Raw genomic sequence first — 57,671 nt, forward strand, 5'->3', positions numbered from 1 at the left:
GAACGCGAACGCCAAGCAGCAGAAGCAGCCCGCTTAGCGGAAGAACAAGCCGCCGAAGATGCGAGAATTGCAGAGGAAGAAGCTGAAGCTGAGCGCTTACGTTTAGAAGAAGAAAAAAATAATTTACCAACAGAGCAAGAAAAACCTAAAAAAGAAGGTTTCTTTGCTAGGCTAAAGAAAGGGTTATTAAAAACTCGCCAGAATTTAGGTTCAGGTTTTTTTGGGCTGTTTTCAGGTAAAAAAATTGATGATGACTTATTTGAAGAGCTTGAAGAGCAGCTATTGATTGCTGATGTCGGGGTTGATACCACTCGCAAAATCATTGATAACTTAACGGCACATGCGAGCCGTAAAGAGCTCAAGGATGCAGAAGTGTTATATGGCAAATTGCGTGAGGAAATGTCTGATATTTTAGCGAAAGTGGATAAACCACTCGTGATTGAAGACAAAAAACCCTATGTTATTCTTATGGTTGGTGTTAACGGGGTCGGGAAAACGACAACAATTGGTAAATTAGCACGTCAATATCAGTCGGAAGGGAAAAGCGTCATGTTAGCCGCGGGGGATACTTTCCGTGCAGCAGCCGTTGAGCAACTTCAAGTATGGGGAGAGCGCAATAAGATCCCTGTGGTCGCTCAACATACTGGCGCAGATCCTGCATCGGTTATTTTTGATGCGATTCAATCAGCGCAGGCGAAAGGGGTTGATGTTTTAATTGCAGATACCGCTGGGCGCTTACAAAATAAATCGCACTTGATGGAAGAGTTGAAAAAAATTGTCCGGGTGATGAAAAAACTCGATGAAAATGCTCCCCATGAAATTATGTTAACGCTAGATGCAAGTACTGGACAAAATGCGGTAAGTCAGGCAAAACTTTTTGATGATGCGGTCGGTTTAACAGGTATAACATTGACTAAGCTCGATGGCACAGCAAAAGGTGGCGTAATTTTCTCTATTGCCGACCAATTTGGTATTCCAATTCGTTATATTGGTATTGGTGAGGGTATTGAAGATTTACGTCCATTTAAAGCAGATGACTTTATCGAGGCTCTATTTGCCCGAGAGGAATAATTTTCGATGATTCGCTTTGAACACGTTAGTAAAGCTTATCGCGGTGGCCGCCAAGCACTCCAAGGGGTTGATTTTCATCTTCAACCTGGAGAAATGGCATTTCTAACAGGCCACTCAGGCGCAGGTAAAAGTACATTACTTAAACTGATTTGTGGAATTGAACGCCCAAGTGCGGGTCATATTTTATTCAATGGTCATGATATCAGCCGCTTGAAAAATCGAGAGATCCCGTTTCTGCGCCGGCAGATCGGGATGATTTTTCAAGATCACCACCTGTTATTTGATCGAACGGTATATGACAATGTCTCAATGCCGCTAATCATTTCTGGTGCTAGTACCGAGGATATTCGTCGGCGAGTTTCCGCTGCATTGGATAAAGTTGGGTTATTGGACAAAGCGAAAAACTTCCCAATTCAGTTATCTGGTGGGGAGCAACAACGTGTCGGTATTGCCCGAGCGGTGGTGAATAAGCCAACGATGTTATTAGCGGATGAACCAACAGGTAACCTTGATGGTGAATTGTCTGAAGGAATCATGCGTTTATTCGAAGAATTCAATCGTGTAGGGGTGACCGTTTTAATGGCGACCCATGATATTGCATTGATTGAGCGTCGTAACTGCCGTGTTCTTACATTGAGTGAAGGTCGTATGCTTGGAGGTCAACATGGCTAAGAATGTCCGTAAAAGCAAGCCGGAACGAGCCAAGCAATCGAAAAGTAAAGCATTAAAAGGCGGTTGGAAAGAGCAGTGGCGTTACTCGTGGTTGAATGCGCTCGCTGACATGCTAAGACAGCCTTTGGCCACCTTTTTGACTATCATGGTTATTGCGATTTCACTCACATTACCGAGCCTTTGTTATATTGTGTGGAAAAACGTTTCGCAAGCCGCGGAGCAATGGTATCCAACACCACAACTCACTGTTTATCTTGATAAATCTCTTGATGAACAAGGTGGGCAAAATGTAGTAACACAACTGCAGGCTCTTGATGGGGTTGACCATGTGAATTACCTTTCACGTGACCAAGCCATGAGTGAGTTTCGCAGTTGGTCCGGTTTTAGTACTGCACTCGATATGCTAGAGGAAAACCCACTGCCTGCAGTCGCAATAATTACGCCTAAAATTGATTTTGAAGGTTCTAATGTATTAACAACACTGCGTGATAGAGTCAGCCAAGTCGATGGCATTGAAGAAGTTCGCATGGATGATAGCTGGTTTGCGCGGTTAGCTGCACTAACGGGTTTGGTTGGGAAAGTCGCTTCTGTCATTGGGGTTTTAATGATTGTGTCACTATTCCTTGTGATAGGTAATAGCGTACGGCTCAATATTTTTGCTCGCCGCGATACGATTAATGTGATGAAGTTAATTGGTGCTACTGATGGGTTTATCATGAGGCCATTTTTAAATGGTGGCCTTGTATTGGGTGCATTAGGTGCCATTATTTCCCTAATTATGACCTTTCTACTTGTTTGGCAGTTAGCGGACGGTGTGGCAAAAGTAGCCAGTGTATTTGGTACGCAATTTCAGATTGAAGGATTGTTATGGGAAGAGTCTTTATTGATTCTACTGTTATCCGCTATGGTTGGTTGGATAGCGGCATGGTTGGCAACACTTCAACATTTACGACACTTTACACCTGAGTAATATGTTGTTTTTTCATCATTTTTATTCAAGAGTCATGATTTGATTATATCATGACTCTTTGATTCTATTGCAAATTTTCGTTAAAAATGAACTTAGTCTGAATTGTTTTGTCCTACATTGACCTACTGTTAACAAATTTTGTATATAATTTATTTAACGCGGTTAAACTGGTAGACTAAAAATGTTTACCTCATGGCTAACCAATGCGGTTATCAATACAAACTAATCTGTTTCCTATTATTTTATTGAGGATCTGAATGACCAAAGACATGCAATCATTAGCTCTTGTTCCACAAGGAAGTATTGAAGCCTATGTTCGGGCTGCTAATGCTTACCCGATGCTCACCGCTGAGGAAGAAAAGGAACTTGCTGAACGGCTGCATTACCATGGTGATCTGGATGCTGCAAAGCAACTGATCTTATCGCACTTGCGCTTTGTTATTCATGTTGCTCGTAGTTATGCAGGGTATGGTTTACCACAAGCTGACTTAATTCAGGAAGGTAATATCGGCCTGATGAAAGCGGTGCGTCGTTTCAATCCTGAGGTTGGCGTTCGTCTTGTTTCCTTTGCGGTTCACTGGATCAAAGCTGAAATTCATGAATATGTTTTACGTAACTGGCGTATTGTCAAAGTCGCGACAACAAAATCGCAACGTAAGCTATTTTTTAACTTAAGAAAGAATAAAAAGCGTCTTGGTTGGTTTAACCAGGACGAAGTTGATATGGTTGCCCAAGAGTTAGGGGTAAGTACTAAAGATGTGCGTGAAATGGAATCACGTATGGCTGCACAAGACATGGCATTTGATATGTCAGATGACGATGACAGCAGTGATTTTGGTGGCCCTGTAGCCCCAGTCTTATACTTACAAGACAAAGCATCAGACTTTGCCGGTTCAATTGAAGATGATAACTGGGAAAGCCATGCAACTGACCGCTTAGCAGATGCGTTGGATTCTTTGGACGAGCGCAGTCAGGATATCATCCGAGCTCGTTGGTTAGACGATGACAACAAAACGACGTTGCAAGAACTCGCTGATAAATACGGTGTTTCTGCAGAGCGTGTTCGTCAGCTTGAAAAGAACGCAATCAAGAAGTTACGTTTGGCGATGGAAGAAGACGAAGATAGCGAAATGTAATTTATGACTGGCCAATTCGTTGTTCACTAAAATTATCTGCATTTATTACCCGTTAAGAGGTGGATAAATGCAGATAATCATTTCTACTTTTACATTTTTTATTGTTCAATTAATCACCGTATAACTCTAGCGGTAAGCCATCGGGATCTGTGAAAAATGTAAAACGCTTTTGGGTATAGGGGTCGATGCGTATGGCCTCACAAGCCACACCTTGCTCAGTTAAATAAGCTACCCATTTATCTAAATCTTCAACACTGAAGGCTAAATGGCGCAGCCCCGTGGCTTCAGGATAACTCAACCTTGCTGGCGGATTAACAAAACTGAATAATTCAATTTGGTAATGTTCACCAAAGGCTAAATCCGCTTTCCATGAATTATTTTCTGGGCGGAAATGTTCTTCAAGTAGATTTAACCCCAAAATACGGCAATAAAAATCCTTACTGACCTCAAAATTGGATGCAATAATAGCAACATGATGAATTTTATTTAACTTCATGCTGTTTTTCCCCATATATCAGGTTGTGCGGTGGTATTGAAGCCATTAGCAGCCAAGAATAGCCGCACCGCTTCTTTTTCTTGTAGGGCTACCCCGCTAATATCAAATTTCCATAGTGTAATGTCAGGAATAGCTTGGCAAATTTCTTCTAATAAATATGAGCCAACACCGCGTCGGCGAGTGACCTCTCGTACGCAAAAATCCTGCAAAGTGGCAGTGTTATGATCCACCGTAATTTTTGCAGCTCCAAGAAGGCGTTCATTAAAACGGGCGGCATAGAATAAGTCACCTGCTTTGCACATTTTGGCTAGTTCAAAAGGACTCTGGTCAGGCCAGATTTTATGTAAGTCCAGATATTGTTGCTCAGTAGGATTGACCAGCGGGATAATAGTAAGTCTCATGATATTTTGTTTGTTTCCCTGTAAGAGTTGCAGTCACTCATCCTGCCAGAGTGATCTACAACCGATTTTTTGATTTTAGAGAGAAAAATTTGGTGATACTGAATTTTCCGAATTTCACTCGGATTAATTTAAATTTAACCCGAATATAACACTAGTATTTACAAAAAACCTACTTTAACACATCAGTTTTTTATTCTGCTTCTAATGTAAAAACCTGCCATATACATTTGCTATTTAGCATAATTATCTTGTTTAATGTTATGAAATATATAGCCTTATTCGCTGTATTTTGAAATCTCAGGCATTGTACCTGTCAACTATAATAATCTACTACAAATCAAACACAAACACTCAGAACCACGAAGACGGGGACGATAAAATGAAGAATATGAATAAAGCATTATTAGCGGGCTGTATTGCGATGGCATTCAGTTCAGCAGGATGGGCAAAGGAAATTAAAATAGCGGTTGTTGGCGCGATGTCAGGGCCTGTAGCTCAATATGGCGATATGGAATTTACAGGGGCACGCCAAGCGATCGCAGATATTAATGCTAAAGGTGGCATTAATGGAAACACATTAGTGGCAGTAGAATATGACGATGCCTGTGACCCGAAACAAGCGGTTGCGGTGGCAAATAAAGTGATTAACGATGGTATCCGCCATGTTATTGGGCATTTATGTTCCTCTTCAACACAGCCGGCATCCGATATTTATGAGGATGAAGGTGTCATTATGATCACCCCAGCTGCAACTAATGCGGATTTAACCACACGTGGTTATCAAATGGTTCTGCGTACAACCGGTTTGGATTCGGACCAAGGACCCACTGCAGCTAAGTTTATTATGGAAGATATCAAACCAACTCGTATTGCTGTTGTGCATGACAAACAACAATATGGGGAAGGTTTAGCCCGTTCTGTACGTGAAAGCCTCAATAAAGCTGGCGTTAAAGAAGTGATGTTTGAAGGGGTAACGGCGGGTGACAAAGACTTTTCCGCTTTAGTGGCAAAATTGAAGAAAGAGAATGTTGATTTTGTTTACTTTGGGGGATATTACCCAGAGATGGGGCAAATTTTACGCCAAGCGAAGCAAGCTGGCTTGAATATTCGCTTTATGGGGCCTGAAGGCGTCGGTAACTCTTCATTATCAAATATTGCAGGTGATGCCTCTGAGGGCATGTTGGTAACTTTACCAAAACGTTACGACCAAGTTGCGACTAACCAACCAATTGTTGATGCCATCAAAGCGAAGAAAGAAGACCCAACAGGGCCATTTGTTTGGACAACTTATGCTGCTATCCAAGGTTTAACGACGGCAATGGAGCGTACTGGCAGTATTGAGCCTGAAGATTTAGTGAAAGACCTGAAAGCAAATCCGGTCGAAACTGTCATGGGAACATTAAGCTGGCAGCCAAACGGTGACCTGAAAGGGTTTGAGTTTGGTGTATTTGAGTGGCACAAAGATGGGACTTCCACCTCTGTAAAATAGTACTCAGCAGTGTTCCAGCATAGTGAATAAGAACCGGAAGTAAGTCACTTGCTTCCGGCTTCTGTTCTCTATAGAGGACAAGTAGTTCGAAAGGATAGTCTTATGTCAGATCAAATTCTGTATTTTATTCAGCAACTTCTGAATGGTTTAACCCTCGGTAGCACTTATGCACTGATAGCTATCGGCTATACGATGGTGTATGGCATCATTGGGATGATTAACTTCGCCCACGGCGAAGTGTACATGATTGGTAGCTATGTCTCTTTTATTGTGATCGCAGGCTTAATGATGCTTGGGATTGATATCGGTTGGATCCTTGTTGCTGCGGCCTTCATTGCGGCAATTGTGGTCTCTAGTGCCTATGGTTGGAGTATTGAACGGGTTGCTTATCGGCCGGTCCGTCATTCTAAGCGATTGATTGCATTGATCTCTGCGATCGGAATGTCTATTTTCCTGCAAAACTATGTCAGTTTGTCACAAGGTTCGCGTGATTTAGCCCTACCCAGTTTGATTACAGGGCAATGGGTTCTCGGTGAAAGCGATGGTTTTGAAGCCACGGTGACTAAGATGCAATTGACCATCTGGGTGGTTACCGTGCTTGCGATGTTAGCTTTGACGCTATTTATTCGCTATTCAAAAATGGGAAGAGCCTGCCGAGCTTGTGCAGAAGATCTTAAAATGGCTAGCTTATTAGGCATTAATACCGATCGCGTCATTTCATTGACCTTTGTTATCGGTGCTGCAATGGCTGCTGTGGCTGGTGTGCTATTGGGGCAATTTTATGGTGTGATTAACCCCTATATTGGTTTTATGGCAGGAATGAAAGCATTTACTGCGGCGGTATTAGGGGGAATTGGGAGCATTCCCGGCGCCATGTTAGGTGGTTTAATCTTAGGTGTTGCAGAAGCGATGACCTCTGCATATTTAAGTACAGAATATAAAGATGTTGTGTCATTTGGTTTATTGATTGGTGTGTTGTTAATCATGCCAACCGGCATTCTGGGACGCCCGGAGGTCGAAAAAGTATGAGAAAAGAAAATTGGATTAATGCCATTGTGGCTTCAGTGACTTTTTTCGTATTGGCTCTGTTCATGATGGGGTTGCAGCTCGCTCTTGATGGCACAAAACTGGTTGTTACGGTTGGGGATTCTGTACGTTGGAACTGGATCATTGCGGGTATTATTGTCATCTTTGTTTACCAGTTGGTTCGTCCGACATTAAATAAAGTATGGCAAGGAGTTCCTAAAAAGGCGTGGGCGATCCCTGATTTTGATGGTTCGACAGCCAAGCAAAAGATTCTTGCAGCTGTAATTATTATTGCCGCAATTATTTGGCCGTTTATTGTTTCTCGCGGAAGCGTGGATATTGCCACCCTGACATTAATTTATGTGATGTTAGGCTTAGGGTTAAATGTGGTTGTTGGGTTATCTGGGTTACTGGTTCTTGGGTATGCCGGCTTTTATGCCATTGGTGCTTATACTTTTGGTTTATTAAATCATTACTATGGTTTTGGTTTCTGGGAAAGTTTACCGATTGCAGGGTTAACCGCTGCGTTAGCCGGTTTTTTATTGGGATTCCCTGTTCTAAGGTTGCGGGGGGACTATCTTGCAATAGTGACGCTCGGCTTTGGGGAAATTGTTCGTATTTTATTACTGAATAATACCGAAATCACTGGCGGGCCAAATGGGATCAGTCAATTACCGAAACCGACTTTCTTTGGTTTGGAATTTAGCCGTACCGCTAAAGATGGCTGGGATACCTTCCATAACTTTTTTGGCTTAGATTACAGCCCTGGTGACCGTATTATTTTCCTGTATTTTGTCGCCTTGTTATTAGTAGTCTTAACTTTATTTGTTATCAATCGCTTACTGCGTATGCCATTAGGTCGTGCATGGGAAGCATTACGCGAAGATGAAATTGCCTGTCGCTCATTAGGGCTAAGCCCAACTCGAATAAAATTAACCGCATTTACTATTAGTGCGGCCTTTGCGGGATTTGCAGGGACGTTATTTGCCGCACGACAAGGCTTTATCAGCCCAGAATCTTTTACCTTTGTGGAGTCGGCATTTGTGTTAGCCATCGTCGTTTTAGGGGGAATGGGCTCACAAACTTCCGTGATTTTAGCCGCAATTATCTTAGTCGTATCACGGGAAATGATGCGTGACCTTAACCAATACAGCATGCTGTTATTAGGGGCATTGATGGTGCTGATGATGATCTGGCGACCACAAGGCCTATTACCGATGAAACGTCGTCAAATGCAGGTGAAAAAAGTCCCTGAAGGGGAGGGCGTATGAGCCATATAACAACGCCTTTGCTACAAGTTAATGGCTTAACAATGCGTTTTGGTGGGTTACTTGCCGTCAACAATGTTGAGTTAACCATTAATCAAGGGGAAATAGTTTCACTGATTGGCCCGAATGGGGCGGGTAAAACCACCATTTTTAACTGTTTAACGGGGTTTTATAAGCCGACCAGCGGCACGATTTTATATCGTGAAAAACACCTTGAAGGGCTGACAGGGCAGTCTATTGCTCGCCTTGGCGTCATCCGAACATTTCAGCATGTGCGGTTATTTAAAGAAATGACGGTGATTGAAAATTTACTTGTGGCGCAACATCAACATTTAAAAAGTGGCATTTTTTCTGGGCTATTGAAAACCCCTGCGTTTCGTCGGGCAGAAGCTGAAGCGCTTGATAATGCGGTAAAATGGCTTGAGCGTGTTGATTTACTCCCCTTTGCCAATCGACAAGCGGGTAATTTAGCCTATGGGCAGCAGCGTCGGTTAGAAATTGCTCGCTGTATGGTCACTCGCCCTGAAATATTAATGTTAGATGAACCAGCAGCAGGTCTTAACCCTAAAGAAACCAATGATTTGGATGACTTGATTGCTGAGTTACGAGCTCATCATAATGTTTCAATTCTCTTAATTGAACATGATATGAAATTAGTCATGGGAATTTCAGATCGCATTTATGTCGTGAATCAAGGAACGCCATTAGCGAATGGGACACCGAGTGAGATCCGTCAACATCCTGATGTGATAAAAGCCTATTTGGGGGAAGCTTACTGATGCTAGAGTTTAAAAAAGTTTCTACCCATTATGGAAAAATTCAAGCACTACATGAAATTAGTTTGAATATCCAAAAAGGTGAAATTGTGACCTTAATTGGAGCAAATGGTGCAGGGAAAACCACCTTGCTCAGTACGCTTTGTGGCGATCCACGTGCATCGGAAGGCCAAGTCATCTACCGAGGCGTGGATATCACCCAATTGCCCACTTCGAAAATTATGCGTGAAGACATTGCATTAGTACCCGAAGGGAGGCGTGTATTTTCTCGTATGACAGTGGAAGAAAATCTCGCAATGGGGGGCTTTTTTGCCGATCGCCAACAGTACCAAGAACGTATTGAGCGAGTTTATAAGCTATTTCCAAGGCTGTATGAGCGTCGAAGCCAGCGTTCAGGAACGATGTCTGGCGGTGAGCAACAAATGCTAGCGATAGGCCGTGCTTTAATGAGCCAGCCAGAGTTACTCTTACTTGATGAGCCATCCTTAGGCCTTGCTCCCATTATCATTATGCAAATTTTTGATACGATTCAGCAGCTACGCGAAGAAGGAATGACAATTTTCCTTGTCGAACAAAACGCCAACCAAGCGTTGAAACTCGCAGACCGTGGTTATGTGTTGGAAAATGGGCATATTGTGTTGGAAGATAGTGGCAAAGCGTTGCTAGCGAATGAGGCAGTACGAAGCGCCTATCTAGGCGGCTAAAATTTTCGTCATCCTTCACGCTGTGGCGTTGTTGGCTTCACTCGGCTGTTTGGGTCACATACTTAATGTATGCTCCTAATTTTCGTCATCCTTCACGCTGTGGCGTTGTTGGCTTCACTCGGCTACTTGGGTCACATACTTATGTATGCTCCCCAAGCTATCCTCATTTTGCCGCCTAGCCACAACGCGAATGATTTAGAAAATTAAATCATCATTCACTTTTTCTGATTGCTCGGGTTATCTGTTGATGCAGGTAACCCGTTATTGTTTCTGGTGTACACCATTTTGAGCGGTACGCATGGGTTTTCTTGCTATACATAGTTGCAACGTTCTGTGAAGTGACTCGCAATTTCGCTATTTACTTGTTTCTATGCATAAAAACAAATGTATATACAACTTTTTCTCTAGAAACATACAGCTACTTGTTGTTGTATAACTTCTCTTGTGTTCCAACCTTCACACTTCCTACAAAATTTCAAATTTAAATGTATATACTTTGTGACGTAAATGTATATATATTTGAGCCATAGATAAATACCCTCAATGAATAGATAGTCTCGAGTAAGTTGATATTAAATTAATCTATTGATTTTTAATCAAATAATTAATTTTAAAACACAGGTGCATCGTCACTAACTGGGTATCTCGCAGATTATTATAAATAAAATTGTTAATTTAAAGTTAATTAAAAATGGATGATAGGGGATACAACCATGTTAAATCGTACTGACTCAACTCGAGTGATCCGCGCACCACGTGGCAGTGAGAAAACCTGTAAGAGCTGGCTGACAGAAGCGGTATATCGCATGATCCAAAATAATTTAGACCCTGATGTTGCTGAGCACCCTCAAAGCTTAGTGGTCTATGGCGGTATCGGTCGAGCGGCACGTGATTGGGAATGCTATGACAAAATTTTAGATGTGCTGACCACACTGGAAGATGACCAAACATTACTCGTGCAGTCAGGTAAACCCGTCGGAGTGTTCCCTACCCATCCAGATGCGCCCCGCGTATTGATCGCAAACTCAAATATTGTTCCTCACTGGGCGAATTGGGATCACTTTAATGAGTTAGATCGTAAAGGCCTAATGATGTATGGCCAAATGACGGCTGGTTCTTGGATCTACATTGGTTCTCAAGGGATCGTCCAAGGCACCTATGAAACGTTCGTTTCACTGGCCAAACAACACTTTAATGGTAACGCAGCAGGGCGTTGGATCTTAACGGGCGGTTTAGGTGGAATGGGCGGAGCACAGCCATTAGCAGCAACCATGGCGGGCTTTAGCATGATAGCGGTGGAATGTGATGAAAGCCGTATCGATTTTCGTTTAAGAACTCGTTATGTGGACAAAAAAGCGACGACATTAGATGAAGCACTGCAATATATCGAGGAAGCCAAAGCAAATGGCCAGCCAGTTTCTGTTGGGCTATTAGGTAATGCGGCTGATGTTTACAGTGAATTGGTGAAACGCAATATCACTCCTGACTCCGTCACTGACCAAACTAGCGCCCATGACCCTGTACACGGATACTTACCACAGGGTTGGACACTCGACCAATGGCGTGAAAAACAACAAACCGCACCTGCTGAAGTGACCAAAGCAGCGAAAAAAAGCATGGCAGTCCAAGTGGATGCGATGTTAACGATGCAAAAGCGTGGCTCAGCGGCTTTTGACTACGGCAATAATATTCGCCAAATGGCAAAAGATGAAGGCATTAGTAATGCCTTTGATTTTCCAGGCTTTGTTCCTGCTTATATTCGCCCTCTGTTTTGTGAAGGTATTGGCCCATTCCGTTGGGTTGCGTTGTCAGGTGACCCAGAAGATATCTATAAAACAGACCAAAAAGTAAAAGAATTATTACCAGATGACAAGCACTTACATAATTGGCTCGATATGGCACGTGAGCGTATCGCATTCCAAGGGCTTCCTGCACGTATTTGTTGGGTTGGTTTAAAAGACAGAGAAAGATTAGGCCGTGCTTTCAACGAAATGGTGAAAAGTGGTGAGTTAAAGGGCCCAATCGTGATCGGCCGTGATCACTTAGATTCAGGCTCTGTGGCTAGCCCTCACCGTGAAACGGAATCTATGAAAGATGGCTCTGATGCGGTATCAGACTGGCCTTTATTGAACGCACTATTAAATACCGCAGGTGGAGCAACATGGGTCAGTTTACATCACGGTGGTGGTGTTGGTATGGGTTTCTCACAACATTCAGGCGTCGTCATTGTGTGTGATGGAACGGACGCCGCTGATAAGCGTTTAGCTCGTGTTTTACATAATGACCCTGCAACGGGCGTAATGCGTCATGCAGATGCAGGTTATGACATCGCCATTAACTGTGCGAAAGAGCAAGGCTTGAACTTGCCGATGGTGAAGTAATGTCCTTTGCCAGCTGAAGTTGAGCTGGCATCTTTCTGGAATAAAAGGAATTCAGTATGAATGCTGCGTTGACTCAGAAAAGACAAGGGCCACTGGCGGGGATCAAAGTGATCGATTTAAGCCGAGTGTTAGCTGGCCCTTATTGCACAGGTATGATGGCCGATCTTGGTGCTGAAGTGATCAAAATTGAAGTGCCTAACCACGGTGATGACAGCCGCCATTTAGGGCCATTCATTGATGGGGAAAGTGTTTATTACGGTTTAATTAACCGAGGTAAACGCAGTATTGAATTGGATCTTAAAGCGGATGAAGACCGAGCGATTTTATTCCAGCTAGTCAAAGAAAGTGATGTGGTGGTTGAAAACTTTCGTCCTGGTGTGACTCAACGACTCGGTATCGATTTTGAGAGCCTAAAGCAGCACAACCCTAAATTAATCTACGCCAGTATCTCTGGATTTGGGCAAAACAGCCCACTCGCCAGTTATCCCGCTTATGACATCGTGGCACAAGCGATGTCAGGCCTAATGAGTGTCACTGGTTTCCCAGAAACAGGGCCTACACGCAGTGGTGAGTCAATTGGCGATGTGTGTGCAGGGATGTTTGCCTCATGGGCGATAAGTAGTGCGTTATTTGCGAGAGAGCGTCATGACGAAGCGGCACAGTATATTGATGTAGCGATGGTGGATGTCTTACTGAGCATGCAGTTAACTGGGCTTTCAAACCTATTTGCTCATGATAAGGCTCCGAGCCTAGTGGGTAACCGCCATCCAGTATCTACGCCATTCGATACTTATCAGGCAAAAGATGGCTTAGTGGTTATCGCGATTGCGAGTGAAAAGCTATTCCAACGCTTTTGCGAATGCATGGAAAAACCAGAGTTATGCCATGACTCACGCTACCTTAATGACCCGAGTCGAACACAGCACCAAGCTGAACTTAGAAAAGAGATTGAAAGTTGGACACGCCAAAAAACCGTTGAAGAGGTATGTGACATTTTATTAAACGCGGGCGTTCCTGCTTCACCAATTCATAATTTACACCAAGCAACACAAAGTGAGCATGCCCAAGTGAGGCAAGTTCTGACGCACCTGAATGATGGGGGAACGCCTTTGGTTTCTCAACCGGTTTTTTTCAATGGAAATAAACCTCATTCAACCCGCCGTGCACCAAAATTAGGTGAGGCAAACTTAGTGTATAAGCCAGCGAGAACAACCATTAAAAATGCGGAGACGATGCAATGAGTTTTGATATTAATGAAACAGAACAAGCGGTTGTGGATGCGATAGAAAAAGTTTGTCATGACATTTTACAGCCGAATGCACAAAGATACGATGAGACAGAAACCTTTTGTGCGGAAAGTTTACAAGCGTTGGGGGAAATGGGCTGCTGGGGAATTAATTTACCTGAGCAGTATGGCGGTTTTGGTATTGGCAGTGTGGCGATGAGTCAGGTAGTCGAAGCTGTTGCTGCCGCTTGTGCTTCGACTTCATCGGCTCTAACGGCACATTTTTTGGCGACAGATTCGATTTTAATTGGTGGTACTGAAGAGCAAAAAAATTATTGGTTACCAAAAGCCGCTGCAGGGGAATTATTAGGTGCATTTGGCTTAACTGAGCCGGCTGCAGGTTCTAATCCTGCAGATATGCGAACCGTGGCAACTCGTGAAAATAGTGGCTGGCGTATTCGGGGTAATAAACACTATATTACTAACGCCAAAGAGGCTGACTTTATCGTGTTGTATGCGAAAACGGATGTAGAAGCGGGAGCCCGCGGGATCAGCGCATTTATGATCCCTAAAGGCACGGAAGGCGTGGCATTTTCTCAACCTGAAAAAACCATGGGATTACGGGGTAGCACGATTTATGAATTAGCGCTGAATTGTTGGCTACCGGAATCGGCATTATTGGGAGAGGAAAATAAAGGGTTCCATACCGCGATGGAAGTTTTAGATAAAGGGCGTGTTGAAGTGGCCGCAACGTCACTCGGTATAGCTCGGGCTGCGATGGAAAGTGCTTTAGGTTGGGTAAAAGAACGCCAAATTGGTAAAAAGCCCTTAGCCGCATACCAAGGAACTCAATGGCGTATTGCGGATATGCACACGCAATTGGAGGCTGCTCGCATGTTGACTTGGCAAGCTGCAGAATTGCGTGATTCAGGGGAGCGTTTTAGTTTGCAATCTGCGACGGCGAAATTGTTTGCCGCTGAGTGCGCGGGTTTTGTTACGGATGCAGCATTACAGCTTCATGGCGGCTACGGCTATATTCGTGACCTTCCCCTTGAACGTTATGTGCGTGATGCACGGATTTTACGGATTTTTGAGGGCACATCAGAAATACAAAAAATTATTATTTCACGTGCCGTTTTAGATGCCCACTAAGTTATTTTAAGTATTGAGCCGAGTAAGCGGGACAGGCGTTTACTGGTTTATGGAGCACTATAGGAAGCACTACCTGACAACAGGATCATGGAATTAAAAACACAACAACAATCAGGTTTAAGAATGTATTTCAATTAGTTATTTAGGGTGAATAACAGATAAAACATCACCCAGCGTAATGCTTAATAACTGTACCTTACAACTGTAGTTATTGCGGTTCCATTACGATTAATTGGTTCATTCTTTAAGCCAGCCTTGCTTAAAGAGGAGTTACCATGACAGTTTCAAACGACATCGCTACAGGGCAAAAAAACCGGCAGGAGAATGTACCTTTAATCGAAGCGCGTTCCATCGATTACATTCCAGAGTCCGAGCGCCACGGCACTTTATCAAGCCAATTCACACTTTGGTTTGGCTCTAATTTACAAATAACTGCAATTGTAACCGGAGCCTTGGCAGTCGTACTGGGTGGGGATGTATTCTGGTCATTAATTGGCTTATTTATTGGCCAACTGTTAGGTGGTGCCGTGATGGCCTTGCATGCGGTGCAAGGGCCAAAATTGGGGTTACCACAAATGATTTCGAGTCGTGTACAGTTTGGCGTATACGGTGCGGTCATCCCTATTTTATTAGTTTGCATGATGTATGTCGGGTTTTCTGCCAGTGGTACCGTGCTGGCAGGGCAAGCGGTCGGTCAGTTATTACATGTGACGGATTGGGTTGGAATTATTATTTTTGGTGTGGTGATTATCGGCATCACAATTTGTGGTTATCGCATCATCCATATTTTAGGGAAAGTAGCGAGTGTTATCGGCATAATTACGTTCTTCTATCTATTTTTCCGTCTATTTTATATGAATGATGTTTCGGTTTTACTGGAAAACCGTCATTTTAGCTGGACTAACTTTTTATTAGCGATGTCATTGTCTGCTTCTTGGCAAATTGCATTTGGGCCTTATGTTGCGGACTATTCACGTTATTTACCGACTAAAACTCCGACAATCAAAGCCTTTTTGGCCGTAGGTTCAGGTACAGTCATTGGTACGCAAGCATCAATGATTTTAGGGGTTTTTGCCGCAGCGCTTGCCGGCAATAAGTTTGCGGGTAACGAAGTCTCGTATATTGTGGGCTTAGGTAGTACTGGTTTGATAGCGGCTCTGTTATATATCAGTATTTTCTACGGAAAAGTGACGATAACTGCACTGAATGCTTATGGCAGTTTTATGTCTATGGCGGCAATTTGGTGTGGCTTCCGTGGGAAAAGCCAAATTTCTCGTGGGCAAAGGTTGTTCTTTATTATTTTAATGGTCAGTTTCTCAACCTTACTTGGACTAGCGGGCCAGCATTCATTTTTAAAACTCTTTTCTGCTTTCTTATTGTTTTTGCTTGCATTCTTTACCCCTTGGAGCGCAATCAACTTGGTTGACTACTATTGGGTCACTAAAGGCCGCTACGACGTCCCTGAACTTGCAAACCCAAATGGCCGCTATGGGCGTTGGAATAAAGTTGGGATATTCACTTACATTGCGGGTGTGTTAATACAGTTACCCTTTATTTCAACAGGGTTTTATACCGGGCCTTTAGTCGAAAAACTCGGTGGTGTTGATATCTCATGGATTGTGGGCTTGGTGGCAACCAGTGTTATTTACTATGTTGCGATTAAAAAATGGCCTATGTCAGTGGCAGACCGATTGATATTACCCACAAGTAAATAACCATTTCATCAAAAACTAGCATTAAAAATAGTAAAAATTGAGATAGCCAGTAGCAGTGTGAATATCACTGTTACGGTTTCTCTCAACCTAAAAAACGATTTTAGAACATCATCATACCCAATAATCGTTGAAGAATTGGGATAGGAGTTGCTATGAAAATTTTAGTCGCAGTGAAGCGAGTAATAGACCATAACGTCAAAATAAGAGTAAAAGCCGATGGCTCAGGCGTTGAATTGGCGAATGTCAAAATGGCCATCAACCCCTTCGATGAAATCGCTGTCGAAGAGGCTGTACGTTTAAAAGAGGCGGGAAAAGCGACAGAAGTTATTGCTGTTTCCGTTGGTGATATTGGCTATCAAGAAACATTACGCAGTGCGATGGCGATTGGGGCTGACCGTGGCATTTTAGTCCAGAGGCCTGGAGAATTAATTTTAGAACCACTGGATATTGCGCGCTTACTTCAACGAATCGTGGAAAAGGAACAGCCGGATCTTATTTTATTAGGCAAACAAGCTATTGATGATGATTGTAATCAAATAGGCCAAATGCTTAGCGCATTATTGGATTATCCGCAGGCGACATTTGCCTCACAAATTAAGCTTGAGGGCCAACTACTGCAGGTTACAAGGGAAATTGATGGCGGGTTAGAAACGTTAGAGATGCCATTACCCGCGGTTATCACAACGGACTTAAGGCTCAATGAACCTCGTTATGCAACTTTGCCTAATATCATGAAAGCTAAGAAAAAAACGTTAGATATTATCGATATTGCTGATATGAATTTTGCTCTATTAAGGCAAATTAAAACGCTTAGTGTCTCAGAGCCTAAAAAACGGGCAGGGCAATGTACATTGTTAGGCAGTGCGACAGAGCTAGTCAGTACATTGCAAGCGAAAGAAGTGATTTAATCGAGGAAAATATCCATGAGCCAAATATCTGTATTAGTGGTTGTCGAGCATGATAATCAAACAATAAAAAATTCTACTTATCATAGTATTAACGCTGCAAAACAGCTTCTTACCGCGGGTGATCATTTGCACTTATTAATTGCAGGAGATGAGACGGAATTGGTCGCTCAGCTAGCTGCGAGTATACAAGGTGTGAGTAAAGTTCTAGAAATACAATCAGATAACTTGAAAAACCAACTCGCAGAACCGATGGCTCACGCCGTGGTTAATATTGCAAAGGAATATACCCATTTACTGTTTCCTGCGACGACATTTGGGAAAAATATAGCCCCACGGGTTGCTGCAACGTTAGGGGTAGCACAAATTTCAGACATTACTCAAGTTATTGATTCTCAAACCTTCATTAGACCTATTTATGCAGGAAATGCGTTAGCAACAGTACAAAATAATGGCCAACAAGTCGTGATTACGGTGCGTAGTTCGGCATTTTCAGGGGGATATGAAACACAAAATAATGCTGAAATTGAAACCATTTCCCTTGCCGATATTCCCTTGCGCAGTCAGTTAAAAAGCCAATCTCTAACCCAAGTTAGTCGTGCGGAATTGAGCTCTGCAAAAGTGGTTATTTCAGGAGGGAGAGGTTTGAGCTCTGGTGAAAATTTTGCACTATTGGAAACAATAGCTGACAAATTGGGCGCTGCGGTTGGTGCCTCACGTGCTGCGGTCGATGCAGGTTTTGTTCCGAATGACTATCAAGTCGGACAAACAGGAAAAATTGTCGCGCCAGAATTATATATTGCAGTAGGAATTTCGGGTGCTATTCAGCATGTTGCAGGCATGAAAGAAAGTAAAGTAATCGTTGCGATTAATAGTGATCCTGAGGCGCCGATTTTCCAAGTTGCGGATTACGGCATTGTTGGCGATCTGTTTGAGATCTTACCGGAATTTGACAAAGCATTAGAGTAAGAGGTGGACGAATGGCTATCGACAAGATTGATAAGATAAACGAGGCTCCCGAGCGGGAATCGATGGAGTTCGATGTCCTGATTGTCGGTGGTGGACCCGCAGGGTTATCTGCAGCAATACGATTAAAACAGCTAGCCGCAGAGAAAGGAACAGATATCTCGGTTTGTTTAATTGATAAAGGCGCACAGATAGGTGCTCATGTTTTATCTGGTGCAGTGATTGATCCACGGGCTCTCGATGAATTGCTGCCAGGCTGGCAGCAAAAAGTTTCAGGCCCCTTAACACCTGTAAACCATGACCGTTTTTTATGGTTGAAAGAAAAAAAAGCAAGTCATTTACCCCTATCTTTATTACCAAACTGTTTGAAAAATGATGGTAATTTCATTGGCAGCTTAGGGCAGGTAAGTGCTGCTCTTGCTGTTGAAGCTGAAAGATTAGGGGTTGATGTTTTTGCTGGTTTTGCTGCAACTGAAGTGCTATTTGATGAGACAAACCAAGTAATTGGCATCACCACCGGAGATATGGGGCTTGATAAATCAGGTAACCCAACGGCGATGTATCAACCGGGTATGAATTTACTTGCGAAAATGACCTTTTTTGCGGAAGGGTGCCGAGGTCAACTCGGTAAACAATTAATCAACCATTTTAATTTAGCCGCAGAGAGTGGCAAACAAACCTATGGTTTGGGAATTAAGGAAATCTGGCAAATTCCAAAAGAGCAACACCAAGCAGGGTTAGTTGTCCATTCTGTTGGTTGGCCACTAGATAACCACACCTATGGCGGTGGTTTTGCTTATCACTATGGAGATAACTTAGTCGCAGTGGGTTTGGTCGTCGGGCTAAATTATGAAAACCCTTATTTATCGCCATTTGATGAGTTTCAACGCTTAAAAACTCATCCCGCTTTTAGTGAATTTTTATCGGGTGGAGAACGGATCAGTTATGGTGCTAGAACGATGGTGGCGGGGGGATTAGCCGCGTTACCTGAATTAAGCTTTCCTGGTGGGGTGCTAATTGGCGATGATGCAGGTTTTTTAAATGCGGCCCGTATTAAAGGTACCCATTGTGCCGTTAAAAGTGGCGCACTAGCGGCAGAAGCGTGCTTTAGTGCTACCCAGAATGGAATGGTTGATTATTTACAGTTTAAAAAGCAGTTCCGCCAACTATTTGAAGAGAGCTGGTTATATCAAGAGCTTTACCAAACACGGAATTTTAAGCCTTATATGAAAAAAGGGTTAGTAGTTGGTTCAATGCTATTTGGTGCAGAACAACTGTTATTAAAAGGGCGTAGCCCGTGGACGTTGAAATTAAAACAATCGGACCACGAAGGAATAAAAGAAGCGAAAGGTTTTACACCGATAAACTACCCAAAACCCGATGGTAAATTAATTTTTGATAAGCCTTCTTCCGTGTTTTTATCGAATACCAACCATGAAGAGGAACAACCCTGTCATTTAAAACTGGCTGATACTAATGTCCCTATCCAAATTAATTTAATGAAATATGCCGCACCTGAGACGCGTTATTGCCCCGCTGGAGTCTATGAAATTATAGGGAATAAAAGTGAAGAAAAACTGCAAATTAATGCACAGAACTGCCTGCATTGTAAGGCTTGTGACATAAAAGATCCGTTACAAAATATCACCTGGACCGCTCCCCAAGGAGGGGAAGGGCCTATTTATCAAGGAATGTAAAACGAATTTATTGTGATGTAGATGTGCTTGATATTTTTTGTTTTATCAGTCGCTTTGGGGCAATTTTGCCCCATTTTTTTATTTCTGCATTAATTCTCAATTCGCGAATGTAATTTTAATTTGTAGCGCGAACCAGCGGTGATCATTTTAACATAGCTAATTAGGGTACTACCCGTCCAAGTGCGTCGACTAAGTTGTAAGCAAGGTGAGCTTTCTTTAATTGATAATGATTGAGCGATGGACTTTGTGGCTAATGCGGCTTCAATGGTATGTTCCATTTCACTGACAGGAAAATGGCGTTGCAAATAACCGCTAGGTGTTTCTGTATCGCCATATTTTTGCTTCACAAAGTCAGGCACAATGGCGTGGTTAACATAACGTTCTTCTAACATTAAAGGAATATCGTTTTCAAAATGAAGAACTTTACAGTAGCCCACATCACTTCCTTCGCTAATTCCGAGCTGTAGCGCGATTTCTGCTGATGCGGAAATAGTTTTAAGTTGTAATTGGTGACCGCTATATTTGTTACCGCTCGTTGAGATTTCATCAAAAATATCAAATGCTTTTGTAACCGGAAGCTCATGTTTTTGGGTGGCAACAAATGTGCCTTTCCCTGCAATACGATTTAGGATCCCTTTTTGGCTTAACTCTGAAATGGCTTTATTCACCGTCATACGGCTTACATTAAATTGAGCGCATAGCTCTAATTCTGTCGGTATTTGAGTTTCAGGCTTAAAAATACCTAAATCAATACTGCGTAAAATGTAAGACTGAATTTGCTTATATGCAGGTTGTGATGTCATCGCTATTATTCAAAATTATTGTTAAAGGAAGGAGTGGTAAAATTGCTTTATTGCCACATTTCACTCACAAACTTTGTATTGAATGCAAGTTTATCAGTAATTGCCGGCTTTGCTAGTAGGAGACACCTATTTCTAATGATTAACCTGAGTTAAATAACAGTTTAGGATGCTCGTCATTGTCTGAATTATTTTATTATAAGGTAAGTTTTACTAGGGCTATATACCTTTATTTATTATCATAATGTTAAATTTACTTAGCGAAATAGGCATTTACTCATGCGAGTTCAATATTTCCATGTCAGTCTTACTCAATGTGATTATCAAAATGTCAGTCCAATGGGGATGGTAAGATTGATTGCCTCTGAAAAAGTATTTTTCTTTAATCAGGATGATTTTTCAAATAGCCAAATTTTTTTAGAGCGCATACAGCAAGGTGACTCTTTGGTTATTTGTGCAGAAGAGATGAATGATGGAAGCTATTGGGTTGAATGGGTTTACCATGCAGAGCATGGCCGGCTTGAGCCTGATAGAACCGTTAGCTTCAATCGTTCATTAGGAAAACAATACTTAATTTCGTTAGCCTTAATGGCCCTGATACCTGCGGTGTATTACTGTTTTACTGAGGCAGACGACAGTTTCTTGATGATCATATTAGTGGCCATTTTGGGTTGTGCTGCTTTCTCTGGGATCGTTCTTTTTGGCTTAGCACTCGCACAAACAAAGCATATTTTAAGTCCAAAACGAAAGTTAATTTTGAAAGCGCTAGATTCACTTATTGCTGGGAAATATAAACTGTTTGAAGAAACTTCATATATTGAAATCGACGGTATCAAAAATCCTAAATCTAAGCCTGTAAAGTTACATAAAGCCGCTGAAATTAATGTTGATAAAACATCACTATCAGTTACAAAAGGCAAGGTAAATATCACTGCAAATTACAACCTTACGATCGCTGCAGGAGATACTCTCCAAACACTCAATAAAGTTAATTTACAGATTAATAAAAAACACATGGGAGTTTTAGTCTCAGCAAATGAGCCTCTTTTTAATAATCATAAACTATTTATTGCGCAGGGGGATGAACTTGAGGTTTTACATAAAAACATTCAGGAAAATTCAAAGGAACAAGTGGTTTTTGGCATTCTCAATCATCAAGACGGACTAGCATATAGTCTGATTGGTAAAGGTGCTCCACAAGAAAGAGGGTTCTATATTGGTTTATGGGGTTTTATTTTTTGTATTCTAGCGCTTTTCATTCTAGTTGCTGGTTGGGCATCTATTAGTGAAACCTTTGAAAAAGGCGGCTATTGGGATTATTGGGACTGGATGAATATTATTGATACTGGTGTCATGTTTATCAGTTTCTCAGGAACTATTTTACTCGGAATAAGCTTCCTTATTGCTTTATGTGTGGCGATTTATTTTAAAGTGTCAAAACGCGGTAATGCCTATTATCAATCTCAATATTTTTTAAAACAACTTCGTCGGCAGCACGGTAAAACAGATTATGTGACGGAGGTGCGTTCATGAACCCATTTCTCAGTAAACGATTCCTTATTTTAATGTTTATTTTCTCATTCAGTTTATTGTTAACTCTTTTTATTTTTATTCGTGGTGGCACGGAAGATTGGCAATGGCAAAACCATAATGAAAATAGTGTAGCAATAGGTAGCTATGATTTCGCAACGACATTTCCATCTGAAAAGGGGATGCTAATAATAGCTCAAAAAAGCAGCCGTTCTAGCTATTATTATTCTTATAGTCCTTATGAAACGTTGAGTGAATATGATTACCAGATATTGTTTGCAGATAATCAAGGTGTCCATTTTATTACGTATGGTGACCAAAGCTTCTATAATGCTGTTTGTGAAAGAAATGAGTGCTTAATCATGCTAAGGGATGGCTACCGTACTATTAATTTAACCAACTTTTCGGTAAGTGAATTAATTCCTTGGGGAGATAAGCCCAGTACTCTATTTTCGACATTAATTATGGGTAAAATTTATCAATCTAAAGGTTCTCCTTTTTATGTGGTTGCGGATAATGAAAATATCTTTATTAGCACAGATAAAGGAATGACATGGGAACATTTTATGAATGTTCGTGATTTAGCTAAATCATTATTCCCTGAGGAAATTGCGGGTAATTCAAATTTCTCCTACGCGACTTATCGAGATAAAATCGTAATGTGGTACAGCTATGGTAATCAAATGGGATCGCTAGAAGTTATTATGGATATCCCCACTAAACAGGTTATTAGTAGTAAATGGCTACCTGTCAGAATTAATGAATCAGCACAAAATCGTCATGGCGATATTTTTGTGGTTGCTCAGGAGCCTTCACGCCGTTTATTTTCTTTGATGCAATTCCAGACTAATGGTGATTTTGACGTTATTGCAGAAAGCGGTTATAACCATTTGAACAGCTTAAAAGTTGGTAATCAGGGGGTAATTGTTTCGAATTCAGTTAGAGGTTCACAACAATACTTAATGATGGATATTGCAACGAAAGAGATCCGTTATCGCCCTGAATATCCTTTGTATAACAAAATATATAATATGACGGACCAATCCTTGATTGAAATAGAAAGTAGTTATTCTAATGAAAGTAACCTGACTAAGGGAACGCCTATTACTTATCAATCTTTGCATTGATATGCGATTGTGATTTAGCGTGTTCTCATTCAAGAAGGATAGGGGAAACTCTATCCTTTTTTATATTGGTTACTTAAAAGGTTGATTTAATGCGGAGATGGGGATAGCTTGCGGTAAAAATTTTCGAGTTAAGATGAGTAAGAGGGCCTTTCAATGGTAGATTGAAAAATAGATAAAAATTAATCAATTCTAATTAATTATATGGAAATATTACCTTTAATCAGAAAAAAACAAATAAAATAAAAGAAATATAGATAATAATATATATTATTATCTATAGAGGGTGATATTCGATATCATCACTAAAGATTACTAATTAAATTATTTTTTTAAATTTATCCATGTTTAATCAAACGGTTGATTTTATTTTAGTAAACCTTAGTGACTTTATGAATATTATCGTAATTGAAAATTAAGCTAAACATAAGGTAAAAAATAGGTAGTATTGACTAGATCCTATTCTTCATTTAATGCAAAATAACAGTGCAAAAATTAATTCTAATTCTAATTCTAATTTTATTTTAATTGAGATAGCTAAATGAATATATCCAAAATCAGTATTGCATCTATTTTTATTGCAAGTGCATTATTAAGTGGTTGCGCTAAAGAATCTTCTCGCTCTTTAGCTGTAGAAAAAGTTGCGACATATAATACTCAATATTCAGGTCCAAAAAGCCCAATATCAATAGGGAAATTCGATAATCGTTCTAGTTATATGAATGGTATTTTCTCTGATGGTGTAGATCGTTTAGGTAATCAATCTAAAACCATTTTGATGACACATTTACAGCAAACAGGTCGTTTTAATGTATTAGACCGTGCAAATATGCAAGAGCTTAAAGAAGAAGCTGGCATTAATGGTCAGTCTCAACAGTTAAAAGGTGCAACTTATGTGATTACTGGTGATGTTACTGAATTTGGGCGAAAAGAAGTTGGGGATCGCCAGTTATTCGGTATTTTAGGTCGTGGTAAATCACAAGTAGCATATGCCAAAGTCAATTTAAACGTTGTTAATGTTCAAACATCTGAAGTGGTATTTTCTTCACAAGGTGCTGGTGAATATGAATTATCAAATAGGGAAGTGATTGGTTTTGGTGGTACCGCTAGTTATGACTCAACATTGAATGGAAAAGTATTAGATTTAGCCATTAGGGAAGCTGTAAATAACTTAGTTTCGGGTATTGAAAGCGGTGCATGGCAGCCAGCTAAATAAGGAAATACGATGAAAATTAAATTATTGGCTGTTATGGCCGGTGCGATTTTATTAAATGGCTGTGCCAATGAACCAAAACCATTATATAACTGGGATGGTTATCAAACAACGGTTTACCAATATTATCAACAAACAGAAACTAGCCCCCAAGAACAAATTCAAGCTTTGAAAAAGAATTTGGAAATGAGCAAAGCAAAAGGTTTGGCAACTCCGCCAGGGTTACATGCACATTTAGGGTTATTGTATTCAACAACCGGAGCGGTTGATCTTGCAATGCAAGAATTCACTGCAGAAAAAGCATTGTATCCAGAATCTGCGGCTTACATGGATTTTCTCATGAAAAATAAAGGAAAAGTAAAATGAAACATTTACTTATAGTCTGCGGATTGGTGATGACATGGTTATTAACGGGATGTGCTCAGCCAACTAAAGTTGATTACACGGCATTTAATCAAAGTAAACCAAAAAGTATTCTGGTGCTATTACCACAAAATAGTTCACCAGAGATACAGGCAAGTCATGGTTTATTATCACAAGCGACCTTTCCTTTAGCTGAGGCGGGTTATTATGTGTTCCCTGTTGCTGTTGTTGAGGAAACTTTTAAGCAAAACGGGATGACAAATGCGGGTGATATTCAGGCTGTTCCTCCAGCAAAATTACGTGAAATTTTTGGTAATGATGCGGTACTTTATTTGAATATCACTGAATACGGAACAAGTTATCAGGTTATTTCCAGTGATACTCGCGTTACAGCGGATGCAAAATTGGTTGATGCTAGAACAGGGGCGTTACTATGGAGTGGCTCCGCAACTGCATCGAGTGCTGAAAATAATTCCTCGTCAAATGGTATTATTGGGGCGTTAGTGTCTGCTGTTGTTAACCAAATCGTAGATACAATGACAGATAAAAGCTATGCAATTGCAGGTATAACAAGTGTTAGGTTATTATCTGCTGGTAAGCCTAATGGTATCTTATATGGGCCTAGATCACCTAAATACGGTAAAGATGCTCAGTAATTATTAATTATTTGAATAATGGGTAAAATAGGATAAAACTATTTTACCCATTTTATTTAAGTTATCTTTTATTTAAGTTAAATTAATGTATTTAATTATGTTGTTATATTAAGTATATGTATTTTTTACTAATGTAGTTAAACTAAACTTAATAAAATTAAACTCTTATTTAATAAATAAATTAAGACTGTGACTTGAGTCAAGTTGTTCCAGCCTCTCTTACTAATAATGTGATAGAGGTACAATATTATGACAATAGCGATTACTTTAGTAATACAACTGTTATATATATAATAGTTGTCGGTTGTACTAATTCCTCGTTGATAGGAGTCATAGTATGTTCTTGTTAAACGAATCTCTTATTTCAAGGTATTTCTTCTATATGAAGAAATGGTTCAATATTGATATCTCTTTAGCCTTCTTTTTCCCAAATAAATAACCTTTCTATTTTCCTTTCTTAAAGTTTTTTTAACTTATTTCACTATGGGTTAAATCTCTATTATTTAATGAAAAATTAAAGGTATTATCATGGCTAAAAGAATCGTAGAACCATTCCGTATTAAAATGGTAGAAAATATCCGTATTCCATCAAGAGAAGAACGCGAAGCGGCGTTAAAAGAAGCAGGATATAACCCATTTTTACTACCAAGCAGTGCGGTTTATATTGATTTATTAACTGACTCAGGTACTAATGCGATGAGTGACCACCAGTGGGCAGCAATGATTACTGGTGATGAAGCGTACGCAGGATCTCGTAACTATTATGATTTAAAAGATAAAGTGAAAGAGATGTTTGACTATGATTATGTCATTCCTGCTCACCAAGGTCGCGGTGCTGAAAATATGTTATTCCCTGTTTTATTGAAAGTAAAACAGGAACAAGGCGGTGCTAAAAAACCGGTATTTATTTCTAATTTCCACTTTGATACAACAGCAGCACACGTTGAATTAAACGGTTGTAAGGCAATTAATATTGTTACCGAAAAAGCCTATGACTCGGATACTTATGATGATTGGAAAGGCAATTTTGATATCCAAAAATTAAAAGATAATATTGCTGAGCATGGTGCAGAAAACGTTGTTGCAATTGTATCTACTGTAACTTGTAATAGTGCGGGCGGTCAGCCAGTATCAATGGCGAATTTGAAAGAAGTTTATGAGATTGCTAAACAACATAATATCTTTGTTGTCATGGACTCGGCTCGTTTTTGTGAAAATGCGTATTTTATTAAAGAGCGTGATCCTAAATATAAAAATTCGACAATTAAAGAAATTATTCTTGATATGTACAAGTATGCTGATGCATTAACGATGTCAGCGAAAAAAGACCCACTATTAAATATCGGCGGGTTGGTTTGTATTAAAAATGACGAAAAAATCTTCACACTGGCAAGACAACGCTGTGTTCCAATGGAGGGGTTCGTGACCTATGGTGGCTTAGCGGGTCGTGATATGGCCGCAATGGTACAGGGTCTTGAAGAAGGGGCTGGTGAAGAATATCTGCATTATCGTATAGGGCAAGTTAAATACTTAGGCGACCGCTTACGCGAAGGTGGTATTTCAATTCAATATCCTACAGGCGGGCACGCAGTATTCGTCGACTGTAAAAAACTGGTTCCACATATTCCAGGTGACCAATTCCCTGCGCAAGCTGTTATAAACGCACTTTATTTGGAGTCTGGTGTTCGTGCGGTTGAAATTGGTTCATTCTTATTAGGCCGTGATCCTGAAACGGGCAAACAAAAACATGCAGACATGGAATTTATGCGATTAACTATTGCGAGACGCGTATATACCAATGACCATATGGATTACATTGCAGATGCTCTCATTGGGTTAAAAGATAAATTCGCAACTCTGAAAGGTCTTGATTTCGAATATGAACCACCAGTATTAAGGCACTTTACTGCAAGATTAAAACCAATTAAATAATAGGTCGTTCTTATGGTTCCCGTGCAATGCGGGAACCTCATCCTTATTCTTAAGGTAAACACCATGAATAATTCGGCAGCCAAAAAAGAACCCTCCATAATGGTAGGGGGTTTTGTGCTAGGCGGTGCCATGATAGGGGCGGGTATGTTTAGTTTGCCCACTATTATGGCTGGAGCTTGGTTTATTAACTCTGTAGTTATCTTGTTAGTTGTTTGCTTTTTTATGTTTCATTCAGGGATTTATATTTTAGAATGTATATCGAAATATGGATCAGGAACGAATTACTTTTTCATATCTAAAGAATTATTACCAAAATGGGCATGCTATATAGCTAATATGGCATTAATATTTGTACTCTACATATTAATATATGCCTATATATCAGCCGCAGGTTCAGTGATTAAAGAAGCCGCCGCCATTTATGGATACAACATCAACTTAAGGTTAATATTTATTATCTTTACATTAATATTAGGTGCGAGTATTTGGTGGAGTGGTGTTGGAGCAAGCCGTTTAACATCATTATTTTTATTTATTAAAATAGTTTTATTTATTTTGGCTTTCTCTGGGTTATTTTTTATTGTAAAAACAGATTTGTTATTAACTTCACCGGTTGAGGGCGGACAAACAGCATTGCTACCTTTTGTCTTTATTATTATCCCCTATGCAATTACTTCTTTTGGTTATCATGGGAATGTTTGTAGTCTATATAAGCTTTATCATGAGAATGAAAGAAAGGTTGTTAAGAGTTGTGTTATCGGTTGTGTATTAGCACTGGTTCTCTATTTTCTTTGGATCATGGGGACAATGGGAAATCTACCACGGGCAGAGTTTTTAACAATTATTAATAAAGGCGGTAATTTAGACGCATTTATTGAATCATTATATGCAGTGCTGAATAGCAAAAATATTGCGACATTCTTACTGTGGTTTTCTATTAGTGCTGTATTCTGTTCATTCTTAGGTGTCGCAATTGGGTTATTTGATTACATTCTTGCTTCGCTAAATTTTAAAGATAACCCATCAGGTAGAATGAAATCTGCATTATTATGCTTCTTGCCTCCTCTTATTCTTTGCATGTTATTCCCAAATGGTTTTTTGATCGCAATAGCTTATGCAGGTATGGCGGCATGTATATGGGCGATTATTTGCCCTGCAGTTATGGCATTAAAGGTAAGAGAGCGTTTTCCTGAATCTAAATTTAAAGTGTGGGGCGGAAAGGGGTTAATCTATGCCGTAATCGCTTTTGGTGTCTTTGGTATTATTTGCCAATTGTTAGCGCAGTTTAATTTGTTACCGATATACCGTTAATTTTTCAAAATACAAGCTGTAAAATAACTGCAAAGGTACAGTGAGGGTTCGCTGTACCTTTTTTCTGTCCAACAATATGGCTGACTGTAAGCTAGTATTGAAATATGACCGTTTTTTTAAAGTACATTTTAATATTTTGTCCTTGATAAATAATGGGTTTAAAGGTCATTTTTTTAATCGCTTTCACCGCTTCTTCTTTAAAACCTAAATCAGGGATCTTGTTGTTTAATATTTCAACGGATTCAACTTGGCCATCTAATCCAACTAATAACCGAATTTGTACTTTAACCACTTTTGTATAGCCTAAGGAGCGAGCCTCTTTTGGATACTTAGGGGTCGCATCCTGTAAAATTGTATAGGAAATACCACTCGAACCGAGTGCGGTATAACTTCCATCACCATTAGCAGCGAATTGGTTATTACCCGATAATATATTATTCCCTTTACCACCTTGACTACTTTCTGAAGTTGATGAGGTGGTGGAAGAATGATTTTTAGCCGCTGAATTGGATGGTGTTTCTTTAGCTGTTTCTAGTGAGTCTTGCTGTGTTTCATGGCTTATTTTATTGGCAATAAGCTGATTTTCTGTGTTATTTCGAGTGTCATTGTTCAGTAATTTACTTTGTTTTTCTTGTTTTTTTCCTTGTACGGGCTGACTGATCTCCGGTTTTATATTTACTTTGGTTTTCTGTGTGAGCAAAGGTGATTCAATTGTATTATCAACGGGGACATTAACAGGAGTTAATGAATTTTTAAGTTGGGTTTTTGAGGGTATTTTACTTTCATTAGGTTGAGACTTGCTAAGCTGCTTCAATTGCGAAGCAGCTTCAGCCTTCGAGGAGGATTCTGATATAACTTCTTGTAATTGCGCTTGTCTCTTACTACTCTGTTCTCCTGAGCCCCCAGCGGAGCCCATTGGTCCCCCTAGAGATAGCGTTATCGTTTCCTCACCTTCGACCATAGGTACCGCCCTACCTGCTTGTAGGGCGATAAACATAATGGCAATGATATGGATAACGAGTGACAGTGCTAAAGCAAGTTTATAACGAAAAAACGGGTTTATAGTCACTGAAACATTTCCTGTTTAAATCAATAGGTGGCTTTGATACCTGCAAAGAATGAGCGCTCATTTCCAGGAATCAATGAGCCGTAGCCTGCAGTAACATAGTCGTAGTAAGTTTTATTCATTAAGTTAGTGACTCCACCATATAATTCAATGTGTTCAATCGGTGTGTAACGAACACTCAGGTCAATGAGCTCACGTGATTTAACAACGCCATCTTCTTCTTTATTGGCATCAGAAAGGAAGTTATTGTACGAACCATAATAGGTGTACTGAATATCTCCTGATAAATCCTCAGTAAAGTCGTATTTTACTTTTAGTTTAACGGAGTGCTCTGGCACTTTAGTTAAACCACTTTTCGTGTAATCAATGGTGTTTTTGCCGTTTTCTTCCAAGAATTGGCGGCCATGGTTGTTATAATCAGAACGTCCTCTGAGCCATGAATATGATTCTTGGAAGGTGAAATCACCGAGCGTTTGCTGGAAGTCAACATCGGCTCCCCAGCGGCGAGTTTTTAACAAATTCATTGTCTTCGCATCATTGACGCTAGTGAGATAAATGCGATTTAACTGATTATTTGTATTGGATGTCCAGAACGTGACATTGACAGTACTAAACGCTAATTTATCTCTTAAGCCGACCTCAAATAAGTCATATTTCTCATCTTCTGCCTTAGTCGGCGTGTAAATTTTTTCACCATTAACGACCGATTGGTCACTGATTTGCAAGCCATCGGGAAGGGTGTAGCCTCGTTCATATCGCCCATAAACTCGACCTGTATCGCGATAAAGGTAAGCAAGAGAAAGTTCTGCAGCGGTATTCCAACGGTCTGAAGTACCTGATCCATTTACCGTACCGCTTTTATCAAATGACCATTCCGCCAATTCACGTCTTAGCCCTTGAGTAAAAACAAATTGATCTGATTTCAGGCTGTTAAGGACATAAATTGCCTTTGTGGTTTTATCATAATCGAAATTATGAGGAACCCCATAATATCGGCCTTTACTGTCCTTTTTATAGCTTCCAATATAATGAATAGAAGCCTTTTGTTTGGAATAATCTATGCCCAAAAGTAGGTTACTATCATCAAGATAGCCGATATCTAATTTGATTTTTGTTCCGTGGCTTTTTTGATTAACTTTTTGTTCCCAGTTGGCATTATTAGTATAAAAACCATCAGTGTAGAAAACATCAGTAGCAAAATTGAGTTTATCCGTAAATGCATTTTGGTAACTTAAATTATAGCTATCGACCTCGCGGTCACCAGTCAAATAACCGCTGATTGTTTTTTTAATTAACTTACCATTTTCATCAATACCGACAGTGACGGTTTTGTCTGGTGGAACGTAGTCTTTACCATACTTTTTGATATTACGTGATGTGAGCGTTTTTACGTATTGGGAACTTTCAGTGAGATGGCTTCCTCGCAACATCAGGCTTTGATCTGAAGTGAGATCCCATCTTCCACCTAATGAATAATATTCTGAATTACGGTAGGTATCTTTATAGTAAAGGTCACGATTTAGTTTACTGGCTGTGCCTAAAATTGAAAATTTATCATTAACCCGCACTCCCAAATTAGCATTTAAACGGTATCCTTCTGAGTTCCATTCAGATAAAACACTTGTTTTGGGATTAGCCATACTTCTCAGGTTAGACGTGATATTAATGACTCCACCTGCAGTCCCTGAGCCGTAAATAACGCTTCCACCACCGGGAATGATTTCAATACGCTCAAGTTGTTCAACGGGAATAATATCGTAGTTAGTGGTGTAAGGGTGATTTGCTAATGTGGTAATTGGAGCCCCATCAAGTAATACTTGTAGGTTACGTTGTGAGATTTCAGCCCCTTGTCCTCGCAAGTCTATATTACCTTGCCCAGAGGTATCGACACTAATACCAGGAACGGATTTAAGCACATCAGAGATTGTGCGATTTCCTTTACCTTGAATATCTTCTTTTGAAATAACAATAATTTGCTTGGTATCTCGTAAACGTTCTATTTCAAAGTAGTCAGGCCTTGCATAACTATCTTGTAGCTCAATTGCATCGGTAGCATCTTGAAGCTGCGATGATTTAAGCTCTTTATTGGCTGCATGAGTTGTAAAAGAAAGTGTTGATAAAATAATGAAACAAATAAAATCTGGCTTAAATTTAACCATATTGTTTCCAACGGAGGAAATGTTTTTCATTGGAGTCGGTTTGCCTTTTTGTAATGATAATGCAAATGATAATCAATCTTATTATATTATTATTAATTTCAAGATCAATTAATTTAAACCAATTTATTCTATGTCTAATTATTTGATTTAAGTGGAAATAAATTGTTGACTTAGGGGGTATATGTTACTGAGGGGATGGTAGCTTTTACGTCAGGATAGACATGAAAATAGTATTCGAGATGGTTCATTTACTCAGGTTGGATTCTTGTATTTAGCGATCTACTTCAAATTACTCACATTAATCTCAAATTTTTAATTTTCTCTGATTCCCAAAATCAAATAGTAACCCCCTTGAAATATAAGTATTTTTACCTATTTAGGATAAAGAACAACCAAATCTAGCGGTTAAAATATTTTCCTATAACGCCGATAAAGTTAAATATTGTCAGATTATCCCACCAAAAGAGAAATTCTATGCAGAAACTTCGAAATTACTCAATTCGCACTGTGGTCTTCGTATTGTTAAGTATTTTGTGTCTGATCTTGGGGGGAACGAATGTATATAGTGGTTGGTCACTATCACGCATTGCTGATGGAAACGATATTGATAGGCAATTAGTACAACAAATGACGGTGATCAGTCAGGGAAATGACCAATATTTCCGTTTTGTTACACGGTTAACCCGGGTAATGGAAAGTAAAAGTGAAGGAAAAACAGTGGACTATGGCCCCGTCAAAGAGGCAATGTCCAATATGGAAAAATATTTAGAGCAGATGAAATTGATTTCCCCAGGGCCAATGACTCCTGAAATTGCAGAGCAGGTAATTAGCAGCTGGCAAGCACTACTTGATGATGGGGTAAAGCCTCAATTAGCCCTTAGTATGGAAAGTGATACCAATAAATATTTGTCCCACGCCCATAATATCACTCCCGCATTGAGCCGAGCGTTTGGTTCTTCAATTCAAAAATTCAACCAGACAGCAGAAGAGTTGATTAGCCAAGCTCGAAATCATGTTGATAACGTGATGGATATTACGCGAATGGTTATGATCATCACTGCAATATTAGGGATCTTCATGCTCATTTTTACGGATCGCTATATGGCAGAAATGATGCAAAAACCACTAGGTTTACTGAGACAGCATTTTATTGATATCGCAAAAGGTGATTTAAGCCATCCTGTACAGTCATTCGGAAATAGCTGTGTAGGAAAATTATTTCCAATACTTGAAGGGATGAGAAAAGATTTAAGTGAATCGGTCAATACAATCCGACAAGGAAGTGACAATATTTATTTGGGGGCAAGTGAAATTTCAAACGGTAATAGCGACCTTTCATCTCGAACCGAAGAGCAGGCCGCTGCGTTAGAAGAGACGGCAGCGAGTATGGAGGAAATTACAGCAGCAGTTCAACTGAATATGGAAAACACACTTCAAGCTAATCAGCTAGTCGGTGAAGCGTTCGTGGTCGCGAATAAAGGGAATAGCATTGTTGATTCAGTTGTCGTTACTATGAGTGAAATATCCCAAAGTTCACAAAAAATCGCAGATATCATCAACATGATTAACGATATCAGTTTCCAAACTAATATCTTAGCGCTCAATGCTTCTATCGAAGCGGCTCGTGCAGGTGTGCATGGGCGCGGTTTCATGGTGGTCGCTGCAGAGGTGCGTAAGTTAGCGAGCCACAGTGCAGAAGCAGCGATGGAAATTGAACGGTTAATTGCAGACTCAGGAACTTGTGTACAAAAAGGAACTGGTTTAGTGAACGAGATGGGCAAAACGATGGAGCATATTTTACAAGGAATTAATGAGGTGACAGCAATTATGGAGCAAATCACCGTAGCTTCAGAAGAGCAGAGCAAAGGGATCGCCCAAGTTGGGGTCGCTATTACACAGATGGACGGTGTTACACAGCAAAATGCCTCTTTAGTTGAGCAAGTGGCTACAGCAGCCAACTCATTAGCACAGCAAACTCAAGACCTACAACAAGCGGTTCAGAAGTTTAATCTATCTGCGGCTTGATAATAAAAAGCCCTCACTGGATTACAGTGAGGGCTCACAAAAATACTGCATTAACCGACTAGGATTAGTTCATGCCGTATTTTTTCAGTTTCTTACGCAGAGTGCCGCGGTTGATACCCATCATCAGGGCTGCACGGGTCTGGTTTCCACGGGTATATTGCATAACCATGTCCAACAAAGGCTGTTCTACTTCAGCCAATACCAGCTCATATAAATCATTAACATCTTGATTATTTAATTGAGCAAAATAGTTCTTCAGTGCTTGCTTGACTGAGTCACGTAACGGTTTTTGAGTTACTTGATCTTGTGAATTTACAGTAGCAACGGTTAGTACGTCAGAATTTACGCGTTGTTCGAACATAGTTCTGTCAGCTCTTATCTTTATTTACGCAAAAATTTTCAAAAAATGCCTCCAACACCTCCAGCTGTTCGCTGGCATCCTCAATGGTGTTGAATGAGCGCCGAAACTGGTCATCAGGTGCATGTTCTTTCAAGTACCAAGAAACATGTTTGCGCGCAATACGGGCTCCTTTGCCTTGACCATAGAAGTCGTGCAATTCCTGTACATGCGCTAGCATAATACGTTGTACCTCTGCCATAGGCATCGGTGGCAATATTTCACCTGTGTCCAGATAATGCTGGATTTCCCGGAAGATCCAGGGTCTTCCCTGAGCCGCTCTGCCTACCATCAAGGCATCCGCCCCTGTGTAGTCTAAAACAGCTCTGGCTTTTAGCGGGTCAGTAATGTCGCCATTGGCAATAACCGGAATGGTAACAGTCTGCTTAACTGCCCGAATATTGTCATATTCAGCTTCCCCATTAAACAGACAGGCTCTAGTTCTGCCATGAATAGTGAGAGCTTGAATGCCGCAATCTTCGGCCAATTTGGCAATCTCTATGCAGTTTCGCTCTTCAGGTGACCAGCCTGTGCGGATCTTAAGGGTAACTGGCACATCCACTGCTTTGACGACACCTTCAAGAATCGATTTCACGATTTCTGGGTAGCGTAGCAGTGCCGAGCCTGCAAGCTTACGATTCACTTTTTTAGCTGGACAGCCCATGTTGATATCGATGATTTGAGCGCCACTCTCAACGTTGATTTGAGCCGCGGCAGCCATTTCATCGGGATCATTGCCAGCTATTTGCACTGAACGAACCCCAAGTTCATCGCGATGAACCATTCTGAGTCTAGATTTGTCGGTCTTCCAAACTTGAGGATTAGAAGAAAGCATCTCTGATACTGTCATCCCAGCACCCATGTCATAACAGAGTGACCTAAACGGTTTATCTGTAATGCCTGCCATGGGGGCAGCAATAAGGCAGTTTCTCAACTGATATTGTCCGATTCGCATAACTAAATGGGGGCCATACTGTGACTGCAAGGGCGCGTATATTACGCATTTTTTACGAGATATGAAAGGACAAACTTTGAGCAAACGGTTATTTATCACTAATTTTTTTATCTTGCAGGTTTGCAATTATAAAATTAGTTATATTTAACAAATAGTTAAGTTGGTTCCATAACGATTTATTAAAATAACTGTTGTGCTGTTCAAATCTCGTGCAGAACAGATTATCGCCAGCTATTGAGCAATATTTGAGCTATAAGATAATCTATTCTGGCGTTGTTTTCAAAGAAATTATTCTCTGATTTTAATAAAAAAAATCACTAAAAATGCTTGACACCCGTAATCCGGCACCATTCTTCTTTTTCAGCGACAGGGTCAATGTCAAAAGTTGAACGGTATGCATCCGCAACACTTTCAGCTTGACTGGCGAGTACACCAGAAAGACCTAATAACCCACCCGGACGTGGTAGTACACTAATCATAGGGGCAAGTTCGCGTAATGGGCCAGCAAGGATGTTAGCAACCACGACATCGGCTTGTAAGTCATTAGGTTGGTCTTTCGGTAAGTATAGAGATAAACGCTCTGAAACACCGTTACGTTGCGCATTATCGCGGCTTGCGGTGATAGCTTGGGGGTCGATGTCGATCCCAATCGCATGAGCGGCACCTAATTTTAATGCAGCGATCGCTAAAATTCCGGATCCACAACCAAAGTCGATCACGGTTTTACCTTCGAGATCAAGGCCGTCTAACCATTGAAGACATAATGAGGTGGTTGGATGTGTTCCAGTACCAAAGGCGAGACCAGGATCTAACATCACATTAACCGCTGTTGGATCGGGTACATCACGCCAGCTTGGGCAGATCCATAAACGTTCTCCAAAGCGCATTGGATGAAAATTATCCATCCACTCTCTTTCCCAATCTTTGTCTTCTAATTGTTCGATTTTATGGATAAAACCCGTGCCCAGTAGAGGACTATTTTCTAGTTGAGCGACGACAAGTTTCATGTCGGTTTCTGCATCGTAGAGCCCGATAACATCGGTATCACCCCAAAGACGTGTTTCCCCTGGAAGTGGCTCAAACACGGGTGTGTCATGGCTATCTTGAAAAGTGACGGATACCGCCCCTGTTTCGATTAACTCATCGCCAAGGTTTTCAGCATCTTTTGCAGTTGAGTTTAGTCTTATTTGTATCCAAGGCATTGTTTTTTCTCTTCTAAAATGCTCGTCATTCTTCACGCCATAGCGTTGTTGGCTGCGCTCACTAACTCTAGTCACATACTGGTGTATGCTCCTAGGGATTAGCTCGTTTGCCGCCTATCTATGACGCGAATTATCTAGAGCATTGCATTTGTTCATTTACATTAGGTAACGCCAAATTCACCTATCAGTAGATAGGAATCAGTGAGTGCTAGTTACCTGTTCGTTTGCTGGTGATTGTACTGGATTTTTGCCAAAAAGATTACCGACAAAAAAGGCAATAAGACTAAAAATCAGTGATGGGACGATAGCGTGAAAGCCCATGATTTCAATTTTAAAACTTGCCAATATGGCATAGCTGACGCCACCGACGACCATACCACTGATTGCACCTGTTCCATTGGCTTTTTCCCAATAGAGCCCGAGGACTAATGGCCACAAGAAAACGGCTTCTAAACCACCAAAAGCCAGTAAGTTCAGCCAGATAATCATTTGAGGCGGGTTCCATGCTGCAACTAAAAGCAACGCACCTAAGACCAAAGTGGAAAGGCTAGAGATCCGCGCAAGACGCTTTTCATTTTTGATTTGCTTTGGCACAGTGTTCAGATAGATATCTTTTACGATGGTCGCTGAGGATTGCAGCAGTTGTGCGTTGATCGTCGACATAATCGCAGCCATTGGTGCCGCTAGGAAGATCCCTGCTGCGAAAGGTGGCAGAACTTGTACCATCAAGGTCGGGATCACTTGGTCTGGGATCGTGAGGTCAGGTAAAATTGCGCGACCGAGAGCGCCTGCAAAGTGCATACCAAACATCAGCACTGCCATGACGATAGTTCCCAAAATAATGCCGCGGTGAACCGCTTTACTGTCTTTATATGAAATACAACGTACTGCGGTGTGAGGTAAGCCTATCACCCCAAAACAGACCAAAACCCAAAATGACGCTAAAAATGGCCCGCTTAAAATGTCATCTGCACCTTCAGGCGATACCAATTTCGGGTCTATGCTATGCATTTTTTCTATTGCAGAGGGTAGACCACCGGCATGGTAAATAATCGCCACTAGTAGGATCACCGTGCCTAATAGCATCACTAGCCCTTGCAGTGCGTCATTTAATACGCTAGCTCTAAACCCACCAATTGCGGTGTAGAGTGCGATGGAAACCCCAAAAATTATTAACCCGTAAGTATATGGAATACCTGCTGCTGTTTCTAATAAGCGCGCACCACCAATAAATTGCACTGTCATGGCACCAAAAAAGGCAATGAGCAGGCTAACACTGGCAAACCACACTAAAAATCGGCTTTGGTAGCGTGCATACAGCATATCGTTGAGCGTAACGGCATTATAGCGACGCGCCAAAATAGCAAATTTTTTACCAAGTACGCCGAGAGAAAGCCAAATAGCAGGCAGTTGGATCATCGCCAATAGCACCCAACCTAGGCCATATTTATAGGCAGCTCCCGGCCCACCAATAAAAGAACTCGCACTAATATAGGTAGCGGTAATGGTCATCGCAAGGACAAAGCCGCCCATTGAACGATTACCTAAAAAGTATTCATTTAAAAACTCGCCTTTTGTTCGTTTTTTATATGCATAAATGGATAGCAAAAAGACGAGAGCTAGGTAGCCGACGAGAGGCAGGAGAACTTCAATCTGCATCATTCTCCTCCAGAGAGATGTCTTTAAAAATCAGTTTAACCATCATAATGCAGAGCAAAATAAAAATGATGGGTAAGATGAGACAAGACCATTCAAACCACAGTGGTAGCCCTGTAACTCCAAGTGTATTGTCCGGCAGGTAGGCACTAATAACCCAGCCGACTAGATAGGCGATAGTCAAATAAAATGACCAGCGTGCTTCTTTATTTGATTGAAGAAAACGTTTATCCACCCGTTATTCCCCTTCATTCCCATAAAAAAATAATCAGCAATTGTACGATAATCCGTGGGCTGAGTGTGAAAAATAGCAGAAGAAAAGTGCAATAAAGCGTATTTAGCATAAAAAAATACCGTAACGCAGCGCGTTACGGTATCGATTAACGATGAGTTAAACAGGTTATCGCTGACTTATTCAGCAATACCCAGTTTTTTCTCTAAATAGTGGATGTTAGTTCCGCCTTTTTGGAAATTTTCATCGCTCATAATCATTTGGTGCAGTTCAATATTGGTTTTAATACCATCGACGATAAGTTCGTTTAACGCATTTTTCATACGAGAAATAGCGATTTCACGAGTTTCACCATAAGTAATTAATTTACCAATCATTGAGTCATAATACGGAGGTACAGTGTAGCCTGCGTAAATATGAGATTCCCAACGTACGCCAAAACCACCAGGAGAGTGGAAACGGGTGATTTTGCCCGGACTTGGGATGAAGGTATTCGGGTCTTCTGCGTTGATACGGCATTCCACAGCATGGCCGTGAACCACAATATCTTCCTGCTTAACTGATAATGGTAACCCAGATGCAACACGCAGCTGCTCTTTAATCAAGTCTACACCAGTGATCATTTCAGTGACTGGGTGCTCAACTTGAATACGGGTATTCATTTCGATGAAGTAGAACTCACCGTTTTCAAATAAGAATTCGAAAGTACCTGCACCGCGATAACCGATTTCAATACACGCATTGGCACAGCGCTCACCGATATTGCGGCGAATTTCAGGTGTAATACCTGGAGCTGGTGCTTCTTCAACCACTTTTTGGTGGCGACGCTGCATTGAACAGTCACGCTCAGCCAAGTAAACCGCATGGCCTTGGCCATCAGCCATGACTTGAATTTCAATATGACGTGGGTTTTCAAGGAATTTTTCCATGTAAACCATATCATTATTAAAAGCGGATTTCGCTTCAGCACGTGTTAGGTTGATAGAAGATTCTAAATCTTTCTCATTACGTACCACACGCATACCACGACCACCACCACCACCAGATGCTTTGATGATGACAGGGTAGCCGATACGTTTCGCGATGGCTTTATTTTTTTCAGTGTCGTTCCCTAATGGGCCATCAGAACCCGGAACGCAAGGTACACCGGCTTTTTTCATCGCGTTAATGGCAGAAACTTTATCACCCATTAGGCGGATGGTTTCAGCTTTTGGACCGATAAAAACAAAACCTGAGTTTTCAACTTGTTCTGCGAAATCTGCATTTTCAGCCAAGAAACCATATCCTGGGTGAATTGCTTGCGCACCTGAAATTTCCGCTGCTGAGATAATCGCAGGGATATTTAAGTAACTTTTCGCTGATGCTGCTGGGCCGATACAAATTGTTTCATCAGCCAGTAACACGTGTTTTAGATCGCTATCTGCCGTAGAGTGAACCGCTACTGTTTTGATGCCAAGTTCTTTACAGGCACGCAAAATACGTAATGCGATTTCTCCACGGTTAGCAATAACAATTTTTTCCAGCATGGAAACGCCTCGTTATTCGATGACAACTAATGGCTCGTCAAATTCTACTGCATCACCGTTTTGCAACAGAATGGCTTTAACAACGCCTGCTTTATCTGCTTCGATTTGGTTCATCATTTTCATCGCTTCAACGATGCAAAGTGGATCACCAACGCTGACCGTTTGACCAACTTCGACAAATGGCTTCGCTTCTGGGCTTGGTGCGCGGTAGAAAGTACCGACCATTGGTGAGCGAACTTGGTGACCTGCAACTGCGGCTGGTGCAGCTGGCGCTACCATTGCTTCAGATGGTGCAACTGCATTAGCCAGAGCAGGTTGTTGTGCAACCGGTGCTGAGTAATACTGTTGAGGTGCAGCCATAACCTGAGCAGCAGGTGAAACGCGGCTGATACGTACTGACTCTTCCCCTTCAGAAATTTCCAGTTCAGAAATGCCAGACTCTTCGACCAGCTCGATCAGCTTTTTAATTTTACGAATATCCATGGATATGATTCCGTACTCTTATATTTGGATTGAATTAATTAGGCGCAGACGGTTAACCGCTGCCTGTAAAGCAAAACTATAACCATCAGCACCTAGACCACAAATTACACCGATAGCTTTATCGGAGAAATAAGAATGTTGGCGAAATGATTCCCTAGCATGCACATTAGACAGGTGGATCTCGATAAACGGGATACTCACCGCGAGTAATGCATCACGTAGTGCAACACTGGTATGTGTGAATGCAGCCGGATTGATGAGGATAAAATCAACATCATGACGTGCAGCATGAATTTTATCGATGAGTTCAAATTCTGCGTTTGACTGAAAATGACTCAGTTTTACTCCTAGCGGGTTTGCCTCTGCCTCGAGCTTGGATACAATATCAGCAAGAGTTTGGTTGCCGTATTTATCAGGTTCCCGTGTACCTAGCAGGTTCAGGTTTGGCCCATTCAAGAGTAAAATGTGAATATCTTCTGCCATTATGCTGCTAACTCCGACGATATTATCAATAGCCCGACAACATAACGCGATGCTAAGCGTTTGTCATCTTTTATCATAAAAATAAATGGATTTTCTACTGACAAAGTCCGTCATTATAATTATTTCGTGACATATAGCAGCAAAATACTGGTCTTATCAGAGAAATTACCCGAATTTATTTTTGAAAATGTGCGGTAATCCCTATTTAGGCGGGAGTACCGCAATAAATGCGTTACTCCGCTAGTAGGTTAACTAGCGTACGCCCAGTGACTTCATTTTTTAAGAGTTTTTTTGCATATTCGACAGAATCTTCTAATTTAATCTCATTGCTGACTTGCTCATAGAAAGCCGCGGGGAGAGTATCTGCAAGGCGCTGCCATACTTTAGCGCGACTTGCAGCAGGGTAGTAAACAGAATCCACACCTTGTAGGCGGACATTACGTAAAATGAATGGCATGACGCTAGTTGGTAAGTCGAAGCCACCGGCTAAACCGCAGGCAGCAACAGTACCATTATAGTGCGTTTGTGCAAGAAGATTGGCGAGTAATTCACCGCCTACAGTATCAATCGCCCCTGCCCATAGCTGTTTGTCTAATGGCTTAGCAGGGTGAGTGAAATCACTGCGAGGTAATACTCTCTTGGCACCTAAACTTTGCAGGTAACTGCTGTTTTCTTCTCGACCTGAAATCGCGACAACCTCATAACCCAGTAGAGACAGTAATTGCACGGCAGTACTACCAACACCACCGCTAGCGCCACTCACGATGACTTCGCCTTTATCTGGCGTCACACCCGCTTCTTCTAAAGCGTTTACGCAAAGCATAGCGGTAAAGCCAGCAGTGCCAATAACCATCGCTTGCTTTAAAGATAAATTCTCTGGAAGAGGCGTTAAATATTTAGCCGGAACCCTTGCTTGAGACGCTAAACCCCCCCAATGCGTTTCACCAACCCCCCATCCAGTCAGTAGCACATGTTGGCCAACTTGGAAGCGTGGGTCTTCACTGTGGTGGATCACGCCTGAAAAATCGATACCAGGTACCATCGGATATTGGCGAACAACTCCCGCCTTTCCACAAATGGCTAACCCATCTTTATAATTGAGTGTGGACCAATGAATATCGACTATAATATCACCGGCCGGGAGCATTTCTGTCGTTAGAGGTTGAATGCCAGAGATAATTTTATCTTCCGATTGTTGCAGGATGAGAGCTTTCATCTTTCACTCCTAATAAAATGATTAAATATGTACTTTAAAAGTGCCTAAAATTTGCGGGTAATTCATTGACGTAGTGACAGTGTTTAAGCTATTAATATTGTAATTAATTTGTAAAAAATAATTTTTTTCTGGCATAAATAGGCTTTTATCATGCAAAATATCGCATCTCGACGGATTCATTTTGCGTATTGACATAAATTTGCCGCGTTTTTGGTAGATAATAGAGCGAACACCCAGCGAATTCACCCAATTTGTATTGGAAATAGCCAGTGTGTAGCAATAATAAAAAGAACTAAATAATATTTGAACTTGTTGCCCCAATAACTTGTCACACTGGGAAGAAAAAGATGGAGTATATAACAACCAAAGAGTAGATGTTTTTCTGTATAATTTTATCCTGTAGGTAAAGAATACAATTAATATCTATTTTTGGGGTTTTTATCTGCTTCGTTTACATAAGAAGCATGTACAGTACGGTACGTGAAAAATAGATGAATTAACCATATTTATAGAAGCAGCTCATTAACGCCTTGAGGCAGCTTCAAGTGGTTGGTAGAGTAGACGGGTTTAAATTCGTCCCCAGCTTGCAGGATAACTCTTTCGTTATGTTTAAAAAATTTCGTGGCATGTTTTCTAATGACCTGTCTATTGACTTGGGTACGGCCAATACCCTTATTTATGTCAAAGGACAAGGCGTAAAATTAAATGAACCCTCTGTAGTTGCTATTCGTCAAGACCGCTCTGGATCGCCAAAAAGCGTTGCTGCAGTCGGTGGTGAAGCGAAGCAGATGCTGGGACGTACACCAGGCAATATTTCGGCAATCAGGCCAATGAAAGACGGTGTTATCGCTGACTTTTTCTTGACTGAAAAAATGTTACAGCACTTCATCAAACAAGTTCATAGTAACAGTTTTTTACGCCCTAGTCCGCGAGTCCTTGTTTGTGTGCCTGTTGGTGCAACACAAGTTGAGCGTAAAGCCATTCGTGAGTCCGCGCTAAGTGCGGGTGCGCGTGAAGTCTTCTTAATTGAAGAGCCGATGGCTGCAGCTATTGGTGCTGGGTTACCTGTATCAGAAGCTACAGGCTCAATGGTTGTTGATATTGGTGGTGGTACGACAGAAGTCGCTGTTATTTCTTTAAATGGCGTTGTTTACTCTTCTTCGGTACGTATTGGTGGTGACCGTTTCGATGAGTCTATCATTAACTATGTACGTCGTAATTACGGCTCGCTGATAGGTGAAGCGACAGCAGAACGCATCAAACATGGAATTGGTTCTGCTTTCCCAACCGATGAAGTTTACGAGATTGAAGTTCGCGGTCGTAACCTTGCTGAAGGTGTGCCTCGCGGATTTAAAATGAATTCCAATGAAATTTTAGAAGCATTGCAAGAACCCCTGACAGGAATTGTCAGTGCGGTAATGCTAGCACTTGAACAGTGTCCTCCTGAACTAGCCTCAGATATCTCAGAACGCGGTATGGTCTTAACGGGTGGTGGCGCGCTTCTTCGTAATTTAGATCGCTTATTGATGGAAGAAACGGGTATCCCGGTTATTGTTGCAGAAGATCCACTAACTTGTGTCGCGCGTGGCGGCGGTAAAGCGTTAGAAATGATTGATATGCACGGTGGCGACCTGTTTAGCGAAGACTAAATGGCCTTTTAGAAACGGTTGGGGAGGTTCTCCAACTGTTTTGACTATTTTTTGTTCCTCTGACATTAGCGAAACTTAGCCACACATGAAGCCAATTTTTAGGCGAGGTCCATCCCTACAGTTACGCATATTTTTTGCGGTAATCATTGCACTTGTACTGGTGGTGATTGACCATCGTTTTGAGCCTTTCAATAAAGTCCGTAACTACTTAGACACGGCGGTTAGCCCATTCTATTTTTTAGCGAATGGCCCACGCCAATTTCTAGATAATATTTCGGAAAGTTTCTCTTCAAGAGAACAACTGCAATTCGAAAACAAAGCCTTACGACAAGAGCTATTACTGAAAAAAGCGGACAACTTGCTTTTAGAGCAACTTAAGCAGGAAAATGCACGCTTAAGGGAGTTACTTGGCTCACCACTTCGCCAAGATGAACACATGATGGTAACGCAAGTTATTTCAGGCGCGAATACGCCATATCGTGACCAAGTGGTTATAGATAAAGGCAGTAATGAAGGCGTTTATGAAGGGCAGCCTGTTATTAGTGATAAAGGTGTTGTTGGCCAAGTGGTTGGGGTAAGTAATTTTAATAGCCGTGTCCTGCTAATTTGTGACACTACCCATGCATTGCCTGTGCAAGTATTACGTAATGATGTTCGTGTGATTGCAGCCGGTTCTGGATGTGCTGATGATATCCAATTAGAACCGTTACCTGAAAATACCGATATTCGTGTTGGTGACGTCCTTGTCACGTCAGGGCTAGGGGGGCGTTTCCCTGAAGGTTATCCAGTAGGGGTGGTCTCTGCCGTAAAACACGACACACAACGAGCGTATACCATCATTAGCGCGAAGCCGAGCGCCGAATTGCAGCGTTTACGTTACCTTCTGTTATTATGGGGAAATGATAACGACCCTAAAACGCCACTACAGCCTTCGGAAGTCTATCGGGCAGCAAATGAACGCTTAATGAAAGTATTGCCGCAAGTATTACCTAACCCGAATGAAATTCAGGGGCCTCCATTGCCACCCTCAATGGCTCCGACGTCACAACCATAAGTAGAGGAAACACAGTATGGTTATGGGCAAGAGAGTAAATTAGCATGGATGAGTATCGTGGAAATGGCCGCGCCATCATTTGGTTATCGTTTTTTATTGCCTTGATTTTGCAAGTCATGCCTTGGCCGGAGCAACTCAGCTTTTACCGGCCATCATGGCTTCTGTTGATTCTCACTTATTGGGTGATGGCGCTACCACACCGTGTGAGTGTTGGCACGAGCTTTATCTTAGGGATTATCGTTGATTCCATTCAGGGTTCAGCACTGGGGGTACATGCCCTCTCTTTTAGCATTATTTGCTATCTCGTCTCTTATAAGCACCAGTTGTTGCGTAATATGGCGCTGTGGCAGCAAGCGTTGGTGATTATGTTGCTGACTATCATTCAGGATCTTGCTGTTTTTTGGGCTGAATTTTTATCATCACAAGTATTATTCCATCCGCAAGTATTTTGGAATAGCTTAGTGAATGGTATTCTATGGCCATGGCTATTTTTGCTTTTACGTAAAACTCGTCGGCAATTTTCAGTATGTTAGCATGTTAGTTGTCACTCTGACTGGGAATACAGTTTATGTGTTTAATTTATCTTGCGTCTGGCTCACCCCGTCGACGTGAACTTGTTCAGCAACTTAATTATACTTTTGAAATCTTACGTCCAGAGGTAGAAGAGCTGTGGCAGGAAGGGGAGACGCCTCAAGACTATGTTCAACGTCTTGCACGAGATAAATCTTTAGCTGGTGTTGCGATAGCACCCGATAATCAACCTGTTTTGGGCGCTGATACTATTGTTGTTCTTGCAGGCAAAATTTTGGAAAAACCGCGCGATTGCCAGCATGCAGAAGAGATGCTAAGTGCGTTATCGGGAAAAACTCATCAAGTGATGACGGCGATTGCCTTATCCAACCGTCAACAGACGATACAGTCATTAATTGTGACAGATGTGACATTCCGCGAGTTATCTTTACTCGAAATACGGGATTATATACAGTCAGGAGAGCCAATGGATAAGGCTGGCGCTTATGGAATTCAAGGCATTGGTGGGCGTTTTATACGTAAAATCAATGGCAGCTACCATGGGGTTGTTGGTTTACCACTGGTTGAAACAGACGAGCTAATTCAGCGATTTTTAGCGTTAAGTGATGGTAAGGGGAAGTCATGACTGCGGAACTATTAGTGAACATTACACCATCTGAAACGCGCGTTGCTTATATTGATGGTGGGATATTACAAGAAATTCATGTTGAGCGAGAAGCAAAAAGAGGATTAGTAGGGAATATTTACAAAGGCCGCGTGAGCCGTGTCTTACCGGGGATGCAGGCGGCCTTTGTTGATATTGGTCTAGATAAAGCGGCCTTTTTGCATGCTTCGGATATTATGCCCCATACGGAATGCATTGCGGGTGACGAACAAAAAAACTTTCATGTCAGGGATATTGCTGAGCTCGTTAAGCAAGGACAAGATTTAATCGTTCAAGTCGTCAAGGACCCCCTTGGCACCAAAGGCGCTCGCCTTACTACAGATATAACTCTCCCTTCTCGCTATTTGGTCTTTATGCCAGGAGCTTCCCATGTAGGCGTTTCTCAACGCATTGAAAGTGAAGTTGAAAGAGAACGCCTAAAAGAGTGTGTTTCACAGTATTGTGATGAAAATGGTGGTTTTATCATCCGTACGGCAGCAGAAGGGGTCGGGGAAGAGGAAGTTAAACAGGATGCGGCCTTCTTAAAGCGCCTGTGGGCGAAAGTGATTGAACGAAAAAAACGTAATGTGACTCGCACAAAAATCTATGGTGAATTAGCGCTTGCTTACCGCATTATCCGTGATTTTGCAGGTGCTCATCTTGATCGTATTCGTGTTGACTCCCGTTTGACCTATACTCAATTGCAAGAGTTTATCGAAGAGTATGTACCAGAAATGACGGCTAAGCTCGAACTTTATCAAGGTAATCAGCCAATATTTGACTTGTTTGACGTTGAAAACGAAATTCAGCGAGCCATGGATCGAAAAGTGGAGCTAAAATCAGGTGGTTATTTGATTATCGACCAAACTGAAGCCATGACGACGATTGATATCAATACTGGGGCATTTGTTGGTCATCGTAATCTTGAAGAAACCATCTTCAATACTAATATCGAGGCGACTCAAGCGATAGCAAGGCAACTGCGTTTACGTAACTTAGGCGGTATTATTATTATTGACTTCATCGACATGGTTGACCCTGAACATCGTCGCCGTGTGCTAGCATCATTAGAACAGGCATTGAGCAAAGATAAAGTCAAAACCACCATTAATGGTTTTTCGCAACTGGGTTTAGTTGAAATGACGCGTAAGCGCACAAGAGAAAGCCTAGAACATGTGTTATGCGACGACTGCCCAACTTGCCAAGGGCGTGGAACCGTTAAGTCAGTAGAAACAGTTTGTTATGAAATTTTACGTGAAATAGTTCGCGTTCACCGGACTATCGATGCAGATAGGTTCTTAGTTTATGCATCCCAAGCGGTGGTTGATGTCCTTAAAGGGGATGAATCACATGCCCTTGCAGAAGTTGAAATCTTTGTTGGGAAGCAAGTTAAAGTTCAGACTGAACCTCTTTACAGTCAGGAACGTTTTGACGTCGTAATGATGTAATAAGGAGATTTGAGTGAGACGACTGCCACGTGTAGCACTGGTGACGACCGCGGTTATATTATTGCTGTGTGCATTAGTGCTGTCAGGGCTGCGTTTTCTTCTGCCAAATATTGACAACTATCGACAAGATCTGGTCGATTATGTTGAAAAAAAGACCGATGTATCTGTACAAATTGGTAAAATCGAAGGGGCTTGGCAATCTTTTGGCCCTGTACTGACGTTATCCGATGTCGCTTTACAGAGTAAAACTACGGATGTTACCGCGAATACCATTACTGTTGAATTAGATATCTGGAGCTCATTATTTTCTCTACGCTGGCGCTTTCGTGATTTAACCTTCTATCAGTTAAATGTTGATTATAAAGTTCCTTTAAGCCTTGGAGACTCCGCGAAAGGCGAGTCTTTAGATAGCATTGAAGAGCTATTTTTACGGCAATTCGACCACTTTATATTAAAAGAAAGCCAATTAACCTTCCTCACACCTTCTGAACAAAAAACAACGCTGATTTTACCCGAGCTTTCATGGCTGAATGACAATGAACGGCATCGTGCTCAAGGTTTTGTGAGTCTTGAAACCATTAATAAGCAGCATGGCTATCTACAAGTAAAGCTTGATGTGTCAGATAAAAACGGCGTGTTAAGTGACGGTATTTTTTATCTACAAGCGGATAATATTGATATGCAGCCATGGCTTAGCCGCTGGCTGCGTGACAATACTTCATTGCGGGATGCCAATTTTAGCCTGTCTTCTTGGGTAACCCTGAGAAATCATCGAATTGACAGCGGCCTTATTCAACTACGACAAGGCGAAGCTAACTGGGGAACGGGCGAATTAGCCCAAAACCTACAAGTTAATGATTTGCTTTTGCGAATGAAAAGGCAGGGGAATGGGTGGTTATTTAACATTCCTGAGCTTGATACCTTGAAAACCAATGAGTTTATCTGGCCGCAAGGGAGCGTCTCTGTATTGTATTTGCCTGCCAGCAAAAAATATCAAGATAATGACCATTGGCGCATCCGTGCTAAAGATATTGAACTCGAACGTTTAAGCGAAGTTTTGCCCACATTTTCTTTTTTAACACCTGAAATGGTACAAGATTGGCAACATCGCCAACCAACTGGTGTAGTGAGTGAATTTGCCCTTGATATCACACAAAACATGCCTGAAAACGTACAAATCAACATGGATTGGCAAAATGTCAGCTGGAAAAAATGGAAAGAGTTGCCTTCAGTTAATCATTTTTCGGGTGTTTTAATTGGTGGCATGCAAAGTGGTAGTGCCACAGTTAGCTTGCAAGATAGTGAAGTGGACTATCGCGATGAATTTAAAGCTCCTTTTTTAATAAAGACGGCAACAGGTCAGTTCCATTGGGTAAATAATGACAGTGAATTTAAACTGTGGAGCCCATCATTAGAGGTACAAGCTCAGTCTCTTTGGGCAAATGGTGAGTTTCGTTACGCAAAAGCGAAAAAAGGAAATTATGCCGATCTCGCCATTCTTGCCGGAATTCGTTTAGATGATGCAGGGGATGCGTGGCGTTATTTCCCACAAAAATTAATGGGGCAAGATGTGGCGGATTACCTGACGAAAGCCATTATCGCAGGTAGTGTAGATAATGCGACGTTGGTCTATAAAGGTGATCCAGCTCATTTCCCATACGATAACAATGATGGGCAATTCCAAGTTTATGTCCCTCTGCGTAATGCGACATTCGAATATGACAGTGAATGGCCTGCATTATTGAACTTAGATATGGATTTAGACTTTAGGCGTGCAGGGCTATTTATGCATGCACCAACGGTAAAACTGGCGGATGCCACAGCAACCAATCTTGATGCCAATATCCCTGATTACACTAAAGAAATGCTGTATATCAATGCAGATATCAATGGAACTGGAAAACAAATCCAGCAATATTTTGTGCATACCCCGATGAACCACTCAATTGGCGATACGCTTGAAGAGTTACAAATTGGGGGAACTGTTAATGGCCAGTTAGGGTTATCTATTCCACTGGTGGCGGGTAAGGATGTTGTCGCCAAAGGAAAGGTCAATCTCAATAAAAACGATTTATATATTCAGCCAATTGATAGCACTATTTCTGCTTTGACGGGCAGCTTTGAGTTTAACAATGGAGATTTACGCGGTGAAAACCTGCGTGGACACTGGTTTGAACAGCCAATTACTGTCGATTTCACTACCACTGACCAAGCAAAAAATTATTTAGTGGATGTGAATATTAGCGGAAACTGGGCGGTGAATAAGTTGGCAATGTTACCTGCTGAGATTAAACAAAAATTATCAGGAACCACTGACTGGAAAAGCCAAGTCGCTATCACCATTCCGAATACGGCAAAAGAACCCGTTGGTTTACAAATAGACGTCACCGCAGGGCTAAAACAACTGAAAAGCCAACTACCTGCTATTGATAACGCTTTGTTAGCAGAGCTTGGGCAAATTAATGTTCAAGCAAAAGGAACCACAGAACAGTTGGTGGTTGGTGGTGATATCGGTAAGCGCATTGGTTTTAATACTCAATGGGGATTGAGTGACAAACCTCTGAGTTTATTAAAAGCCCATATTGCCCAATGGCGTGACGGTATTCCTGAACTCCCTAAAAACTCAGCTTTTATTGTCGATTTGCCAGCGATTACTGATATGAACTGGGAGAAATTAGCTGGGTTACTAGTGTCATCCCATAGCCGCGAAGGTGGTATGAATATTGGCTTGCCGGATATGCTCCAGGTCAATATTCCATCAATCTACCTCGCTGGGCAGCAATGGAACGCAGTAAACTTTTCTTATGATTTACAACGGCCTGAGCAGTTGGTCAGTATCAACAGTGAAAACCTAAAAGGCTCGTTACAAATCTTTGCTTCACAGCCTTGGCAGGTCGCTATTGATTATTTGTATTACAACCCTAGCACTTCCTCTAGTGCTCAAATCAATGACCTTGCCACAACACAATTTGATTTTAGCCAATGGCCACAATTGCAGTTTCATTGTAAAGAATGTTGGGTTGCTGGGCAGAAATTGGGTGAAATTAGTGCGAATATCCAACCTAAAGGGACGTTATTGCAACTGACCGATGGCACGCTAGATAACAGTGTTACGAAATTAACGCTAGATGCTATTTGGAATAGCGAAAACGGCAATAAAACGCAAATTGCAGGTTCATTGACCGGCGAAGCTTTTGACGAAACAGCAGCGTATTTTGGTATATTGGTTCCCATTATCCAATCACCTTATACTATTGAATTTGATTTAGATTGGGCTAATTTGCCTTGGTCACCAGATATTGCCTCTTTAAATGGTAAAATGTCTGCAAAATTGGGTAAAGGAGCGATTGCACAAATGGGGGGCGGTCGTGCAGGGCAAATATTGCGTCTAGTCAGCTTTGATGCGCTGTTGCGTAAACTACGATTTGATTTTAGCGATACATTTAGTGATGACTTTGATTTTGATTCCATTAAAGGTGATGCGACCATTAAAAATGGTGTACTGGTTTCGAAAAATACCTATGTTGATGGTTTAGTTGCCGATATTGCTTTTAATGGTCAAATTGACCTCGTTAAACGCCAAATTAATGTTGAAGCCGTCATTACACCGGAAATATCTGCTACAGTAGGAGTAGCAACCGCGTTTATGGTAAACCCATTTGCAGGCGCTGCCGTATTTGCGGCAACGAAAGTGCTCGGTCCACTATGGAGTAAAGTTTCCGTTATTCGTTACCGAGTAACAGGTAGCTTGGACGAGCCGAAAATTGATGAAGTATTACGTCAACTGAAGGAGACTCAAGAGTAATGAAAAATGGCAACGTTGCACTTTTGCAGTTATGTAGTGGAAATAATACTAAACACAATTTGGCGCAAATCGAACAACAGATCAAACAGTTACCAGAAACTGTTGAGTTAGTACTGACACCTGAAAACGCATTGTTATTTGCAGATGCAGCGACCTATCGTAAACAAGCGGAAGAGCAAGGAAAAGGCCCTTTGCAAAAAGCGATCAGCGCAATGGCCAAACGTTATCATGTTTGGATTTTAATTGGCTCAATGCCAATGATTAGCCGTGAAGATCCCGAACGTATTACAAGTAGTAGCTTATTATTTGATGCTGAAGGAAACATTAAAGCGCGCTACGATAAAATTCATATGTTTGATGTCAATATCGAAGATGAACAAGGCACTTATAACGAATCCGTGATTTATCAGCGTGGTGAACATATTACCGTTGTTGATACGCCGGTGGGTCGCCTTGGTATGACGATTTGTTATGATTTACGCTTTCCTGGTTTATTCCAAGCATTACGTGAGCAAGGTGCAGAAATTATCTCTGTACCAGCGGCATTTACTCGTTACACCGGTCAAGCACATTGGGAGCCGTTATTACGAGCTCGTGCGATAGAAAACCAATGCTATATTTTAGCACCTGCTCAAGTCGGTGTGCACGGCACACGTCGCACGTGGGGGCATAGCCTTGCGGTTGATGGGTGGGGTAAAGTGATGAAAAAGAACGTGGATGCCGTCGCTTCTACGGTACTGAATATTAAAACAGACAGCTTGAGTGTCATGCGCGAGCAAATAAAAGTGGTGAAACACAACCGTTTTAGACCGCAATTGACATCATTGATTAAAAAAGAAACCAAAGAGTAACGGATATGAGTTTAGTTTCTGTCAGCGAACATTTGCTGGCCGCCAACCGCCTTGGGCAAGAAAATCTGTATGACATTTTAGGTTTGTTATCTGAGCGCCATCTAGATTATGCGGATCTGTTCTTTCAATCGAGCTTCCATGAGTCATGGGTGCTTGAAGATAGGATCATCAAAGATGGCTCTTACAATATCGACCAAGGTGTTGGTGTGAGAGCTGTTAGTGGTGAAAAAACGGGTTTTGCTTATGCAGACCAAATTTCGCTACACGCGCTGACACAAAGTGCTACCGCTGCACGCAGCATTGTGAATGAGCAAGGCTCTGGTAAATCACAAATTTTAACTAACGTTGAATATAAAAAATTGTATTCAGTGGCAGATCCACTGCAAAGCTTATCGCGGGAACAAAAAATTGATTTGCTGCATCGTGTTGACCAAGTTGCACGCGCAGAAGACCCGCGTGTCATTGAGGTCAATGCTAGTTTAACCGGTGTTTATGAGCAAGTGTTAGTCGCCGCAACAGATGGTACTTTGGCGGCAGATATTCGCCCGTTAGTGCGTTTGTCAGTCAGCGTGCTGGTGGAACATGACGGCAAGCGCGAACGCGGTGCAAGTGGCGGTGGTGGTCGTTATGGTTATGAATATTTCTTGGAAATTCACCAAGGGCAAGTAGTTGCTGAACAATATGCACGCGAAGCGGTGCGTATGGCACTGGTGAACTTGTCTGCAGTTGCGGCTCCTGCGGGAATGATGCCTGTTGTGCTAGGTGCCGGTTGGCCTGGGGTTCTATTGCATGAAGCGGTGGGGCATGGTTTAGAGGGTGACTTTAACCGTCGCGGCACATCTGTATTTTCAGGCCAAATTGGTGAACAAGTCGCATCACCACTGTGTACCGTCGTGGATGATGGCACGATAGCGGGCCGTCGTGGCTCTCTCGCTATTGATGACGAAGGGGTGCCTGGGCAGTATAACGTCCTAATAGAAAATGGTATTTTACGTAATTATATTCAAGATAAACTGAATGCACGCCTGATGGGAGTTACTCCAACAGGTAATGCACGTCGTGAATCTTATGCGCACTTACCTATGCCGCGTATGACCAATACCTACATGTTAGCAGGGACATCAACGCCAGAAGAAATTATTGCTAGTGTGGATAAAGGCATTTATGCACCAAACTTTGGTGGTGGTCAGGTAGATATCACCTCAGGTAAATTTGTATTTTCAACATCAGAAGCTTACCTGATTGAAAAAGGTAAGATTACTTCTCCTGTGAAGGGGGCTACGTTAATAGGCTCGGGTGTTGAAGCTATGCAGCAGATTTCAATGGTTGGTAATGACTTAGCGCTAGATAAAGGCGTTGGTGTTTGTGGTAAAGAAGGCCAAAGTGTTCCTGTTGGTGTAGGCCAACCTACATTAAAACTGGACAAACTGACCGTTGGCGGTACCGCATAATCGTTTATGGCGATATAAACTAGGCTCTGCTCGCCCTGGTGACAACTTCTTGTCGGTGTTGTGACTAGGGCGATTGTGTGCCTGCAAAGCACAAAACAACTGAGGTGTTATGAATAAACGTTTTTTACCTGTCGTATTGATGGCTATTTTGATTGTGATTAGCCTTTATTTCAATGGTGGAGATAAAACACCATCTGAACCATCCATTAATCAAAGCAATCCACCTTCTCGTGAAGCGATAACACCAAAAGAAACACCACAACCGATTGATAAGCTAACTGCGCAAGACAACGTGGTTAGTTTTATGGAAAAATATCAAAAACTTCCAGCTTTCTATATGACGAAGAAACAAGCCCGTGAAGCCGGATGGGATGCGAAAAAAGGTAACCTTTGCGATGTGTTACCTGGAAGAGCAATTGGCGGAGACCGTTTTTCTAACCGTGAAAAAAGTTTGCCAATTGCACAAGGGCGTCAGTGGTTTGAAGCAGATATCAATTATCGCTGTGGTCATCGCGGGGCAGACCGTTTGCTGTACTCATCGGATGGGATGATTTTTGTGACTCATGACCACTATAAGAGCTTTACTCAAGTCCACTAAAGGAAAATCATAATGAGCAAACAGGTGAGCTTTGATTTCAGGCAAATAAATTCATTGAATGATTTTTATGACCAATTTGCTCAACAATTTTCCCTTCCTGATTGGTTTGGCTATAATCTTGATGCCCTGTGGGACATGGTTTCCGCTGGCATTGAGTTGCCTGTAACCATCACGTTTTCACATATGACAGCCGAACAACGTATAAAATTCGCAGATGTTATTGATGTGATGAATGACGCACAAGATATGTGGGAAGAAGAGTTCGTTTTTGCTTTAGATATAACAAAAAGCTCTAACTAATATTCCTATCACTCATGGTAAAGTCTAAATAAGATAACTGAGCTGATAGGGGTCTTTAGGATGAATAACGTTACCTGCACTGCATTTCCGCTAAAAGAAAAAAAATTCCTTATTGTTCACGGCTATACGGCATCCCCTGATAAAAATTGGTTTCCATGGTTGAAATCAGAGCTTGAAGCCTTAGGCGCTTTTGTTAACGTCCCCACCATGCCTGATTCTTTAACTCCCGACCCTAAAAGGTGGCAGCAGCGCTTACAACACTTACCTTTTGATATTGATGAAAATACGGTTTTGATTGGTCATAGCTTAGGTTGCATTACCGCATTACGATTTTTGCAAAATACGAGGCAATCGGTAGCGGGTTATGTATTGGTATCAGGGTTTGATGAAACGCAAGAAACATTGCCAGAATTACAGCATCACACCCTTGAGCCATTGAATTATGATGAACTCATACAGATAGCAAATAATCGAATATCGATTATATCAACCAATGATGAAATTGTGTCACCAAGGTCTTCGAAAGCATTGGCAGAGGCTTTAAAAACACAGGTTATTATTGAAGAATCTGCCGGGCATTTCCTTGATAGAGAAGGCTATACTGAGTTCAAAACACTACTTGATACAATCAAAGCGCATTTTAGCTAGTTATGGCTGGTAAGAATACTAGGTACATTTACCAAGAAAAATCCCCTAGCCGTAGCATAGGGGATAATTTATTAAGCCATTTCAGACAGATCTTTCAAATATTGAAAGATTTGGCGATAGGCTTTTGGCGGTTTATTGCCTTCACGCTCTTTTTTCGCATTACGGACTAATGCACGCAATTGTTGCCTGTCTGTTTGTGGGAACAGGGCAACTACGTCTTCAATGACTTCATCACCGCCATCTAATAAACGGGTTCGTAAGTCTTCCAGTTTATGTAAAATGACTACTTGTTGGTTGTGACGGTTTTTAAGCTTATCCAGAGCCTCTGTAATCGGCTCAACCTCACGTGAACGTAATAACTTACCAATCAATTGTAATTGGCGACGACGGCCTTCACGTTTGATTTTTTGAGCAAGTTCAATAGCTTCAAGTAATTGAGTATCTAACGGAATACGTTCTAATTCACTTTTACTTAAATCAACGAGCTCAGCCCCTAATTTTTTGAGGATCTCAGCATCGCGCTTAATTTCGCTTTTACTGACCCAAATGATTTCCTCGTCTTCTTCGTCTTGCGGCGCTGGGATATCATCCAGCCAGTCATCAGGCTGTTTGGCCATATCGATTTTCCTTTTTACCGAACACAGTGGTTTAATTACGCGTAATTAATATGATTTACTGTGTTGTGAGTGTTAACATTCATCTATTATATATTGTAACTGGGAAAACCCCTCTATGACTACCTAGCATTTACGTGTTAGGGCAGAAAATCACGTTTCCCCCATATTATTGATTGGACTAAAGCATGAGTGTAACTGAACAAGTCACTGAACAACGTAAAAAACTCGAAGAAGCCGTCGCACACGCATTAGAATTTGCAAAAACACGTTGTGATGCTGCGGAAGTCGCAGTAAACAAAAGCACAGGAATTAGTGTGAGTACCCGCCAAGGGGAAGTCGAAAATGTTGAGTTTAACAGTGATGGGGCATTAGGGATCACCGTTTATCATCAACAACGTAAAGGTAGTGCCTCTTCTACAGATTTAAGCCCTGAAGCGATTGAACGCACCGTTCAGGCGGCAATTGATATCGCTAATTACACCTCAGAAGACCCGTGTGCAGGGCCGGCAGACAAATCTTTGTTGGCTTTTGAAGCTCCTGACCTCAATTTGTTTCAAGCGAGCGAACTTTCTCCCGAAGAAGCTATCCGCTTAGCATCAGTTGCAGAAATGTCAGCATTAAATGCAGACCCCCGCATTGTGAATACCGAAGGCGGCAGTTTTAATGGGCACTATGGTGTACGTGTGTTTGGCAACTCCCATGGTATGCTGCAAAGCTACTGCTCAAGCCGCTATTCGATGTCGAGTTGTGTGATTGCAGAGCAAAATGGTGAGATGGAACGTGATTACGCTTATACGATCGGTCGTAGCTTAGACGCATTACAGTCCCCTGAGTGGGTAGGGCAGGAGTGCGCTCGTCGCACCTTATCTCGTTTGTCACCTCGTAAATTACCTACGATGAAAGCGCCTGTTATTTTTGCGGCCGAAGTGGCAACAGGTCTATTTGGCCACTTAGTTGGTGCTATTAGTGGCAGCAGTATTTACCGTAAATCTTCTTTCTTATTAGATAGCCTAGGAAAACAAATTCTACCAAGCTGGCTAACTATCAATGAGCAACCGCATTTAATGGGGGGATTAGCATCATCACCTTTTGATAGCGAAGGTGTTCGCACTTGTGAACGCAATATCGTCGAAAATGGTGTTCTACAAACGTGGTTGATGACCAGCTATTCAGCAAGAAAGCTAGGTTTACAAAGCACTGGCCACGCGGGCGGCATCCATAACTGGCGTATTGCAGGCCAAGGGCTTTCATTTGATGCATTACTGAAACAAATGGGAACAGGGCTAATCGTTACTGAGTTAATGGGTCAAGGGGTGAGTGGGATTACAGGAGATTATTCTCGTGGCGCTTCAGGTTTTTGGGTCGAAAATGGTGAGATTCAGTACCCAGTGAGTGAAATTACTATTGCTGGAAACCTAAAAGATATGTGGGCGAATATGGTGACTATCGCTGATGATATTGAAACTCGCAGTAATATTCAGTGTGGTTCGGTATTGATCCCAGAAATGAGCATTGCAGGAGAGTAACTCCTTTTGTTCTTCCTCTGTTTTGTGTGAAACAAGGCGCCTAATACATTTGTTATTGGGCGTTTTTTATTCTATAAAATAGTATTTACCACTGTCACTGCGGTGTCGTCGCTCTGTCGTCATGCTGTCGTGGTCATGATTGCATTATGCTGACAGTATAGCCATCTCCTA

Annotated in this window: 51 protein-coding genes; 36 read left to right on the forward strand and 15 right to left on the reverse strand. The window is 41.5% G+C overall.

The genetic code is table 11. The features are described 5' to 3' along the window. The 4 genes from ftsY to rpoH form a co-directional block, all read left to right on the forward strand. Window positions 1–1,071, forward strand: a 1,071-nt coding sequence (gene ftsY, locus PR683_RS11985) for a signal recognition particle-docking protein FtsY (protein WP_272513228.1), incomplete at its 5' end; no start/stop codon positions are given. Window positions 1,072–1,077: 6 nt separating this feature from the next. Then, a complete protein-coding gene (gene ftsE / locus PR683_RS11990) occupies window positions 1,078–1,743 on the forward strand; it encodes a cell division ATP-binding protein FtsE (protein ID WP_004908148.1) in 666 nt (221 codons plus the stop codon). Next, window positions 1,736–2,713, forward strand: a complete 978-nt coding sequence (ftsX, locus tag PR683_RS11995) for a permease-like cell division protein FtsX (RefSeq protein WP_109911659.1) — start codon at window positions 1,736–1,738, stop codon at window positions 2,711–2,713. The genes ftsE and ftsX overlap by 8 nt, the downstream gene beginning before the upstream one ends. A 257-nt stretch (window positions 2,714–2,970) precedes the next feature. Further along, on the forward strand, window positions 2,971–3,849 hold the full coding sequence (rpoH, locus tag PR683_RS12000; RefSeq protein ID WP_272581800.1) for an RNA polymerase sigma factor RpoH: 879 nt from the start codon (window positions 2,971–2,973) through the stop codon (window positions 3,847–3,849). Between the two features lie 109 nt (window positions 3,850–3,958). Here rpoH and gloA2 read toward each other — a convergent pair whose 3' ends face one another. Together gloA2 and panM are read right to left on the reverse strand one after the other, a co-directional pair. Next, on the reverse strand, window positions 3,959–4,345 hold the full coding sequence (gene gloA2 / locus PR683_RS12005) for an SMU1112c/YaeR family gloxylase I-like metalloprotein (protein ID WP_196718236.1): 387 nt from the start codon (window positions 4,343–4,345) through the stop codon (window positions 3,959–3,961). After that, window positions 4,342–4,746, reverse strand: a complete 405-nt coding sequence (panM, locus tag PR683_RS12010) for an aspartate 1-decarboxylase autocleavage activator PanM (protein WP_123382261.1) — start codon at window positions 4,744–4,746, stop codon at window positions 4,342–4,344. Before panM ends, gloA2 begins: the two co-directional genes overlap by 4 nt. A 379-nt stretch (window positions 4,747–5,125) precedes the next feature. On the opposite strand from panM, the gene PR683_RS12015 reads away from it, so the two are divergent. From PR683_RS12015 to PR683_RS12070, 12 genes are all read left to right on the forward strand, one after another. Then, window positions 5,126–6,235, forward strand: coding sequence for a branched-chain amino acid ABC transporter substrate-binding protein (locus PR683_RS12015; RefSeq protein WP_004908157.1), 1,110 nt, complete (start codon window positions 5,126–5,128; stop codon window positions 6,233–6,235). Window positions 6,236–6,337: 102 nt separating this feature from the next. Continuing rightward, window positions 6,338–7,264: a high-affinity branched-chain amino acid ABC transporter permease LivH gene (gene livH, locus PR683_RS12020; protein WP_004258523.1), complete on the forward strand. Its 927-nt coding sequence runs from the start codon at window positions 6,338–6,340 to the stop codon at window positions 7,262–7,264. Continuing rightward, window positions 7,261–8,532, forward strand: coding sequence for a high-affinity branched-chain amino acid ABC transporter permease LivM (locus PR683_RS12025; RefSeq protein WP_109911662.1), 1,272 nt, complete (start codon window positions 7,261–7,263; stop codon window positions 8,530–8,532). The genes livH and PR683_RS12025 overlap by 4 nt, the downstream gene beginning before the upstream one ends. Beyond that, window positions 8,529–9,308, forward strand: coding sequence for a high-affinity branched-chain amino acid ABC transporter ATP-binding protein LivG (gene livG, locus PR683_RS12030; RefSeq protein WP_004908162.1), 780 nt, complete (start codon window positions 8,529–8,531; stop codon window positions 9,306–9,308). Before PR683_RS12025 ends, livG begins: the two co-directional genes overlap by 4 nt. Beyond that, on the forward strand, window positions 9,308–10,009 hold the full coding sequence (gene livF / locus PR683_RS12035; protein WP_004258508.1) for a high-affinity branched-chain amino acid ABC transporter ATP-binding protein LivF: 702 nt from the start codon (window positions 9,308–9,310) through the stop codon (window positions 10,007–10,009). The genes livG and livF overlap by 1 nt, the downstream gene beginning before the upstream one ends. Before the next feature lie 713 nt (window positions 10,010–10,722). Beyond that, window positions 10,723–12,390 (forward strand): urocanate hydratase, encoded by a 1,668-nt coding sequence (gene hutU, locus PR683_RS12040; protein WP_004908165.1) that lies wholly within the window; start codon window positions 10,723–10,725, stop codon window positions 12,388–12,390. A 56-nt stretch (window positions 12,391–12,446) separates the two neighbouring features. Beyond that, entirely contained in the window at window positions 12,447–13,631 is a 1,185-nt protein-coding gene (locus PR683_RS12045) for a CaiB/BaiF CoA transferase family protein (RefSeq protein ID WP_004908167.1), read from the forward strand. After that, entirely contained in the window at window positions 13,628–14,767 is a 1,140-nt protein-coding gene (locus PR683_RS12050) for an acyl-CoA dehydrogenase family protein (RefSeq protein WP_004908169.1), read from the forward strand. Before PR683_RS12045 ends, PR683_RS12050 begins: the two co-directional genes overlap by 4 nt. 275 nt (window positions 14,768–15,042) lie before the next feature. Next, window positions 15,043–16,482, forward strand: a complete 1,440-nt coding sequence (locus tag PR683_RS12055; protein WP_004908172.1) for a purine-cytosine permease family protein — start codon at window positions 15,043–15,045, stop codon at window positions 16,480–16,482. 152 nt (window positions 16,483–16,634) lie between these two features. Next, window positions 16,635–17,390: an electron transfer flavoprotein subunit beta/FixA family protein gene (locus tag PR683_RS12060; RefSeq protein WP_210850341.1), complete on the forward strand. Its 756-nt coding sequence runs from the start codon at window positions 16,635–16,637 to the stop codon at window positions 17,388–17,390. 15 nt (window positions 17,391–17,405) lie between these two features. After that, window positions 17,406–18,356: an electron transfer flavoprotein subunit alpha/FixB family protein gene (locus tag PR683_RS12065; protein ID WP_117162563.1), complete on the forward strand. Its 951-nt coding sequence runs from the start codon at window positions 17,406–17,408 to the stop codon at window positions 18,354–18,356. Window positions 18,357–18,367: 11 nt separating this feature from the next. Then, a complete protein-coding gene (locus PR683_RS12070; protein WP_209101839.1) occupies window positions 18,368–20,050 on the forward strand; it encodes an electron transfer flavoprotein-ubiquinone oxidoreductase in 1,683 nt (560 codons plus the stop codon). Between the two features lie 89 nt (window positions 20,051–20,139). Here PR683_RS12070 and PR683_RS12075 read toward each other — a convergent pair whose 3' ends face one another. Further along, window positions 20,140–20,853, reverse strand: a complete 714-nt coding sequence (locus tag PR683_RS12075) for a UTRA domain-containing protein (RefSeq protein WP_004908180.1) — start codon at window positions 20,851–20,853, stop codon at window positions 20,140–20,142. 276 nt (window positions 20,854–21,129) lie between these two features. Between PR683_RS12075 and PR683_RS12080 the strand changes: the two genes are divergently transcribed. From PR683_RS12080 to PR683_RS12110, 7 genes are all read left to right on the forward strand, one after another. Then, on the forward strand, window positions 21,130–22,383 hold the full coding sequence (locus tag PR683_RS12080) for a hypothetical protein (RefSeq protein WP_164529171.1): 1,254 nt from the start codon (window positions 21,130–21,132) through the stop codon (window positions 22,381–22,383). Continuing rightward, entirely contained in the window at window positions 22,380–23,507 is a 1,128-nt protein-coding gene (locus tag PR683_RS12085) for a hypothetical protein (RefSeq protein WP_004908182.1), read from the forward strand. Before PR683_RS12080 ends, PR683_RS12085 begins: the two co-directional genes overlap by 4 nt. Window positions 23,508–24,045: 538 nt before the next feature. Further along, window positions 24,046–24,720, forward strand: a complete 675-nt coding sequence (locus tag PR683_RS12090) for a CsgG/HfaB family protein (protein ID WP_110731665.1) — start codon at window positions 24,046–24,048, stop codon at window positions 24,718–24,720. A 9-nt stretch (window positions 24,721–24,729) separates the two neighbouring features. Beyond that, a complete protein-coding gene (locus PR683_RS12095) occupies window positions 24,730–25,083 on the forward strand; it encodes a DUF4810 domain-containing protein (RefSeq protein ID WP_004908184.1) in 354 nt (117 codons plus the stop codon). Beyond that, window positions 25,080–25,736: a DUF799 domain-containing protein gene (locus tag PR683_RS12100; RefSeq protein WP_004908185.1), complete on the forward strand. Its 657-nt coding sequence runs from the start codon at window positions 25,080–25,082 to the stop codon at window positions 25,734–25,736. The genes PR683_RS12095 and PR683_RS12100 overlap by 4 nt, the downstream gene beginning before the upstream one ends. A 528-nt stretch (window positions 25,737–26,264) precedes the next feature. Continuing rightward, window positions 26,265–27,668 (forward strand): tryptophanase, encoded by a 1,404-nt coding sequence (locus PR683_RS12105; protein ID WP_004908186.1) that lies wholly within the window; start codon window positions 26,265–26,267, stop codon window positions 27,666–27,668. 144 nt (window positions 27,669–27,812) lie between these two features. Beyond that, window positions 27,813–28,979, forward strand: a complete 1,167-nt coding sequence (locus tag PR683_RS12110; protein ID WP_238562689.1) for an aromatic amino acid transporter — start codon at window positions 27,813–27,815, stop codon at window positions 28,977–28,979. A 91-nt stretch (window positions 28,980–29,070) separates the two neighbouring features. Here PR683_RS12110 and PR683_RS12115 read toward each other — a convergent pair whose 3' ends face one another. Both PR683_RS12115 and PR683_RS12120 read right to left on the reverse strand, forming a co-directional pair. After that, window positions 29,071–30,048, reverse strand: coding sequence for an energy transducer TonB (locus PR683_RS12115; protein WP_272581801.1), 978 nt, complete (start codon window positions 30,046–30,048; stop codon window positions 29,071–29,073). A gap of 20 nt (window positions 30,049–30,068) precedes the next feature. Further along, a complete protein-coding gene (locus PR683_RS12120) occupies window positions 30,069–32,204 on the reverse strand; it encodes a TonB-dependent receptor (RefSeq protein WP_272581802.1) in 2,136 nt (711 codons plus the stop codon). Window positions 32,205–32,678: 474 nt separating this feature from the next. Here PR683_RS12120 and PR683_RS12125 point away from each other — a divergent pair, with 474 nt between their 5' ends. Beyond that, window positions 32,679–34,229, forward strand: a complete 1,551-nt coding sequence (locus PR683_RS12125; RefSeq protein ID WP_109911670.1) for a methyl-accepting chemotaxis protein — start codon at window positions 32,679–32,681, stop codon at window positions 34,227–34,229. A gap of 64 nt (window positions 34,230–34,293) precedes the next feature. On the opposite strand, the gene fis is transcribed toward PR683_RS12125, so the two are convergent. From fis to acuI, 9 genes are all read right to left on the reverse strand, one after another. Then, entirely contained in the window at window positions 34,294–34,590 is a 297-nt protein-coding gene (gene fis, locus PR683_RS12130; protein WP_004258438.1) for a DNA-binding transcriptional regulator Fis, read from the reverse strand. 7 nt (window positions 34,591–34,597) lie between these two features. After that, on the reverse strand, window positions 34,598–35,581 hold the full coding sequence (dusB, locus tag PR683_RS12135; RefSeq protein ID WP_004908195.1) for a tRNA dihydrouridine synthase DusB: 984 nt from the start codon (window positions 35,579–35,581) through the stop codon (window positions 34,598–34,600). A 317-nt stretch (window positions 35,582–35,898) separates the two neighbouring features. Further along, window positions 35,899–36,783 (reverse strand): 50S ribosomal protein L11 methyltransferase, encoded by an 885-nt coding sequence (gene prmA, locus PR683_RS12140; protein WP_004908197.1) that lies wholly within the window; start codon window positions 36,781–36,783, stop codon window positions 35,899–35,901. A 198-nt stretch (window positions 36,784–36,981) separates the two neighbouring features. Continuing rightward, window positions 36,982–38,442, reverse strand: coding sequence for a sodium/pantothenate symporter (gene panF / locus PR683_RS12145; RefSeq protein ID WP_004908200.1), 1,461 nt, complete (start codon window positions 38,440–38,442; stop codon window positions 36,982–36,984). Beyond that, a complete protein-coding gene (locus PR683_RS12150; protein ID WP_004908202.1) occupies window positions 38,432–38,674 on the reverse strand; it encodes a DUF997 family protein in 243 nt (80 codons plus the stop codon). The genes panF and PR683_RS12150 overlap by 11 nt, the downstream gene beginning before the upstream one ends. Before the next feature lie 176 nt (window positions 38,675–38,850). Continuing rightward, a complete protein-coding gene (gene accC / locus PR683_RS12155; protein WP_004908205.1) occupies window positions 38,851–40,197 on the reverse strand; it encodes an acetyl-CoA carboxylase biotin carboxylase subunit in 1,347 nt (448 codons plus the stop codon). A 12-nt stretch (window positions 40,198–40,209) separates the two neighbouring features. Then, window positions 40,210–40,680, reverse strand: coding sequence for an acetyl-CoA carboxylase biotin carboxyl carrier protein (gene accB / locus PR683_RS12160; RefSeq protein ID WP_004908206.1), 471 nt, complete (start codon window positions 40,678–40,680; stop codon window positions 40,210–40,212). Between the two features lie 18 nt (window positions 40,681–40,698). Then, window positions 40,699–41,163: a type II 3-dehydroquinate dehydratase gene (gene aroQ, locus PR683_RS12165; protein ID WP_004908209.1), complete on the reverse strand. Its 465-nt coding sequence runs from the start codon at window positions 41,161–41,163 to the stop codon at window positions 40,699–40,701. Window positions 41,164–41,395: 232 nt separating this feature from the next. Next, entirely contained in the window at window positions 41,396–42,379 is a 984-nt protein-coding gene (acuI, locus tag PR683_RS12170; protein WP_272581803.1) for an acrylyl-CoA reductase (NADPH), read from the reverse strand. 605 nt (window positions 42,380–42,984) lie between these two features. On the opposite strand from acuI, the gene PR683_RS12175 reads away from it, so the two are divergent. From PR683_RS12175 to PR683_RS12225, 11 genes are all read left to right on the forward strand, one after another. After that, a complete protein-coding gene (locus PR683_RS12175) occupies window positions 42,985–44,028 on the forward strand; it encodes a rod shape-determining protein (RefSeq protein WP_004908213.1) in 1,044 nt (347 codons plus the stop codon). A gap of 85 nt (window positions 44,029–44,113) precedes the next feature. Further along, a complete protein-coding gene (gene mreC, locus PR683_RS12180; protein WP_109911672.1) occupies window positions 44,114–45,082 on the forward strand; it encodes a rod shape-determining protein MreC in 969 nt (322 codons plus the stop codon). A gap of 44 nt (window positions 45,083–45,126) precedes the next feature. Beyond that, entirely contained in the window at window positions 45,127–45,615 is a 489-nt protein-coding gene (gene mreD / locus PR683_RS12185; RefSeq protein ID WP_004908217.1) for a rod shape-determining protein MreD, read from the forward strand. 35 nt (window positions 45,616–45,650) lie between these two features. Beyond that, the gene (locus PR683_RS12190) at window positions 45,651–46,238 is read left to right on the forward strand and encodes a Maf family protein (protein WP_109911673.1); all 588 of its coding nucleotides are present in this window, start codon (window positions 45,651–45,653) and stop codon (window positions 46,236–46,238) included. Then, on the forward strand, window positions 46,235–47,704 hold the full coding sequence (gene rng / locus PR683_RS12195) for a ribonuclease G (RefSeq protein ID WP_004908223.1): 1,470 nt from the start codon (window positions 46,235–46,237) through the stop codon (window positions 47,702–47,704). The genes PR683_RS12190 and rng overlap by 4 nt, the downstream gene beginning before the upstream one ends. 13 nt (window positions 47,705–47,717) lie before the next feature. Further along, window positions 47,718–51,509 carry an AsmA2 domain-containing protein YhdP gene (gene yhdP, locus PR683_RS12200; RefSeq protein WP_272581804.1) on the forward strand — a complete coding sequence of 1,264 codons (3,792 nt, stop codon included), beginning with the start codon at window positions 47,718–47,720 and terminating at the stop codon, window positions 51,507–51,509. Continuing rightward, window positions 51,509–52,360, forward strand: coding sequence for a deaminated glutathione amidase (nit1, locus tag PR683_RS12205; RefSeq protein WP_004908231.1), 852 nt, complete (start codon window positions 51,509–51,511; stop codon window positions 52,358–52,360). Before yhdP ends, nit1 begins: the two co-directional genes overlap by 1 nt. 5 nt (window positions 52,361–52,365) lie before the next feature. Next, window positions 52,366–53,811 (forward strand): metalloprotease TldD, encoded by a 1,446-nt coding sequence (gene tldD, locus PR683_RS12210; protein WP_004908235.1) that lies wholly within the window; start codon window positions 52,366–52,368, stop codon window positions 53,809–53,811. Between the two features lie 109 nt (window positions 53,812–53,920). Further along, window positions 53,921–54,409 (forward strand): ribonuclease domain-containing protein, encoded by a 489-nt coding sequence (locus PR683_RS12215; RefSeq protein WP_110731670.1) that lies wholly within the window; start codon window positions 53,921–53,923, stop codon window positions 54,407–54,409. 12 nt (window positions 54,410–54,421) lie between these two features. After that, the gene (locus PR683_RS12220) at window positions 54,422–54,709 is read left to right on the forward strand and encodes a barstar family protein (protein WP_004908240.1); all 288 of its coding nucleotides are present in this window, start codon (window positions 54,422–54,424) and stop codon (window positions 54,707–54,709) included. A 60-nt stretch (window positions 54,710–54,769) separates the two neighbouring features. Continuing rightward, window positions 54,770–55,357 (forward strand): RBBP9/YdeN family alpha/beta hydrolase, encoded by a 588-nt coding sequence (locus PR683_RS12225; protein ID WP_004908243.1) that lies wholly within the window; start codon window positions 54,770–54,772, stop codon window positions 55,355–55,357. Window positions 55,358–55,428: 71 nt separating this feature from the next. Here the strand turns inward: PR683_RS12225 and yjgA are convergent, their stop codons facing one another. Continuing rightward, complete coding sequence (gene yjgA, locus PR683_RS12230) at window positions 55,429–55,974, reverse strand: ribosome biogenesis factor YjgA (protein ID WP_004258329.1); 546 nt, start codon at window positions 55,972–55,974, stop codon at window positions 55,429–55,431. Window positions 55,975–56,159: 185 nt separating this feature from the next. Here yjgA and pmbA point away from each other — a divergent pair, with 185 nt between their 5' ends. Beyond that, entirely contained in the window at window positions 56,160–57,500 is a 1,341-nt protein-coding gene (gene pmbA, locus PR683_RS12235) for a metalloprotease PmbA (protein ID WP_164529166.1), read from the forward strand. Window positions 57,501–57,671: the final 171 nt, after the last annotated feature.

Origin of the sequence: Providencia sp. PROV269, from assembly GCF_028477785.1 — a bacterium.
In the GTDB taxonomy this organism is placed as follows: domain Bacteria; phylum Pseudomonadota; class Gammaproteobacteria; order Enterobacterales; family Enterobacteriaceae; genus Providencia; species Providencia rettgeri.

What these genes read in the sequence shown, in the direction of transcription:
- panM (WP_123382261.1), bottom strand. Translation starts at nt 4,746, where the DNA reads ATGAGACTTACTATTATCCCGCTGGTCAATCCTACTGAGCAACAATAT.
- PR683_RS12065 (WP_117162563.1), top strand. Translation starts at nt 17,406, where the DNA reads ATGAGCCAAATATCTGTATTAGTGGTTGTCGAGCATGATAATCAAACA.
- dusB (WP_004908195.1), bottom strand. Translation starts at nt 35,581, where the DNA reads ATGCGAATCGGACAATATCAGTTGAGAAACTGCCTTATTGCTGCCCCC.
- panF (WP_004908200.1), bottom strand. Translation starts at nt 38,442, where the DNA reads ATGCAGATTGAAGTTCTCCTGCCTCTCGTCGGCTACCTAGCTCTCGTC.
- PR683_RS12125 (WP_109911670.1), top strand. Translation starts at nt 32,679, where the DNA reads ATGCAGAAACTTCGAAATTACTCAATTCGCACTGTGGTCTTCGTATTG.
- rng (WP_004908223.1), top strand. Translation starts at nt 46,235, where the DNA reads ATGACTGCGGAACTATTAGTGAACATTACACCATCTGAAACGCGCGTT.
- PR683_RS12050 (WP_004908169.1), top strand. Translation starts at nt 13,628, where the DNA reads ATGAGTTTTGATATTAATGAAACAGAACAAGCGGTTGTGGATGCGATA.
- hutU (WP_004908165.1), top strand. Translation starts at nt 10,723, where the DNA reads ATGTTAAATCGTACTGACTCAACTCGAGTGATCCGCGCACCACGTGGC.
- mreD (WP_004908217.1), top strand. Translation starts at nt 45,127, where the DNA reads ATGGATGAGTATCGTGGAAATGGCCGCGCCATCATTTGGTTATCGTTT.
- PR683_RS12110 (WP_238562689.1), top strand. Translation starts at nt 27,813, where the DNA reads ATGTTTAGTTTGCCCACTATTATGGCTGGAGCTTGGTTTATTAACTCT.
- PR683_RS12175 (WP_004908213.1), top strand. Translation starts at nt 42,985, where the DNA reads ATGTTTAAAAAATTTCGTGGCATGTTTTCTAATGACCTGTCTATTGAC.
- PR683_RS12190 (WP_109911673.1), top strand. Translation starts at nt 45,651, where the DNA reads ATGTGTTTAATTTATCTTGCGTCTGGCTCACCCCGTCGACGTGAACTT.
- PR683_RS12070 (WP_209101839.1), top strand. Translation starts at nt 18,368, where the DNA reads ATGGCTATCGACAAGATTGATAAGATAAACGAGGCTCCCGAGCGGGAA.
- PR683_RS12225 (WP_004908243.1), top strand. Translation starts at nt 54,770, where the DNA reads ATGAATAACGTTACCTGCACTGCATTTCCGCTAAAAGAAAAAAAATTC.
- nit1 (WP_004908231.1), top strand. Translation starts at nt 51,509, where the DNA reads ATGAAAAATGGCAACGTTGCACTTTTGCAGTTATGTAGTGGAAATAAT.
- PR683_RS12045 (WP_004908167.1), top strand. Translation starts at nt 12,447, where the DNA reads ATGAATGCTGCGTTGACTCAGAAAAGACAAGGGCCACTGGCGGGGATC.
- accC (WP_004908205.1), bottom strand. Translation starts at nt 40,197, where the DNA reads ATGCTGGAAAAAATTGTTATTGCTAACCGTGGAGAAATCGCATTACGT.
- livG (WP_004908162.1), top strand. Translation starts at nt 8,529, where the DNA reads ATGAGCCATATAACAACGCCTTTGCTACAAGTTAATGGCTTAACAATG.
- acuI (WP_272581803.1), bottom strand. Translation starts at nt 42,379, where the DNA reads ATGAAAGCTCTCATCCTGCAACAATCGGAAGATAAAATTATCTCTGGC.
- PR683_RS12105 (WP_004908186.1), top strand. Translation starts at nt 26,265, where the DNA reads ATGGCTAAAAGAATCGTAGAACCATTCCGTATTAAAATGGTAGAAAAT.
- gloA2 (WP_196718236.1), bottom strand. Translation starts at nt 4,345, where the DNA reads ATGAAGTTAAATAAAATTCATCATGTTGCTATTATTGCATCCAATTTT.
- aroQ (WP_004908209.1), bottom strand. Translation starts at nt 41,163, where the DNA reads ATGGCAGAAGATATTCACATTTTACTCTTGAATGGGCCAAACCTGAAC.
- PR683_RS12060 (WP_210850341.1), top strand. Translation starts at nt 16,635, where the DNA reads ATGAAAATTTTAGTCGCAGTGAAGCGAGTAATAGACCATAACGTCAAA.
- pmbA (WP_164529166.1), top strand. Translation starts at nt 56,160, where the DNA reads ATGAGTGTAACTGAACAAGTCACTGAACAACGTAAAAAACTCGAAGAA.
- PR683_RS12095 (WP_004908184.1), top strand. Translation starts at nt 24,730, where the DNA reads ATGAAAATTAAATTATTGGCTGTTATGGCCGGTGCGATTTTATTAAAT.
- PR683_RS12120 (WP_272581802.1), bottom strand. Translation starts at nt 32,204, where the DNA reads ATGGTTAAATTTAAGCCAGATTTTATTTGTTTCATTATTTTATCAACA.
- PR683_RS12015 (WP_004908157.1), top strand. Translation starts at nt 5,126, where the DNA reads ATGAAGAATATGAATAAAGCATTATTAGCGGGCTGTATTGCGATGGCA.
- PR683_RS12215 (WP_110731670.1), top strand. Translation starts at nt 53,921, where the DNA reads ATGAATAAACGTTTTTTACCTGTCGTATTGATGGCTATTTTGATTGTG.
- PR683_RS12075 (WP_004908180.1), bottom strand. Translation starts at nt 20,853, where the DNA reads ATGACATCACAACCTGCATATAAGCAAATTCAGTCTTACATTTTACGC.
- mreC (WP_109911672.1), top strand. Translation starts at nt 44,114, where the DNA reads ATGAAGCCAATTTTTAGGCGAGGTCCATCCCTACAGTTACGCATATTT.
- ftsX (WP_109911659.1), top strand. Translation starts at nt 1,736, where the DNA reads ATGGCTAAGAATGTCCGTAAAAGCAAGCCGGAACGAGCCAAGCAATCG.
- fis (WP_004258438.1), bottom strand. Translation starts at nt 34,590, where the DNA reads ATGTTCGAACAACGCGTAAATTCTGACGTACTAACCGTTGCTACTGTA.
- livH (WP_004258523.1), top strand. Translation starts at nt 6,338, where the DNA reads ATGTCAGATCAAATTCTGTATTTTATTCAGCAACTTCTGAATGGTTTA.
- PR683_RS12085 (WP_004908182.1), top strand. Translation starts at nt 22,380, where the DNA reads ATGAACCCATTTCTCAGTAAACGATTCCTTATTTTAATGTTTATTTTC.
- yjgA (WP_004258329.1), bottom strand. Translation starts at nt 55,974, where the DNA reads ATGGCCAAACAGCCTGATGACTGGCTGGATGATATCCCAGCGCCGCAA.
- rpoH (WP_272581800.1), top strand. Translation starts at nt 2,971, where the DNA reads ATGACCAAAGACATGCAATCATTAGCTCTTGTTCCACAAGGAAGTATT.
- PR683_RS12055 (WP_004908172.1), top strand. Translation starts at nt 15,043, where the DNA reads ATGACAGTTTCAAACGACATCGCTACAGGGCAAAAAAACCGGCAGGAG.
- accB (WP_004908206.1), bottom strand. Translation starts at nt 40,680, where the DNA reads ATGGATATTCGTAAAATTAAAAAGCTGATCGAGCTGGTCGAAGAGTCT.
- prmA (WP_004908197.1), bottom strand. Translation starts at nt 36,783, where the DNA reads ATGCCTTGGATACAAATAAGACTAAACTCAACTGCAAAAGATGCTGAA.
- PR683_RS12090 (WP_110731665.1), top strand. Translation starts at nt 24,046, where the DNA reads ATGAATATATCCAAAATCAGTATTGCATCTATTTTTATTGCAAGTGCA.
- PR683_RS12080 (WP_164529171.1), top strand. Translation starts at nt 21,130, where the DNA reads ATGCGAGTTCAATATTTCCATGTCAGTCTTACTCAATGTGATTATCAA.
- PR683_RS12220 (WP_004908240.1), top strand. Translation starts at nt 54,422, where the DNA reads ATGAGCAAACAGGTGAGCTTTGATTTCAGGCAAATAAATTCATTGAAT.
- PR683_RS12100 (WP_004908185.1), top strand. Translation starts at nt 25,080, where the DNA reads ATGAAACATTTACTTATAGTCTGCGGATTGGTGATGACATGGTTATTA.
- ftsE (WP_004908148.1), top strand. Translation starts at nt 1,078, where the DNA reads ATGATTCGCTTTGAACACGTTAGTAAAGCTTATCGCGGTGGCCGCCAA.
- livF (WP_004258508.1), top strand. Translation starts at nt 9,308, where the DNA reads ATGCTAGAGTTTAAAAAAGTTTCTACCCATTATGGAAAAATTCAAGCA.
- tldD (WP_004908235.1), top strand. Translation starts at nt 52,366, where the DNA reads ATGAGTTTAGTTTCTGTCAGCGAACATTTGCTGGCCGCCAACCGCCTT.
- PR683_RS12025 (WP_109911662.1), top strand. Translation starts at nt 7,261, where the DNA reads ATGAGAAAAGAAAATTGGATTAATGCCATTGTGGCTTCAGTGACTTTT.